Annotated in this window: 41 protein-coding genes and 3 pseudogenes (2 of these 44 running past the window's edge); 29 read left to right on the top strand and 15 right to left on the bottom strand. The window is 47.3% G+C overall.

What is annotated here, in order from left to right:
• The 3 genes from ON05_RS33745 to ON05_RS33755 all read right to left on the bottom strand — a co-directional run.
• Positions 1-297, bottom strand: partial view of a hypothetical protein gene (locus ON05_RS33745; protein WP_262562645.1) — the 5' portion only. Its footprint begins 3,726 nt before the window's first position; only the first 297 of its 4,023 coding nucleotides appear in the window; its start codon is at positions 295-297; the stop codon falls past the left edge of the window.
• 126 nt (positions 298-423) lie between these two features.
• Positions 424-1,386 carry a DUF6262 family protein gene (locus ON05_RS33750; RefSeq protein ID WP_010476888.1) on the bottom strand — a complete coding sequence of 321 codons (963 nt, stop codon included), beginning with the start codon at positions 1,384-1,386 and terminating at the stop codon, positions 424-426.
• The gene (locus ON05_RS33755; protein WP_010476889.1) at positions 1,370-1,642 is read right to left on the bottom strand and encodes a hypothetical protein; all 273 of its coding nucleotides are present in this window, start codon (positions 1,640-1,642) and stop codon (positions 1,370-1,372) included. Before ON05_RS33755 ends, ON05_RS33750 begins: the two co-directional genes overlap by 17 nt.
• Positions 1,643-1,886: 244 nt before the next feature.
• On the opposite strand from ON05_RS33755, the pseudogene istA reads away from it, so the two are divergent.
• Positions 1,887-2,756, top strand: a pseudogene (gene istA / locus ON05_RS33760) (IS21 family transposase); the annotation flags it as partial.
• A gap of 616 nt (positions 2,757-3,372) precedes the next feature.
• A complete protein-coding gene (gene istB / locus ON05_RS33765) occupies positions 3,373-4,122 on the top strand; it encodes an IS21-like element helper ATPase IstB (protein ID WP_071826382.1) in 750 nt (249 codons plus the stop codon).
• Between the two features lie 252 nt (positions 4,123-4,374).
• Here istB and ON05_RS33770 read toward each other — a convergent pair whose 3' ends face one another.
• The 4 genes from ON05_RS33770 to ON05_RS33785 all read right to left on the bottom strand — a co-directional run bounded on the left by ON05_RS33770 (position 4,375) and on the right by ON05_RS33785 (position 8,859).
• Entirely contained in the window at positions 4,375-5,520 is a 1,146-nt protein-coding gene (locus ON05_RS33770; RefSeq protein ID WP_175307255.1) for a site-specific integrase, read from the bottom strand.
• A 272-nt stretch (positions 5,521-5,792) separates the two neighbouring features.
• Positions 5,793-6,026 (bottom strand): hypothetical protein, encoded by a 234-nt coding sequence (locus ON05_RS33775; protein WP_010476895.1) that lies wholly within the window; start codon positions 6,024-6,026, stop codon positions 5,793-5,795.
• A gap of 185 nt (positions 6,027-6,211) precedes the next feature.
• On the bottom strand, positions 6,212-7,696 hold the full coding sequence (locus tag ON05_RS33780) for a site-specific integrase (RefSeq protein WP_010476898.1): 1,485 nt from the start codon (positions 7,694-7,696) through the stop codon (positions 6,212-6,214).
• Positions 7,693-8,859 carry a tyrosine-type recombinase/integrase gene (locus ON05_RS33785; RefSeq protein ID WP_010476900.1) on the bottom strand — a complete coding sequence of 389 codons (1,167 nt, stop codon included), beginning with the start codon at positions 8,857-8,859 and terminating at the stop codon, positions 7,693-7,695. The genes ON05_RS33780 and ON05_RS33785 overlap by 4 nt, the downstream gene beginning before the upstream one ends.
• A 92-nt stretch (positions 8,860-8,951) precedes the next feature.
• Here ON05_RS33785 and ON05_RS33790 point away from each other — a divergent pair, with 92 nt between their 5' ends.
• Positions 8,952-9,191 (top strand): hypothetical protein, encoded by a 240-nt coding sequence (locus tag ON05_RS33790; RefSeq protein ID WP_029315441.1) that lies wholly within the window; start codon positions 8,952-8,954, stop codon positions 9,189-9,191.
• 63 nt (positions 9,192-9,254) lie between these two features.
• Here ON05_RS33790 and ON05_RS33795 read toward each other — a convergent pair.
• Positions 9,255-9,741: pseudogene (locus ON05_RS33795) on the bottom strand (hypothetical protein); the annotation flags it as partial.
• A gap of 155 nt (positions 9,742-9,896) precedes the next feature.
• Positions 9,897-11,237, bottom strand: a complete 1,341-nt coding sequence (locus ON05_RS33800; protein ID WP_010476902.1) for a cytochrome P450 — start codon at positions 11,235-11,237, stop codon at positions 9,897-9,899.
• Between ON05_RS33800 and ON05_RS33805 the strand changes: the two genes are divergently transcribed.
• Positions 11,232-13,748, top strand: coding sequence for a filamentous hemagglutinin N-terminal domain-containing protein (locus ON05_RS33805; protein ID WP_085945224.1), 2,517 nt, complete (start codon positions 11,232-11,234; stop codon positions 13,746-13,748). The two genes, ON05_RS33800 and ON05_RS33805, sit on opposite strands and share 6 nt — an antisense overlap.
• 35 nt (positions 13,749-13,783) lie before the next feature.
• The gene (locus ON05_RS33810; protein ID WP_010476906.1) at positions 13,784-16,243 is read left to right on the top strand and encodes a CHAT domain-containing protein; all 2,460 of its coding nucleotides are present in this window, start codon (positions 13,784-13,786) and stop codon (positions 16,241-16,243) included.
• Here the strand turns inward: ON05_RS33810 and ON05_RS33815 are convergent.
• The 3 genes from ON05_RS33815 to ON05_RS33825 all read right to left on the bottom strand — a co-directional run bounded on the left by ON05_RS33815 (position 16,207) and on the right by ON05_RS33825 (position 20,300).
• The gene (locus tag ON05_RS33815; RefSeq protein ID WP_010476908.1) at positions 16,207-17,064 is read right to left on the bottom strand and encodes a hypothetical protein; all 858 of its coding nucleotides are present in this window, start codon (positions 17,062-17,064) and stop codon (positions 16,207-16,209) included. The two genes, ON05_RS33810 and ON05_RS33815, sit on opposite strands and share 37 nt — an antisense overlap.
• Positions 17,065-17,149: 85 nt before the next feature.
• Positions 17,150-18,880: a protein kinase domain-containing protein gene (locus tag ON05_RS33820; protein WP_010476910.1), complete on the bottom strand. Its 1,731-nt coding sequence runs from the start codon at positions 18,878-18,880 to the stop codon at positions 17,150-17,152.
• 16 nt (positions 18,881-18,896) lie between these two features.
• Positions 18,897-20,300, bottom strand: a complete 1,404-nt coding sequence (locus ON05_RS33825; protein WP_010476912.1) for an AAA family ATPase — start codon at positions 20,298-20,300, stop codon at positions 18,897-18,899.
• A gap of 176 nt (positions 20,301-20,476) precedes the next feature.
• Here ON05_RS33825 and ON05_RS33830 point away from each other — a divergent pair, with 176 nt between their 5' ends.
• The 17 genes from ON05_RS33830 (at position 20,477) to ON05_RS33910 (ending at position 43,585) form a co-directional block, all read left to right on the top strand.
• A complete protein-coding gene (locus ON05_RS33830) occupies positions 20,477-21,292 on the top strand; it encodes a ParB N-terminal domain-containing protein (protein ID WP_139025973.1) in 816 nt (271 codons plus the stop codon).
• A gap of 364 nt (positions 21,293-21,656) precedes the next feature.
• Complete coding sequence (locus ON05_RS33835; RefSeq protein WP_010476916.1) at positions 21,657-22,718, top strand: ParB N-terminal domain-containing protein; 1,062 nt, start codon at positions 21,657-21,659, stop codon at positions 22,716-22,718.
• A gap of 802 nt (positions 22,719-23,520) precedes the next feature.
• Positions 23,521-26,928 (top strand): hypothetical protein, encoded by a 3,408-nt coding sequence (locus tag ON05_RS33840; protein WP_010476919.1) that lies wholly within the window; start codon positions 23,521-23,523, stop codon positions 26,926-26,928.
• Between the two features lie 585 nt (positions 26,929-27,513).
• Entirely contained in the window at positions 27,514-27,951 is a 438-nt protein-coding gene (locus ON05_RS33845; RefSeq protein ID WP_010476921.1) for a hypothetical protein, read from the top strand.
• Positions 27,952-28,040: 89 nt separating this feature from the next.
• Positions 28,041-28,532, top strand: coding sequence for a hypothetical protein (locus ON05_RS33850; RefSeq protein WP_262562646.1), 492 nt, complete (start codon positions 28,041-28,043; stop codon positions 28,530-28,532).
• Positions 28,533-28,588: 56 nt separating this feature from the next.
• The gene (locus ON05_RS33855) at positions 28,589-29,068 is read left to right on the top strand and encodes a hypothetical protein (protein ID WP_262562647.1); all 480 of its coding nucleotides are present in this window, start codon (positions 28,589-28,591) and stop codon (positions 29,066-29,068) included.
• Complete coding sequence (locus ON05_RS33860) at positions 29,062-29,277, top strand: hypothetical protein (protein ID WP_262562648.1); 216 nt, start codon at positions 29,062-29,064, stop codon at positions 29,275-29,277. Before ON05_RS33855 ends, ON05_RS33860 begins: the two co-directional genes overlap by 7 nt.
• 59 nt (positions 29,278-29,336) lie before the next feature.
• Positions 29,337-31,430 (top strand): sigma-70 family RNA polymerase sigma factor, encoded by a 2,094-nt coding sequence (locus ON05_RS33865; RefSeq protein ID WP_010476925.1) that lies wholly within the window; start codon positions 29,337-29,339, stop codon positions 31,428-31,430.
• A gap of 36 nt (positions 31,431-31,466) precedes the next feature.
• Complete coding sequence (locus ON05_RS33870) at positions 31,467-32,018, top strand: hypothetical protein (protein WP_010476928.1); 552 nt, start codon at positions 31,467-31,469, stop codon at positions 32,016-32,018.
• Positions 32,019-32,029: 11 nt separating this feature from the next.
• Positions 32,030-35,209 carry a hypothetical protein gene (locus tag ON05_RS33875; RefSeq protein WP_010476929.1) on the top strand — a complete coding sequence of 1,060 codons (3,180 nt, stop codon included), beginning with the start codon at positions 32,030-32,032 and terminating at the stop codon, positions 35,207-35,209.
• Complete coding sequence (locus ON05_RS33880) at positions 35,142-36,251, top strand: hypothetical protein (protein ID WP_139025975.1); 1,110 nt, start codon at positions 35,142-35,144, stop codon at positions 36,249-36,251. The genes ON05_RS33875 and ON05_RS33880 overlap by 68 nt, the downstream gene beginning before the upstream one ends.
• Positions 36,232-37,629, top strand: coding sequence for a hypothetical protein (locus tag ON05_RS33885; RefSeq protein WP_010476934.1), 1,398 nt, complete (start codon positions 36,232-36,234; stop codon positions 37,627-37,629). Before ON05_RS33880 ends, ON05_RS33885 begins: the two co-directional genes overlap by 20 nt.
• A gap of 11 nt (positions 37,630-37,640) precedes the next feature.
• Positions 37,641-38,357 (top strand): hypothetical protein, encoded by a 717-nt coding sequence (locus tag ON05_RS33890; RefSeq protein WP_010476936.1) that lies wholly within the window; start codon positions 37,641-37,643, stop codon positions 38,355-38,357.
• Positions 38,354-39,784 carry a hypothetical protein gene (locus ON05_RS33895; protein ID WP_010476937.1) on the top strand — a complete coding sequence of 477 codons (1,431 nt, stop codon included), beginning with the start codon at positions 38,354-38,356 and terminating at the stop codon, positions 39,782-39,784. Before ON05_RS33890 ends, ON05_RS33895 begins: the two co-directional genes overlap by 4 nt.
• The gene (locus tag ON05_RS33900; RefSeq protein WP_010476939.1) at positions 39,785-39,913 is read left to right on the top strand and encodes a hypothetical protein; all 129 of its coding nucleotides are present in this window, start codon (positions 39,785-39,787) and stop codon (positions 39,911-39,913) included. It abuts the gene before it with no gap.
• Between the two features lie 115 nt (positions 39,914-40,028).
• Complete coding sequence (locus ON05_RS33905) at positions 40,029-43,205, top strand: D-alanyl-D-alanine carboxypeptidase family protein (protein ID WP_010476941.1); 3,177 nt, start codon at positions 40,029-40,031, stop codon at positions 43,203-43,205.
• A 5-nt stretch (positions 43,206-43,210) separates the two neighbouring features.
• Positions 43,211-43,585 (top strand): hypothetical protein, encoded by a 375-nt coding sequence (locus tag ON05_RS33910; RefSeq protein WP_010476943.1) that lies wholly within the window; start codon positions 43,211-43,213, stop codon positions 43,583-43,585.
• Positions 43,586-43,649: 64 nt separating this feature from the next.
• Here ON05_RS33910 and ON05_RS38895 read toward each other — a convergent pair whose 3' ends face one another.
• Both ON05_RS38895 and ON05_RS33920 read right to left on the bottom strand, forming a co-directional pair.
• Entirely contained in the window at positions 43,650-43,802 is a 153-nt protein-coding gene (locus tag ON05_RS38895) for a Uma2 family endonuclease (RefSeq protein WP_010476945.1), read from the bottom strand.
• A 191-nt stretch (positions 43,803-43,993) separates the two neighbouring features.
• Positions 43,994-45,522 (bottom strand): annotated as a pseudogene (locus tag ON05_RS33920) (IS5 family transposase).
• A 143-nt stretch (positions 45,523-45,665) separates the two neighbouring features.
• Between ON05_RS33920 and ON05_RS33925 the strand changes: the two are divergent.
• The 6 genes from ON05_RS33925 to ON05_RS33950 all read left to right on the top strand — a co-directional run bounded on the left by ON05_RS33925 (position 45,666) and on the right by ON05_RS33950 (position 51,156).
• Positions 45,666-47,384: a type IV secretory system conjugative DNA transfer family protein gene (locus ON05_RS33925; protein WP_050857414.1), complete on the top strand. Its 1,719-nt coding sequence runs from the start codon at positions 45,666-45,668 to the stop codon at positions 47,382-47,384.
• Between the two features lie 20 nt (positions 47,385-47,404).
• On the top strand, positions 47,405-47,761 hold the full coding sequence (locus ON05_RS33930) for a hypothetical protein (protein WP_010468359.1): 357 nt from the start codon (positions 47,405-47,407) through the stop codon (positions 47,759-47,761).
• 54 nt (positions 47,762-47,815) lie between these two features.
• Positions 47,816-49,342 carry a hypothetical protein gene (locus ON05_RS33935; protein WP_010468358.1) on the top strand — a complete coding sequence of 509 codons (1,527 nt, stop codon included), beginning with the start codon at positions 47,816-47,818 and terminating at the stop codon, positions 49,340-49,342.
• Between the two features lie 12 nt (positions 49,343-49,354).
• Positions 49,355-49,543 (top strand): hypothetical protein, encoded by a 189-nt coding sequence (locus ON05_RS33940; RefSeq protein ID WP_010468356.1) that lies wholly within the window; start codon positions 49,355-49,357, stop codon positions 49,541-49,543.
• A gap of 84 nt (positions 49,544-49,627) precedes the next feature.
• The gene (locus ON05_RS33945) at positions 49,628-50,170 is read left to right on the top strand and encodes a hypothetical protein (protein WP_010468354.1); all 543 of its coding nucleotides are present in this window, start codon (positions 49,628-49,630) and stop codon (positions 50,168-50,170) included.
• On the top strand, positions 50,143-51,156 hold the full coding sequence (locus tag ON05_RS33950; protein ID WP_010468351.1) for a nucleotidyl transferase AbiEii/AbiGii toxin family protein: 1,014 nt from the start codon (positions 50,143-50,145) through the stop codon (positions 51,154-51,156). Before ON05_RS33945 ends, ON05_RS33950 begins: the two co-directional genes overlap by 28 nt.
• Before the next feature lie 12 nt (positions 51,157-51,168).
• On the opposite strand, the gene mobF is transcribed toward ON05_RS33950, so the two are convergent.
• The gene (mobF, locus tag ON05_RS33955) at positions 51,169-56,745 is read right to left on the bottom strand and encodes a MobF family relaxase (protein ID WP_262562605.1); all 5,577 of its coding nucleotides are present in this window, start codon (positions 56,743-56,745) and stop codon (positions 51,169-51,171) included.
• A 460-nt stretch (positions 56,746-57,205) separates the two neighbouring features.
• Between mobF and ON05_RS33960 the strand changes: the two genes are divergently transcribed.
• A protein-coding gene (locus ON05_RS33960) for a hypothetical protein (protein ID WP_010468346.1) crosses the window boundary here: on the top strand, positions 57,206-57,671 show its beginning. It continues 653 nt past the right edge of the window; the window shows 466 of its 1,119 coding nt (coding positions 1-466); its start codon is at positions 57,206-57,208; the stop codon falls past the right edge of the window.

Consider the following 57,671-nt stretch of genomic DNA (forward strand, 5'->3'; position numbering starts at 1 on the left):
ATTTTTAGATGTTTTTATTTGTATATACTCATTATTTAAGTTGAGTTTTAGACAATCTAAATCTTCAATGCCTTCTAATCTAATTGAACTAAATGAGCATTGTGCATTATAGAGTTCTAATCCTCTAAATATAGAATATAGAATTTGGTATCTAATACCATTAATATTATATGCTCCCCCACATCTACTTTTTAGAATTGCTTCAAGACGAATCTCTAAATCTGTTTGCTTCGCGTCTAGAGGGTTATTGTCTTTCTCTTTTGCAATCTTTTTTCTTTTTTTATTACTATTTCCCATTTATAATTAAATTTTGTTCTATGGCACTATCAAGAAGATTTATAAGAGCATTTTTCCAAGTTGCTCATACAAAAAGTTAACTCATTCCTCAGAAGAGATACTAAATCCTCATAATATATATGTATTCTAATTATGAAAGTTTAGCATCTCTATTTTAGCCTCTCTCCAGGACAGATCTCTATATGGCGCACCAAAAATTCCTGGTTGATTTATCTTCACCTTTGGCTCATTTCGTTCATCAAGGTTTAGATGTTCTATAGGAATATCTAGAACAAAGTTAGCCTTTACTGCTTGTTCATACCACTCTTTAAATCCTTCAGGATACGGATCCTTTTCTTGTCTCTGGCGTCTTTCATTTTGACTCCAACCACCTTCAATAGCTCTTTTAAGCCAACCACCAGGACTCCTGATATCGTTTTTTTCTAGAGCTGCCTTCAAAGCTTCAATGGCCCGAACAACAGTCTCTTCATGCGCCGCTTCCATTGTCTTGCGTAGTGTACTGGTTAATTGAATCCCAAGTGCTTCTAGCTCTGTTTGAATCAGCACAGAAAAGTTATCCTTTCTAACACCGTTTTTGTGTGCAGGCTGATTTCCAGTTGGTAAGTTGACCACCTTCTCTTGATTTACTTTCCAAACTGCTAGCAACTCTCGATTCTGAGAACGTAGTAATTCAACCTCATCCTCAAGATCTACAATTTTTGAAACTTGAGCAAGCAGCTCTTTATTGATCTGGCGATGTTTATCCAGTTCTAGTTGTAAGCGGCGGTTAGAAGCTTTCAGGCGCTCGTTATCCTTTTCTAAAGAGGTTACAGAGACTGCTGTACGATGCTTCTGACTCATTTGCCGTTGTCGCTGCCTTGCCTGCTCAACTTCTCCCCGCAGATGCTTATTTACGAAACCAACACTGATTCCAGTTTTTCTTGCCACTTCATTTTGACTGACAGTAATACCTTGCCCAATCAACTCATCAATGGCAACTTTTGCATAACTTAGTTTCTCTGCTCGGTCACGGGCGAACCTATCTCGCACCTGCTGTCCATGCTTTTTGCGTTCTGCTTCATCCCAGACACGATTAATCTGTCGCTTCATCGGGCTCACCACCTGTCTCTAGTGTCTCAACAATGCCTTCCAGCGCTGCGGTTGTCTTCTGATAACTTTCTAGCAACTCTCCAGACCAGTACTTGAAAGCTAAGGTCTCATTGGCCTTAATTCTCTCCAGTTGTGCTTTATATTCAGGTAGCTTGTCAGCAGAAGCAACATGACTGGGACAGGTATAGCAGTAGCCAAAACGAGGGCAGAATTCTCGATATAAACAGTAGCCATAGAGAGGCTCTCCATTTGTCATGATCAAGCCATCAAGTATGGGGCGACAATTGCATAGACCGAATACATGACCGCCTGACAATTACATAGCCAACTCTTGAAATCAGGATCTAGTTCAAGCAAGAGATCTGAATTTTTAGAGAAGGCACCAGTCACTTTAACTTTTTCATACCCCCATACAGGAAAGACACTAGGGTTTGTACTCCTAAGCGAATTAGGGATCTCTAGTGCCAGCTCCTATTAAACCTCAACAGGTTCATCTTTATATGAAGACAAAACAATCCGGCTCTTCCCAAGAGACCGCAGCAGCCAAAGCAGGGATCTCCACCCGCACTGCCCGTCGCATTGAAAGTGGTACCCATCGTCCCCAACGAGGCCGCCCTCATGACTGGAAAACCCGTGAAGATCCGTTGGATGGATTATGGGAATTAGAACTTGAACCGATGTTAGAGCGTGAGCCTCGATTAGAAGCGACTACTCTATTCGAGACTTTACAAGAGCGTTACCCTGGGCAATATGATGACAAGATCAGAACCGTGCAACGCCGAACCGCTAAATGGAAAGGGGTTCATGGTAAGCCCAAGGAAGTGATGTTCAAAATTCAACATCATCCTGGTGAGATGGGACAGTCAGACTTTACCCAGCTCAAAGGTTTCAGTGTGACCGTTAAGGGTGAAGCTTTTCACCACATCTTGTATCATTATCGACTCACTTACAGCGGCTGGCAGTATGTCCAGGTGATTCAAGGGGGAGAGAGTTTTATTGGTTTATCCCAAGGGCTACAAAATGCTCTAGCCGCCTGTGGTGGGGTACCTAAGCTTCATCGTACTGATAGTTTGAGTGCGGCCTATCGGAATACTGGCGGTCGCAATCCCCAGCTGACCCAGTTGTATTCCACTCTGTGTGACCATTACCGGATGGAGCCGACGCGCAACAACCTGGGCGTCTCTCATGAGAATGGGGCCATTGAGTCGTCCCATGGCTATTTCAAACGACGATTATGCCAAGCCCTGTATCGTCGAGGCAGCTTTGACTTTGCATCAGTGGCCGAGTATCAACAGTTTATTGAACACGTCATTGCCAAGCTCAATTCCAAGTGCCAAAAGAAGTTTGCCATAGAGCAAGCTGTCTTACAGCCCTTACCTCGATACCGCACCCCTGATTATGAAGTACGCAGTGCCAAAGTCAGCTGCAACAGTGCAATTACAGTACGCTGCGTCCTTTACACCGTCCCCTCTCGCTTGATTGGCCATCGGTTGAAACTGCACCTTTATCATGACCGCATTGTGGGTTTCTTAGGAACAACACCGGTAGTGGAATTGGCAAGGATCCATGTCCATGGCTCTGGGAAGAAGAGACGGGCTCGTAGTATCGATTACAAGCATGTGGCCGAAAGTCTCAGGAGAAAGCCCCATGCGTTTCTCTACTGCCAATGGCAAGCAGACTTACTGCCCAATCTTCAATGGCATCAGCTATGGGAATCCCTCAAAGCTGACTTTGAGCGAGACCAAGCTGCACGATTAATCACTGAAGCCCTCTACATTGCAGCTACTCAAGATCAAGAATCCCAGGTGGCTGACTATCTACAAACTCAACTGGAGCAGTCCACCCTCACCTTGAGTGGGTTAAAACAGGCCTTTGAATTCAAGCTTCCATCTGAGCAATATCCTGACGTCACTTCAGAACAACACGATTTATCTAGCTATGATCAATTCCTCCACATCGGATCCGGACAATCCATTCCAGCTGTTGATGACAACGCTCAAACAGCTGCGGTTGAAACATTTCCTCGACGAGTGGCAGAGCATCGAACATCAAGCGACTCAGGAGAATTGGTCCTACGCCCAGTTTCTGTTGGCTTTATCCCAAGGGGAAGCCAGCCGTCGAGAACAGAATCGGATTTCACGCGCTCTAGCCGAAGCGCAGCTGCCCTACGGCAAGTCCTGGACCAATTTTGAGTTTGCTCATATTCCCAGTCTCAATCCAGCAGCCATGATGGAGTTTGCCCAAACGACCCACTGGCTAGAGTCGGGCAGTAATATTTTGATTTTTGGGCCAAGTGGAACAGGGAAAACACACGTCAGTTCTGCATTAGGGACTTCTATCGTTGAGTTGGGGAAACGAGTGAAATTTGTCACTGCCACAGCACTGGTGCAGCAGTTGCAACTTGCCAAACTTCAACTGGAATTGCAGACCCTACTGTCCAAACTTGACCGCTATGATCTGCTCATCATTGATGATCTCGGCTATATTCAAAAGTCCGATGTTGAAACCTCGGTCCTATTCGAACTGATTGCTCATCGCTATGAGCGAAAGAGCCTCCTCATCACGGCTAATCAGCCCTTCAGTCAATGGGATAAGATCTTCCCTAACTCAATGATGACAGTGGCTGCCATTGATCGTTTAATTCATCACGCCACCATTTTCGAGATGAAGGCTGAGAGCTTTCGTAAACAAGAAGCAGCTAAACACACGGCCAAGTCTCAAAAGACTGACAGCTGATCCCTAGCCAGAATAAAACCCCTTTACCCCATCATTAATAGAGCTGCTTACTTGTAAGCAGCTCTATTAATGATGGCTTTATTGATAATTGTCATTTGCTCACCGGCGCGATCACCTCAGGCAAAAATCATGATTTGTCGATGATCTCCGACTGCCTTTTGTAGATCGCAAGATGGTATTGCATAGATCCAAATCGACTCACGAAGCAAGATTAAAAAGTGGAACGCAGAACCCAAAAAAAAGTTGGCCTATCTAATTGACATTACACACATCAAGCTCATGCATCTCAGGATATTGGCGTAAGTCTTCCAAATTCTGGCGCAGCACTTCAGGATTTGTATCGTAGGGATAAAGCTTTGCATTGATGTTTGCCATGACGGTTGCTACATCCAGCATTTCTCCAGGCGGATAGCGGGTATAGCTGCGCCTTGTTGTTGCTTGGTGGCGATGTTTTAGCCAGATTCGGACAAACTCCAGACTATACCCATTAGCAATCAGTTCAGATGCTCGGGTCGGGCGCAAAATAGCACCCGTAAAGTGAGCTAAGTTGTTGTTACTATCTCGAATATCGTGGTTTTTGATGAGATGACGAACAGCTTTAACCATTGGGTTAATCCTTGCTGCAACCATTGGCGGTCGCTTAATTGGCTTTAGCCTTGGATAGTGGGGAAAACCTGCCAGTCCAATATTCTGATAGTGACAAAACAAATAGGGATAGTCTTCACCAAACAAATCAGTAATGTATTCCTGCTGATGCATGATGATGCGAATGAAGTCTTGAGGCAGGGGTAGCTGATGCTCATCATTGTTTTTATCCCGCTCGAACTCTAGCCACCAACTGTCTGGTTTCTGAACAATACAGTTTTTCTTCAAACGACATAGCTCGCCCGGACGAGCGCCAAGCCAAGCTCCCAGCATGAATTGAAGCTGAAGTGGCTCAGGAAGATTATGAAGGTTGTCACGGATGGCTTCCAGCACTGAGTCTTCTAGTGGGTCAGGTTCGTTATAGAAAACTTTAGGGGTGTCAAATAGAGAGGAAATCAGATTAGAGCAGGTGCTAAAGTGATTTGCCTGATTTCCCCATTCCAGAAATAGTCTCAAGCTAGTCTGATTAGTTGTGAGACTGAGATTGCTCAGATGGCTACGTTCCTTACCCCAGTACATATTCATGAATTCTCGGGTAATATCACTCATCTGAAAGACGCCCTTTTTCTGGAGATAACACCCAAAGTTACGCAGATGAGAAAAATTGGTTTTCAAGGTACTTGATGCACTACCTTGCTTGATAAATGCTAGGACATAGTGCTTGAGTAGATCCTTAAACCATGTGTCTCCGCAGGAGCTGAAATACAGAAAAATTTGATCTACTTTGTTACTGTCGAAATTAGGATAGAGCATTCTCAAGTCCCATTTATCATTCCCAAACTTCCACGTCTGTCTGGGAACTTCTTTTCCTAACAATCGTTGTGTTTTTGCATCCCAATTCTTTTTCTCGGCTGTAAACCTTTGTCCGCAACCCAAGCAGATTTTCTCGCAAACCTGCTTCTGTTTAGCTTTACTAAGGTATTGCCTTCCTAATAAAACTTTTTCTTGACCACAATTTGGACAAGGCCATCCGGGGAGGTACTTCAAGCCAGGAGGCTGCATGAAGGAATAAATTAACTTCCCAGCTATGTAAAGTCTGATGGGCTTTTTTTTGTCTTTGGTAAATTGTCTACCACAGTCCCTACACAAACAGATGTGGGCTTGTCCATATTGACGTAATCTTGGTTTCCCCCATTTAACAGTGCGGTTACTTCCGCAGTGGGAACAGCATGCTCCTGCTGGCGGTGCTGGTTTTCTTCTGCCATTTTTAGTGAATTTTCTGCCACAGCTTTTACACAAACAGATTTGAACTTGTCCATACTGACGCGATTGTGGCTTACCTGTTTTGACCGTTTCGTTGCTATTGCAGTGGGTACAGTTGGCTTCTGCTGCTGGTGCAACTTGTACGTAAGATTCTAGTTGAAAGCTTCTTTGGCAAGAGTGGCAAAGATATCTCGTTACCTTTTGGCCGTTGGCAAGTATGTTGTATCCATACTTTCGTATTTTACTGTTTCTGCATCGAGGGCACTGGAGATGGGTCACTTATTTTTCCCTCCTCTACTTGCTCTATATGAGTGATAATTCTGCCTAAAATATTGACTTGCTGGCGAGCACTATGGGCTCGTCGGCTATTAGAATGCCCAGCCTTCAGAGCTTTAGTTAAAAGCTGCTGATTGCTCTCTTTTAGTTTTCGTAACTTTGGGAGATGTTCAGACGTATAGTGAGCGTAGCTGCATCCAAGACAAATATGCTCAAACTCACAGTCTTGAATGATGTTGGGACGCAAGCACAACCCCAACTCAGTCTGTCTGAGCTGCCATTCTCGCCTCAATAGTTCCTGATTTTTATCCGTCTGATAAACGATTTGTTTCCCGTTCTGGTTTACGAAAACCTTGATTTTCTTCTCTTGCTCCTGAGGAGTCAGGATAACGTAGGCATCCTGCATATCTTCGTTGAGGTGACGTAGCCCATGTTTAATTTGGTCAGTACGCTTTCCCATGCGATATGCAACGGTTCCGTAGGTTCGGCGAAATTGGTGTGTCGTAACGTGTACGAGCTGACCATCTTGGGTTCGAATATTATTGTGTTTGATGAGCTGTGCTAGTAATTTGTTGAGCTTTATGCTCGGTAATTTAAGTTGCTCTTCTTTATAAATGAGTGAGGGAGGCCAGGTAGGAGAGGAACCCTGTAATTTGTGATGCCAGTTTGAAAAAAGCCAGGGGAAGCTGTCTCCAAATTGTTCTCGTATGAACATTTGTTGTTGCTCTACCAGAGACACTAATTCTTTAGGCAGATCCTGTTCTTGCAAGCTATTATCCTGTTTTCCTGTGGGAACTCGAATTCGCATTGTCCTACCACGCTGCCTCAGGCAATTCAATGGGATTCTACTGAGTTCTACACTACGAGTGGCTAAAGCCTCATGTAGTTTGAAGATAAGATAAATAGGGGCGTCAAATTTCTCAAATGCTTCATCAAGCTGTTGTTTAACTCCCTCAGAGATAGTCTGTCCATGTGTGTGGCTACTCTTTTTCTTCCATATGATTTGAAATGGTATACAGCCAAGCTTGTATAAAACACTCATCAGCATTTGGAGTCGGTTTTTCTGAGAACTTTGCGCCTGTTGTGCCCACTCCTGCAATGTTGCCAGCTTTAAAGCAGAAGGCATTATGTAGCCACGCTCGACTAACCATAAGCAAAACTTCTTAGCAGTTCCCAGAATACCGGGGATTATTCCTAATCCCCAGCTTCTTGTACTTGCCTTGACCAGCACCGCTAACTTTGTAAGCTGTTTGAGCCAGGGTAAAGATAGTCCTTGAAAATATAGATTGGTACATCCCCTGCTATACATTTCCGCAGCTAAAGTAGGCAGATCTTGCTTAATATTCCAGACATCTTTCTGCAATCTGGGATCTTGGAGATAGTCGTTTGCTTCGTTCCCTGGTTGGGTCAGTCGCTCGTAGAAAATAGACTGTTCCAGCGATACGCTCATTCTTTGGTTAGTCTCCGTATTGCGTTTCCTAACTCCGCCTCATTGAAGGAATGGTCGTAGATATCTAAAGTCGTAGCAATGGATTGGTGACCTAGCTGGCGTTGTACAGCTTTTGCAACGTCTTCTTTGCTCTCCCCACTCTTTCTAGCTTCCCGAATCTGATACGTGGCAAAGGAGTGACGAAATAAGTGAGGGTAAATTCGTTCCACATCAATGCCTGTTTTTTTGTGGAGACGGTCAAAGAGCTTATTGACATTCTGAGGACGGAGCGGCTGACCATAACTGGGGGAACCCATATGGAGCACGACAAACATCATGTCGTGTCCAAATTTCTGGGCAATTTTGTGAGGATATTCTTTGTCTGCATACTCGCTAAACAAAGCATGGAATTCATAATCCTGAAGCAGTCGAGCAATTGAAAGCTCTCGTTCTTGACCTTTGGCATAAGCCTGATTAGGATTTTCTCGGCGCACAATTTTGAGTGTCCGTTTGCCCCATTCCAGATCTGACCAATGTAGTCCAAGTAGTTCTCCAATTCTCATACCCGTATCGGCTAGCAGCCACAGAATTAGCTTGTCCCGAGCGGAGCGGCAGGCATTAATAAGACGACCAATCTGGTCAGGATTTAATGTGCCTGGATACTTTTTTGGCTCTCGGTAATGTACGGTTTTCATGCCCACTGGTGACTCTTTGAAGTGACCAGCCAGCATTCCACCTCTCTTTTTACCCCTGGTCCTGCGGTAAGTTCGCAGGTGTTTCTCCTCAATAGTTCCCACTGCTGTGTGAAACTCATAGAACTGAGTAATGACGGTTAAAGCTAAGTTGACTGTGCGCTCACTCCGCTTTGTCTGCAAAGTATCGATGCCTATTGATTCCTTGGCATTTAAGAGTTTTCCAGTCATATACCAGTAGCCAAATTCTGATAGATGATTGCGCCCGTTGAAGTCTCGCCAATCCAGCTCTTTCAGTTTTAGGTAAGCCCAGAACTGTTTTAGTTTTTCGCTATAGGTTTTGAGTGTTCCAAGAGCCGTATCTCCTCTCTGCTTGAATCGCAGAAATCTTTCTATGGGTTTGACAAGTTGATAATTGTCGTCGAGCAGATGCCAGCGCATCAGCTCTGTTCCATCAGATAACCGTTCACAAGAATCTAAAACGATTGCCACTATGAATACTTGAATAGTATGAAATGTGTACACAAGATCATTTGTGTTTGCACAATATCATTGTTGTTGTTGTTGTTTTGAATAGATAATGAATGTCTATAAAACCAGAATGTTTTCAAGAACTAGAACTGCCAGTAAGAGTAGAGGCTCCTAATGGTGGTACGAAAAAGTACGAATGCCAGCTTTTGAAAATTCGCTTCCGCTTAGCGAATGGCACTCATGTTTATAGAGTGCAACTAAATTTCCCAACTGCGACTAAGGCAACTATTCCAGTGGGAAGTAAAATCTTTTCGAGTTCAGAAGTGTTGCTGAACCTTCAAGTTGCTTCCTAACAAGACATTTATTCTCAATTTCGGATCACCAAAAGAGGACAAGAGCCAAATAGCACTTTAAAGTACAACGCACTCCCAGCAGAATCCCGGTGTAGCAAACGATTCCCTCACAAAGGGTTTCCCCGTTCCCGCCACGGTGATCCAATATTGTCCAGACCCATTCTTGGCAACAGCCAGATACTCCAGCTCCCCTCGCGTCCTGACTTGCTCCATCAAATTCTTCTGACGCAGCTCCAGGTTCCTGAATCGCCGCTCCAGCTCCACCAACTCTCTAGGGGTTCTCGGTTGACTAATCTGGGCAGCTTCTGAGGATCGTGTCTTAGGAGTGTACTCAGGTTCGGCTGATCGGAGAGTTCGCCTAACACTCCGACGTATTTCTCCCAGCTTCACATGCTCTGGTTCTCGCTTTGGTGGTCGGGTGCCTTCCGGTGTTTTCTTAGGGAAATGCTGTCCTACTAACCAGTTTGGGGGAGGGAGGGGCGGTTTTGGGTTGGTCTGGGGTGGTCTGAGGGAGGGGCTTGGGGTTGAGGGAGATGATGGAGGGTTTCATGGGGTTTTTCTGTGTGGCCGATGAGCTTCACAGGATGGGTAGGCAAGGAGGGCTGTGAGGTGCAAATGAGAAATTAGCTTACAAACAGAGGAAGGCAAAAAGATACTGTCAGGCTAGAGACTTACTGGGGGGTAGACATTAGATGGAGAGGATGATCAAGAAATACGTTTTAGATGTATTTTGAGGATTGTATCTAACTTGCTTGGCTGTAGTACAGGTTCATTGATAGATGTTGCTGGTGAGAAACTCCATTCAAAATTACGTAATATTGTTGAAAGAATAATCTTCATTTCTACTTGAGCCAATCCATAGCCGAGGCATCTATGCGGTCCACCACCAAAGCCGATTAGTGCAAAAGGATGTTTCTTATCTTCCTCTAGCGGAGGAAGAAAACGAGCAGGATTAAATGTATTTGGCTGATGGTATATTTCATGAAGGCGATGCGTTAACAGAGGAGACAGCATCACAAACCATCCAGCAGGAACTATATATCCATTGATTTCAATATCTTCAATTACACCACGCGGAATGAAGTATGTAGGAGGGTAAAGCCTTTCTACTTCTTTGATAACACACTTCATCTTCAATAACTGGTTAAGTTCTGATATGGTCAAGTCATTGCCACTAGTATTCTCAAGTTGCTCGCGTCGTAGCTTATTTTTCCAGTCTGGATGATTAGCTAATTCGATTAAAACCCAGCACAACAACCTTGCGGTTGTCTCATGTCCACCAAATAAGAGCTGTATTGTTTGTGTTGCAATTTCTACGTCAGCTAAATAATTACCTTCTTCATCAATACTTGCCATTAATAAGCCTAAGACATCTTTACTCTCCTTAAGATTTTTACTTGTACGTCGCGCCTCAATTTGTGAATAGATATAATCCTCAAGTCTTTTTCGAGCTAGACAAGCCCTGCCAAACCGAGTAATAGGAGTATTTAGTCTAATAACAGTTCTTAGGCCATTGGTGTAGTCTGAGAACCATTGTGAAAGTTCATTGATTTCTTGAACATCATTACTTCCTAAAAACAATTTACAAGATATATTTAGTACTAGCTTTCTCAATCTTTCAAGTAGTATATTTGGTGTATCATTTACCCATTCCTCTAAGTACTGAGCTGTTGCCTGCTGTATAGTATAGACATAATTTGAAAGTGCCTCACCATGCAGAGCTGGATAAATCAATCTCCTTGTTGACTGATGCTGATAACCATCTTGCAATAAGATTCCATTACCAAGTATTGGCTCTAAGAATTTCCATCCCAGTTTAGATGACACTTTGTACGATTGATCTTTTAAGACAATCTGATTAACTTTAGGGTCTGCTATTACAACAAACTTCATATCCATTATTTTTGTTTTAAATATATTTCCATACTTTTGATATTGATTATGGTAGTAAAGCTGTTGCAATCCGAATAATTGAGCTGCTTCACCAATAAAAGGTAATCCAAAATCTCCTGGAATTTTATTTGCTCTTTTTAATAAGCTATGCATAGATTTTTCCATAAATTCATCAAGTCAGGATCATGTAAGAATACAGTTTTAATTGGAACTGCTCTAACAATATTTAATTCACTTTCTTTACTTGTTGGTACAAATGCTCAAGTGATTCCAGACGCAAGTTTTAAGAATGAAACCTCTATAGTGATTCCCAATCAAGTGGTTGACGGCATCCCAAGTGAGAAGATTTCTGGCGGAGCAACTAGAGGGTCTAACCTTTTTCATAGCTTTCAAGAATTCAACATCAATACAGGCCGTGGTATTTACTTTGACAACCCTCAAGGTATTCAAAGTATCTTGACGAGAGTTACAGGTAATAATTCATCTAATATATACGGTGTGTTGGGAGTTTTAGGTGAGGCAGACTTGTTTTTGCTCAATCCCAATGGTGTTATCTTTGGTCCAAATGCTCGATTAGATCTAAACAGTTCCTTTTTGGCAACCAGTGCTGACTATATTAAGTTTGAAGATGGACAAAGCTTCAGTGCCCGCTCAAGAGAAGCAGTTCCTATGCTAACCATCAGTACACCTGTTGGCCTTGGATTTACTGGTAGTGCTGGGCCAATTGAAGTTCAAGGTCCAGGTCATGTCAATCAAATTCCTCAGCAATTACTACCATCAACTCCCTTGGATTCAAATTCAGCGGGTTTAAAAGTTAGACCTGATAATACTATTGCGCTCATTGGTGGCGAAGTTATTTTTAGGGGTGGTATAGTAACCTCTCCTTCAGGAAGTATCGAAATCGGGAGCGTAATCTCTGGAGAGGTTGGCATCAGCAAAAACTCAGATTCTGGTATTTCACTGAAACCTCAAGGTATTAAGTCACGAGGTAATATCTTATTCTCACAACTTGCGCTTCTAGACGCTAGTGGTTTTAGAAATGGAAATATTAGAATTTTCGGGGAAAATGTTACTTTCACTGATTCCTCTATGGCATTAATACAAAATCTTGGATCGAGCCCTTTAGGAGAAATAAATATAGATTCTCAAAACTCATTAACGATTCTAGGGGATACAAAATTTACTTCAAAATCTACTCAGTTAATCCTACCCGAAAGAGGGATTATTACTCATACTTTTGCCGATGGAAGAGGAGCCAATATAAGCATTTCAACTAAAGTACTAAATGTTGATTTTGCTGGTCGCATCATAGCTAGATCAGTTGGCTCTGGGTCGAGTGGTGATCTGACTATTTTTGCTTCTGAATCAACCACAATTTCAGGTAATTCCCCCTTTAACCCGTCATTTCCTCTTGGTAGCACTGTTGCTACTGCTGCTGCTGGTACTGGTTCTTCAGGGCACATAGCACTTTTTTCTCCACAACTATCTATCAAGGATGGAGGTCAACTTACTTCATCAGTTTTTAGAAATTCTGACGGAGGTGATATAGTTATCAATTCAGAGATGATAGATCTATCAGGATTCAATCTAATAAGTCTTTCTCCAAGTATTATTTCATCTTTAACAAGTGGGAATGGTAAAGGAGGAGATCTACTAATTAATTCAGTAAAATTAAACCTGAAAAATGGTGGCCGTGTTGATGCATCAACACTTGCTAGTGGCCCAGCAGGAAATATTACTATCAATTCAAAAGACTCGATAAGTGTTAGTGGTATTATTCCAGGTTCAGTCAACCCTAGTTTAATTATTTCTTCAGCAAATATCGTCGATCCAAGCATTCAAGCGGGCCTTGAATTACCTCCAATTCCTACAGGTGAATCAGGTAGTATCACAATCAGGACAGGTCGATTAGAAGTTTTTGATGGAGCAGAAGTCACTGTCAAGAATGACGGGCCAAATAATGCAGGCCAACTGACAATTTTCGCTAAGAATATTAGAGTTTCCGATGGTGGTACTCTTTCAGGCAGCACAAAGGGTGGCGATGGTGGCAATGTCTTGCTCTTTGTCGATATCTTGCTCCTTGAAGATGGATCGATCTCTACATCAGCTCTAAACCAGGGTAAAGGGGGCAACATTTCAGCAGTCGCTAATTTCGTGATTGCCCTTAAGAACAGCAATATCACTGCTGAGGCGGAGCAAGGTCAAGGAGGCAATATTACAATCGCAGCTAAGGCAGTTTTCTTAGGTCCTGATGTTGATGTCAGTGTCTCTTCAGATGCAGGCTTGCAGGCCAGTGGGACTTTCAGGGTTGTAGTTGAGCAACAAGATTTTAACGAAACTAGCGCACCCGCTCCTGATGTTATCACTACACCTAAAGTTTCTTCAGTTTGCAATCCTTCAGGCAAAGTGAGCGAATTTGTTGTATTAGGTACTGGTGGTCTTAAAGAAGATCCTCAGTCTGGACAATCTAAGGGTTTGAAGTGGAATATGGAAACGTCCGATCTCGCAACAGTACCTTCCGAAACAGAATTACCCAAAGCCCCTTTAGTCGAAGCTAAGGGTTGGCAAAAGCTGGATGATCGTAGAGTTATGTTAACTGCTAATCCCCAAAACTCAAGCAACAAAGTTGCAGCACATCCAACCCCCTGCAATCAATCCTCCTGAAAAATTTTCCTCTAAGCCTAGCGCTTAACTTAAAGATGTTAAAACTGTTTTTTCGTAGAAGATTTGGATTTCTCGTACTTCTGATTTTCACTCAAACCCTTCTAACCCCAGCAGTGGCATCAGAGGATTCTGTTAAACAAGCCAACGCCTTAAACCAACAGGGATTACAACTCTTGGATGCAGGGAATCCTAACGAAGCCTTGCAGATTCTTACACAATCCCAGACCATTTATAAGAAGTTAAACAACACCGCTGGCATTTATGGCACTCTCATCAATCAAAGCCTCGCTTATAAACAGATGGGTCAGTACCATTCTGCCTGTACCAGGCTAACTCAGGTACTCAATCTCGATACAAACATTTGCCGAAGGTGGAAACAAACTAGTCAAGAAGAGCTAAAAACATCTCTGGAGAAGTCGAATAATATTATTCAGAGTCAACAAATCATAGCTCTCCACAATCTAGGTAATATTTTACGGTTGTTGGGTCAGCTAGAAGCCTCTGAACTAGTTCTCAAGCAAGGATTACCTCACTCATCCTTGCTGAGTGGTGAAGATCGCCATTCCATCGAATTAGCGCTTGCTAATACTTACCAGTCTTTATATAAGCAAGCCTACAATCAGCTATCTATTTCCATTGATTCCGACAGCCAAGCTAATTCCTTAAATACAGCACAAGAGTATGCTCAAGCTGCTCTAGCCAATTATCAATCTGTTACTGAAAGTCAATCAGCGGATCGAATTCGCGCTCAACTCAATACTCTGCAAATCCTTCTTCATCTCAAAAAAAGCGACTCATCACCACTTAAAGGCATTTACCAGCAATCGCAGAATCTCATCGGTTCTTACTTCAATAATCTGATTGCCGCTGACTTCAGTCAATTCCCTGCAAATGAATCAATTAATCTCCAACTCAAATTAAGCTATCTTTTAGCGGAAGCTAGCCTACTTGAAATACCGAGCAGTGAAAATAACCTAAGTCTTGCCTATGAGATGACTAGAGATGCCTTGCGTCAAGCCGAAGCGTTTGGAGATAAAAGATTAGTATCACAAGCCTATGGGATCTTTGGAACACTTTACCTGCAATCGGACCAACTAGAGGATGCGACACAGGTCTTCACTAAGGCACTCAAACTTGCCCAGACCATCCAAGACGATTACCTAGCTTACCAATGGTCATGGGAGATTGCTCAAATTCATCAGCAACGGGGGGAAAGAACCCAAGCAATTGCAGCTTACTCTTCTACCCTGCAGCACTTAGATAAGGTGCGAACCTTACTGATTTCAGCTAACGCTGATCTTCAATTCAATTTCAAAGAAAGTGTAGAACCTGTCTATCACAACTATTTACAGCTTTTACTTTCCTCCCCAAACCCTGATTTGCAACTTGTCCTAACAACCCATAAGCAGCTACAAGTAGCTGAATTGGAGAATTATCTTAAGTGTGGGAAGCTGACCACTGCCCAAACTAATAACCAACAAACTCCTTACACTTCCACAATCCATATCTTTGAACTCAATGGGCAAGTTGAGATCATCGCCAAAACCCAGGATGGGATATTCAGACACCAGCCCGATTCATCAGTTGTCCAGGAGGAATTATCCAGGCTCTTCAATTTCTTGCATAGCGACTCATTTGAGGAAATATCAGAAGCCCATTTTAGAAGGAATTCACAAGTACTTTATGAGCAAATCATTGCCCCCCTCGAAGACCATCTCCCTCCCACTGGCGATCTGTTATTCGTCTTAGATAGCAATTTTCAGAATCTTCCTCTAAGTATGCTGCATGATGGTCAGAAGTATTTGGTTGAGCGATACAGTGTAACCAATGCTCTCAATACCCAACTCCAGCAAGTTCAACCTCAAAGTCTTGAGGAGTTAAACGTCCTTTTTGCCGGGTTATCAGAAGATTCCCCTAGCTTTACTAAGCCTGATGTCCCTTGGAATCTAGAAGCCTTACCTGAAGTAGAAGATGAGCTAGCTAGTGTTAAGGAAGCATCAAACAAAACCATTTCTCTTCTCAATAATGACTTCACAACCAACCGCCTTCAATCAAAGCTGCAAGGCGATACTCCAATTGTTCATTTAGCGAGTCATGGGCAATTTAGTTCTGACCCTGAACAAACAATGATTTTGGCCTTTGATGCACCGATCAAGGCTAATGAATTTCATGATCTAATTAGCCAAAAAATTGAGTTAGGGCAGTCTTCAATTGAGCTGTTAATCCTAAGTGCCTGCCAAACGGCAAAAGGAGATAGAAAGTCGGCCCTTGGTATCGCTGGCTTATCTGTTCAAGCTGGGTCACGGAATACTCTAGCTTCGCTGTGGTTAGCGGAATCTGAAGCAACCTCTGAACTGATTACCACTTTCTACGAAGGTCTGGACAACAATATGCCTAAAGCTAGAGCGCTACAACAAGCCCAAATCAAATTAATAGGATCTGAAGAATATTGGCATCCTTACTTCTGGGGAAATTTTGTTCTTGTCGGGAGCTGAGCCTCTACACCAATGGACGCTGCCAATTCTGATTGACCTACTTGATAATAGCGATCTGCTAACAACTGATTGAGTTGATGGTTGCTTTGTCCTGCTTGCCGTACTTTTTCCAAAGCATTAATCGATTCATGAAATAATTTGGCAGACATATAAGCAGTATCTAGTTCTTTAGCTGCTTCGACTGGGGAGAGTGGAAGTTGGTTTATAGCTGTGACGGCATCTTGGATCAAGTTAGCTTCTTCTTCAATCAACAGTTCAAGGGTGTCATGATCTGAACTGATAATTCTTTGTTTCTGGTAGGCAAAAATCGTGACTCGATAATTCCTCCCATACTGAAGTTTCGGCCAAGCCTGCGGATAACGTAGACTATTGCCCGTATGAACAACTTGCTCCAACTTTTCGGTACTGTCGGAAGCCTGGAGCGTTACAAGGTAGTGTGTTGCCCCTACTACAGGGTTCCACTCCAGTTCGGGCCGAAGCTGCATGACCATCGTGCCAAACGGCTTAATTAAACTTGGTTTACCGCTCTCTCTCCCAGAACTACGAGACTTAGAAGAATTACTGCCACTCTTGCTTGGATAAATTCTCCTCTGCTTTCGTGAGCAAAGATCACCAATCTCTCCCACCTCACCACGCAAGAGTTTTTGGGTATGGTGGCAAGAAATCATGGGTTTTTGATTTTGAAGGGGGCGCACCCGATCTTGAGGGCAAAGTACACTCCCCTTTGAATGGAATTGATCACCCACAGACAACATTCGAGCGGCCACAGTTTTGCATCGGGTGGGTGGATCATTGCTCTGAGCTTTAACTGCCACTGGCATAGCGCTCAGCAGGAATGCTGTGGAAATTATCAGTGAAAAATTATTGGGGATATTCATCTTAAAAAGAAATATAAATAGGATAATGTCAGGGCATATTCTCTAATCGATCTATAAATTCTTGTTTCCATGTCCAAACTTCCGGTAGATCAGAGTTCAGGAATAAACAGAGTTTCCAGTGAGATTGAGCGTCTAAATTTTTCTTGTTCCTAGTTTTGGCTAGAAGGCACTGGCTACTCGCTTCGTTTGGATCTAATTCAATACTTCGTTCTAGATTGACCATTGCCTTGTCATATTGTTCCATTTTGAACTGCGCCCATCCTAAATTCTTGTATAAGGATGCTTTAGTCCAAGGATGGAGGCCATCTAGTCTCAGGACTTGTTGGATGCTTGCAAGAGCTTTTTGATGGTTACCTTCCAAAATATCCAACCTTGCTAAATTATTACGCGAGGGTAAATGCTTTCCCTTGCTTATCTTGATTGCCTTTTCATAGAATAATCTTGCTGTCTTATAGTCTTGGACATCCTCATAGACACCACCCACATTGTAAAAAGCAATTTCGTTATCAGGCTCTAGCTCTGATGCCTTACCAAAGTTTTCGATGGCGCAATTGTATTTTTTTTGGAATTGGCAGGACAGACCTAGATTGTTGTAAGACGAATAATCATGGGGATCAAAGAAGATTGCCCATTCATAATGCTTCTGTGCTTCCTCAAAATTGTCTTCGCTTTCGCTTTCGGTCGCCAGTCTGAAAAAATATCTTGAGATACCAATCCTCCCACCTTGAAATAGTCCAAAAAGTACTAAGGCTGTGAGTATCACTGCAAGTAGCTGATAAGGCTTGGAATGGAAACGACGATATCTTTTGATATTTTTTGGAAGGCGATTCTGTAAATACTGCAAAATCTCCTGAGTGTTGTGTGGCCGCTTACCTGGCAAAACATCATTCAGCTCATCAATATAATCTTTGAGAGGCTTATCAATTTGTGGAGCTAAGTCACGCCATACGAGCAGTCCTGTATCTGGGTCTTCAGGTAGCGTTCGGGGATGTTCACCTGTCATTAAATGGATCATGGTTCTCCCCAATGCATAAAAATCTGATTGGGGAAGTGCCCTACCTCGGATTTGCTCTGGAGGGGAATAGCCAATTGTGCGTACTAAAGTAGTATCCCGATCTAGCAAGCAACCTGTTTTATTCTCCCCATGTATTTTGGCAAGGTACGTCTCCGTTACATCCCGCACTGCTCCGAAGTCAATCAAAACAATCTTTCCATCGGGTTTGAGCATGATATTCGAGGGTTTTATATCTCGATGGAAATAGCCCTTTTCATGAACTACACTCAAGATTTCAACGATCTGAATTAGCCAATCAATCGCAGTAGATTGAGAAACCTTTCCATGCTCATCTAGCCATTCTCTAAGGTCTACACCGTCTATCTTCTCAATCGCTAGACAATGCAGTGTAATCTTGAATTCCTTGGGTTTAACCGTAAAATAATCATCAATATAAGCAAAAGGAATGCCTGGATGTCTGAGTGCTCTTAGAATGTGAGCTTCCCGATCCATCAGCTCTACATACTTTTCTTTCTGAGATCTCAAGACCTTTAGGATTTTGTGTGTCCCAGGTGGATGTAACCGATTCCCCTGAACATCGATAACCTCAAACACCTCAGAGGGACTGTTATCATCCAAAGGGCGAATAGGTCGAATTAAACGGAATCGCCCATCGATCAGTAACGGAGAGCCACATGCTTGACACTCCTCAAAATCACCCTGATTTTGTCGTTCCGTACAAAAAGGATGAATACAGTAGCTCACAAGCTTATCCACTGGTCTATGTAGGTGGGGAGTGGGAGAAATGATTCACTTCGCCTGTAATTCTGTGAGAGTTTTTTATAACGTATTTCCTAAACATAGGCTGTAATGTAAAGCTAGCTTCACTACCTGGACGTGAAGGAATAATCTCAATAGGGCATAACCGTTCTAGGGACTCTATTGCAGCAATCAAATCTGACTCTGATACGATAATTTCTTGAGTATTGAGCTGGCTTATTAAAAGAGAAAATGCTATCGGATCTGAAGACTTTTCAGCTTCCTGTGCTAAGACTAATAAAACTTTTTTCTCCATCTTACTTAAGGAGTCAAAATCTACAAAACTCTCATTAAAACTCTCTTCGAGAATATTACTTCCTAGAGAAGTTTTATTAGATATGATATTGTCTAGATTGCCACTATAAAAACGTTTAACTTTATCTGCTGCACATTTCAACACATAAGGATTGCCTAAAAATGTATCTATAATTGAATAGTGATTTTTTTTGACCGATATTCCTTCAGACTCAAGCAGCTTGACACTCAATTCTAGATCAAGACCATCTATTTTTTTATGGGAGACAGGCAATCCTGAGCTTTGCAGTAACTCAATTCCATTTAAGGGTTGACGGCTAATAAGAACAAAACATCCTCTATGATTTTCTTCTATTATTCTTCTAATAAATACATCGAAATCAGGTTGGGAGTCTCCAAGCCTCTTTAGTAGCGTTTCTAGATTATCGATTACTATTAAACTTGATTCTTGCCTTAAGTGAATTAGTAGAGAAGAAAGTAAAGTTTGTAATGATTTTCTTGGATCTATATCTTTTTGAGGAAGATCAAGAGTGATCATCAAGCCTTTGATAAAATCCTCTAATGGATAATATGCTGATTGCCAAATAATGGAATCAAATCTAGAGTTTCCCTCGCTGCTTACCTTACGAACTAACTTTGAAGCTAGAGTACTCTTGCCAATTCCTTGAATGCCAGTTAGTATGACACATCGATTTCCTTGAATCGCCTGATGTAATTCCTCTACCTCAGTATCTCGGCCAATACTTTTGTGTACTTCTGGAGGCTGACTTCCAAGAATTGATTGTTGTCCCAGTTCTGGATCGAAGAGGCTGGGTGCTAGCTTTTCTCCAAGAACTACCTGTTCTATCGCCGACCGAAATAAATTTTTATCCAGTTTCTCCTCAACCCCAAGCTCTTCAGCTAGCTCCTCATCCAGGAATTTCCATAGCTTAGGAGCAACTGTTCGTTGCAAGTAATTCTGGGTATAGCGAGAGTTCTCAGCAGCTTGTTTGTAGTCATATTTTCCCCAAGCAGCTTCTAGGACTTTAATTTCAGCTTCACCCAGGCGTTTACCTCGTTTGGAAAACGCCAAGTCATTCACAAACGTAAGTGCATGATGCCAGCTAACCAAAAGCTCCTCCTATTTTATCCAGACTAAAATAATTAATGCTAGTTAATCATACTATAGGCTACTGGCGCCGAGCTTATACTTTCTTGAAGTATTATTATGTCTTGACAAGAGGAACAGCGATACTCAATAATACCAACAAATTACTCAATAGAGCTAAAAGCTCGCGGGGGTATCTAATGAACCAACTTATTCAAAAACTCGAAGCCCTTAGTCTAGATAGGATTACCCTTGATCATGAGATTCAACCCCGACAGCAACTCAATCAGGAGGTGGTTGCTGAATATGCTGAAGCTATGAAGCGGGGGGCTACGTTCCCACCAGTAGTTGTTTTCTTCGACGGCTCTAAGTACTGGTTAGCTGACGGGTTTCATAGGATTGCTGCAAAACAGGCAAACGGTGATCTTGAAATCCTTGCTGAGGAAAAAATCGGCTCTCGTCGAGATGCTATTTTATTCGCCGCTGGAGCAAACGTTATGCATGGATTGAGAAGAACCAACGCTGATAAACACCGGGTTGTCGAGCGACTAATACAGGATTCTGAATGGTGTTTATGGAGTGACAACGCGATTGCTCAACAATGTGGTGTAAGTCGTACTCTAGTTAGAAAAACAAGACAACTAACCTTGCCGACTTGTATAAAAAACAAGTCAGTTTCTCGTAAAGGAGCTGATGGACGCATTATAAATATCAGTAATATTGGCAAGAAAGAAAAGGCTGTAAACAAAGATGCTGAGTGTATTCAAGCAACTGAGCCTAATACATTAATCTCTATAAAAAGATCTCAATTCCCTACAAAAGCAAGCGTTTCTCAAGATCAACTAACCAACTATCTCAAACAAATTCAGTTCCCATTGAATTTTAACGGCGAACAGCATAAGCTCGGAGGAAACAGAACCCATCTCCAGATTGACTGGCAGTATGGCAACCAATCTGGACATCTTCAAATTCCAATCCATCAGATCATGCTTCTAGATGAACAATCAGCAGGCTGAAGTTTTCTGGTCAACAGAAATCTACGAATCCTAATAACTTTCAACTTTAATGGTCTGTACCAAGTAGTTGAACTCTCGGTGATGGCGAAGCTATAAAATGACCAAACACCACCCATGCTCAAGAGTTTATATAGAAATCAGCGAAAATCCATTATTCTAGCTAATCCTACCTATATAGATAGAGTTTCAACTAGTTCTCAGCAAATCGTCAAAGGAGACAAAGGCGACTCAGCCCTGCGACTAAGTACCAAGATTCTTTACTTAACTCAACTTAATACAAGTTCTTCCAATTCCTCGAAAAGCTTGTTGCTTAGGGGCTTACATGGTTTTATAGCGATATCCTGCTGTCTACCTTTAGTCCTTGATGCCGCCCAAAAATCTCCAAAGCGAATCTTCAGAATCTTCTATCCAACTAGTTGAGATAGCAAAAATTCGCAGGGACGGAGGAACGCAGCCCCGCGCTCAACTCTATTCAGAAGTGGTTGCTGAATATGTTGAGGATATGGAAAAAGGTGCAGAATTCCCACCTGTTACAGTCTTTTTTGACGGTAAAGAATATTGGTTGGCTGATGGTTTTCACAGGGTACAAGCCAAAGAAGCTACAGGAGCAAAGGAGATTAAAGCAGATGTGCATCTTGGAGAAAATCGAGATGCTGTACTGTACGCTGTTGGAGCTAATGCATCACATGGCCTAAGAAGAACTAATGCAGATAAACGTCGAGCCGTGGAGAGGTTACTACGTGATCACGAATGGAAATTATGGAGCGATAATGCTATTGCCAAACAATGTGGTGTTGGTCATCCTCTAGTTGGGAGGATTCGGAAAGAGATTCAATCAACGACTAAAGATGATCCACCAACTCTCCGCAGAGGAATGGACAACCGATTAATAGATACTTCTAAGATTGGCAAATCTGCTCAAGTGTCTAAGGGTACAAATAAACGACAACGGAAAAAGAAACAGACTGGTAAAACCACCTCCACACCTCTTGTTCAATCTAAAGAGGTTGTAAGAGGCGATACCTGGAGGTTAGGTAAATCTCACTATTTATTCTGTGGTGACTCATCATCCAAGAAGTTTCAAAAGCTCTTGCCCCCTGAAATTGGACTTTTCATGATCTTTATAGACACAGAAGAACATTGGCCGACATCTCTCCTAGACAACACAAAGAATGCTTTTTCTTTTTATTCTTCCTACGGAGAAGATATAGATCTAAGGAATTTACGCCAAATCGTTGAAAACTGTATTGTTACTACAACAGAAGCTGATGATGCCGTTATCATGATCAACCTCCCAGATCCTTCTCTTTTTATCTTAATGGAGAGTCTATACTGCCTTTGCTATTGTGCCGAGCCAGACCCTCAGCGTTGTACGGACGCTCTGACTGCTTGGGCAACAACTAAAAAATCAGTAAAAAAGCTGTAAATCCATAGAGAACAATGAACTTAAAAACTTCACAGGTAGTATATTCACGCTTAGAAAAGTTGACGATCACCCATCATTTTTTGTTGTAAGATCGCGTTAAGCATTTTCCTAGTACAAGGATACCTTTATCCAACTATTCTCTAATATCAGCTTCTTACAACAGATCTGATATCATCCGAAACAATCCAAAGCTTGCATTATTCTTCTTATAACCAGCGCTAGGTATCTCTGATCTATCTCGCTATAATCTGTAAGCTTTCTTTGAGAACAAATCTCAAAAACATATCTTGACACTCCCCCACTCGTTTTGGGCTGTGTCTCTCAGTGTTCAAATCCGCTAAAAGCTTGATCGATCAACGCTTTCAGTGTATTTAAACTCTAATACTTAAAGATTAAGGAGGTGATTGATGACATAGACCTTTAAACGTTAAAAACCCTAACTGGTGGAAGAGTCAGGGCTTTTGAGCGTTTAAGCACTCCCAATATTTTAGGAGACTTGAACTTGATGCTTTTTGCTTAGGCATGGGTTCGGACCTCCAAAGGAGCCGTGTGTTTATTTTAGCCTATGACGCATACTGGTCAAGTTTTCTATGGAAATTTTTTGACCAAACGGCTCCCTATCCACCACAAAATAGGGACCAAATCATGACCCCAATACCCACATCCCATGACTGGGAGCTAGGCCATGTCTAGCTTTCGCAGTTCAGCGAGTAAACTTCTCGCAACCAACCGCTCCAACCCCTGCGACCTCTGCGGGGATATCACAGGCAAATGCAGAAAGGCTGACAACCTTAATCTCTGCATGACCCTCTCAGGCCAGATTGAGGGATATCGCTACCTAGGACAGTCCAAAGATGGCCTCTGGGGCAAGTACGTCCTCGATGACGGGCAAGACCTCAGCCAGGAAGACCGAGAACGCAGATGGCAAGAACAACGGATTCTCAGAGAGCAACGTGCCCAAGCTGAGGTTCAACGCCATGCCCAATCCCTCCCCGCTCCAGAGCGCGATAAGCTCTACCGTCAGCTCCTTGATCAGCTCACACTACACCCTGCAGATCGGGCTGACTTGCATCGTCGGGGATTGACCAATGAGCAGATCCAAAACTGGGGGGTGAAGTCTATCGAGCAGTGGCAATCGCTCTCTGGTGAACTGCCTCATACCTTGCCAGGGATTAGTCTGGATGGAAATTCGCTCAACACTCCAAGACCGGGTTATCTCTGTCCCATCGTTGATATAGATGGCCTTATCGTCGGCTTTCAAGTCAGAGCAAGAACCTCCGAAGGGGGTCGCTATTACTGGCTCACGGGCAAAACTAGGAAACGACCCAACGGACCCACACCCCACCTTCCCACTGGCGAGTTACCCCTAGCCGTCCATCATCCAGAGCAAGTCACTAGAGATGCAATCGCACTCGTTGAAGGGACGGGGGCTAAGCCCCACCTTCTAGCTCAGCGCATGGGCCAAGTGACCATCGGCGCAGCAGGGGGATTGTTCGCGGCATCTCCTGAAACCCTAAAAGCAGCGCTAGCTCAGCTTGGCGCAACAACTATCGAGTTCTACCCCGATGCTGGAGCGATTCAGAACAAGTCAGTACTGCGGCAATACCGGGCAACCTGGGCACTACTGAAGGAGTGGGGCTACAGTGTAGAGGTCGCCTGGTGGAAGCAAACAGACAAACGCATCCATCTTGACATTGATGAACTGGACGACCTCGGTCAAATTCGGTTTTTGTCAGTGGCCGATTTTGAGCAGATTGCAGCTCAGTGCAACCAATTACTGCACAAGCTCCAAGACGTTCTGACCACGTTTACCCGTCCTTCATCACCCGCTCAAGGGTTTGCCACTCCCAATGATCAACAAACCCACCCCCCTAACCCTCGCGGAACGAAGCGAACTGCACCAGATGACAAGCGTCTTGCAACGCTGCCTGCAACAAGCCGTCGAGCTAAACGATCCCGTCGCCGCACTGCACGACTCCTTGCAGCTCATCGAAGACATGGATATATTTCAAAACTTCGACTGGAAAACTATCGAAGACGCATTAGAAGACATACTTCAAGAGCGACACACTCCAGATGTAGCAGCTTACAAAGCCGCCCTGGAGATAACGGGACTCTCGAAACAACAACACCTCTAGTCCACGAGTACGAACCAGGCCAACGGCTCCAAACTTGGGAAACCCTCATCACATCAGGATTCCCCTTCATCCTTGACCAGTCCCAACCCGGTACTGGTAAAAGCTACGATTCTGGGAACGTTACCCCGATTGGCTTTGGGATGGAGCAGGTTATTTATCTTTCAGACCAGCACCGCAATCCCACCGTATCAACATTAGAACAAGGAAATGGCTGGTGTGACCTAGAAGCACGACATGGAGGTCTAAACCGAGTCAAGAATCGACTCCAACGATCTGCCAAAGGGGATGCTTTTGCTGTTCCCGCTAACTGTAGTCGCGTTGGAGTGTTGAATGCATTGCGGGACAAGAACATCCCTGGTGCTGATACCGCCAACCTCATCTGCGGCACCTGCATTGCCAGAGAAGCCTGCATCAATGCCAATGGGCCAGGGTATGGTTTTTTGAACCAACGTCGTAATGTCCTAGGTGCGCCTCTACTGAGGGCACATCCTGACTCTCTGCCTGATCCAGAAGATTACCCCCTAGAAAACACTATGCTGATCTGGGATGAACCCGGTCAGAACTTCCAGGTTAAGCAGTCTGTGACCATTACCTTTAATGACTTGCAGCAAACCATTTCGGCATTGATTGCCTACCCTGAAATCTTTGCCCTGGTGCAGCCCTTGCTCTCTGCGTTGCTGCCCTTAATGGATGGCTCAATAAAGCTTGGGAAATATGGCCTCAATCACTTGGAGATGAAAGCCAAGCTCCCTGACATGGCTGGAGTGAAGCTAGGCGAACTGACCCAAATCCTGATGCCTAACCTAGGTTTTCTCAACACCACCTCAGACTATGGGGTGGATCTTGCTGATCTACCCAAGCAACTTCGCAAAAAGTTCTCTGAACGGGACTCAGAGATGGCAGAGCAGGCTAGGAATGGGGTGGTAAAGCAATGGCTCGTCCCTCTAATCCGCATCTTGCAGGGTGGAGCAGGATGTATCCAAGTTAGTCGCTATGGACTGCTGACCCTCAATACCCCTAACCCTCGACATCGAGACTTAGCTCAAGCGGCCCAAGCCAATGTGTTCCTCGATGCCACCCTATCCCGCGAAGACTTAGCTCTGAAGCTAAGCTGCTCTCCTGATGAAATCCTAGTAGTCCGTCAAGCCGTCCCTGACACCGGAAACCTAGAGGTGATTCAGGTGAAGGACATGGGGCGAGTGGGCATGAGTCGAGGCGGGGATCAACTGAAACGTATTGGAGCCTTGGCCCAGCACTACCAAGATTTGGATGCAGTGAATACAAGGACTATCGATTTTAAGAAGTTTGAAAAGGATGGGGCCTGGTGGCGAGATAGCCGAGGGGTCAATGACTTTCTCACCGTCCAGACCCTAGTGCTAGTGGGAACTCCCTGCCGCAATCTCAATGACTTGGCCGCAGAATTTGCAATTGTCTGTGGGTACTACCCAGAAGACGATGACCCAGTATTCACAGCATTTATTGACCGCTCCATCCTTGCCGAGATTCACCAAGCCATCGGGCGACTCAGGGCGCATCGGCGTCCGAATGAATCCCTACAAGTCATCCTGATTTCCAATATTGAGATGGACTGCTTCGTTCAGGAAGTCCAAGCCAAGGAACTGACGATTGAAGCAGCCCACAAAACAGAGCGGGTGAAGATTGCGATTGAGTCAGCCATCCTCCAGCTCCAAGCTAAGGGCGAGAAGGTCACTCAGCAGATCGTTGCAGGCATGACCAAAATCCCCAGAGGGACAATTGCCCGGTATTGGCGTTTGTTCACTTCGCTATTAGAAGGTTTAAATAGCAAAATGAACAATTTAAGCAACACGCCAAATCCAGACCAAGAAACCCATCAAGCGATTGCGGGTGTTTTGGATGAACTGGCGGATCTGCCCATCAATGACCTATTGCCGAGTTTGAATGAAGTGTTCTTTGACTGGCTCAAGCCCCAGGAATGGAGTTTGGTCTGGGGTGAAGTCAGCGCATCGGGCCAGATGGCGATTCTGGAGGGGTTAGCAATGACGCTGCCCGTGAAAATGCTGGAGACAGCGGTACCGGAGCTGGCGGCATGAGCCTGATGCTTTGTATCAAGTGATACTAAATATCGGTAGATCCTGAAGCTTCAATATTATTTTAAAAATTGGATATTCAGTGGAACGTTTTATGTCCTCTGAAGTGATAGCAATTCGCTTTCATTTCGTAGTTGATATTGTCACTATCAAGGCTAGAAGTAACGGTTGGTAAACAGCAGTTGGTGGAAGCTTGCAAACGCTAAAATGCATATTCAGTGATATTTCCAGCGGTTTGACCATGTTGATCTGCCTATTGTAATTCAGGTGTTTGTTGCTGATTGTAACGCTCAGCTTTACTTGAATCCTGGGTTAGGGTTAGAGTACAGCCAAGTAATTAAAGCGAGTGTTTTCGCGTCCAAATTTTCCCTTTTTGTATTTCTACTACTGCCCACACAAAACAGCGAAGGCTTGTCCTTTGCTCAGACTGTTTTTAAAAGCCAATTCTAACGGGAATCCCTGACAGGAGTCCTGACTGTTTCTGTATTACACAGGAATCATCCCTAGTTAAATTTGCAAACCACGGCCTGTCCATCCTACGAAAATGCCAAGCCGTGATCCTCGACTCCTAGGACAGGAGTTATCACTATGTTAGCCACTAATAAAAAATCGGGGAAATCCCGTGGAGGTAATGAAAGCCTCCAAACTTCTGATCAGCCTGATCCGCAGGTGATTCAAGAGTATCGAGACAGATATCTCCAGATTGCCTGGAAGGTTCAAAGTTTATTATCAATGCCCGTGCTTTATACCTATGACGAGCTGTATAAACTCGGTAGCGATCACCCGAAATTAAGTGAGCGAATTGATGCTCTCGTGAGCTACGAACTGCGGCTGTGTGGGTACTCCAAAGATGATCAGGTCAACATTCTTCTTTATGGCCCTTATATTCAGGCGCAAATGCTGGACCACTTTATGTCTGAGAGTGGTGCAAGGGGCTATATCCGTCAACGACTAGCCATTGCCCCCTCAGCTCCCTCTCCTTTAAAGCTGGCTCAAGTTCAAGAAGTTCCCAATACTGCTGCATAGTTTGACTCGGTAACTGGGTCCACCTGGCCCCTTGGAATTCCACATCAATTCAATATCAAAGCAGCATTCGCGCCACAAGGAGAAAGAGAATGCAAGTTGCGATCGCAAAAATTGGAGATTCCCATCTCCTCGTCACCCCAGATGGCAAGCCTGTGCCTCACAAGGATAGTGATACCCCTCTATTTCATATACTCCCCAGGCTCTACAATCCCTTTAAAAACATTGGCTTGGACAGAATCAGTTTAAGCTCGGCAAAGATTTTCCTACCCGGTTCCAAAGAACCCATCTCCGTATTACCGGAGGAAGTGGTGATCAGACGCCCCTATCCGAACGTAACCATGTGTGTGGCTGGAACCTCAGATAGGAAAATGGGTTGGTCTATTCCACTTGAGATGGATAACCTACCTGAGTGGTTGAGATTGGAATGGCTCATACAGCTTCCAGTTAAATGTGAACATAATCTGATGACCATTCACCATCAATTTAAGCTGGATTTCAACCTCACCCAGCAAGGTCATGTCTTTTCAATGGATCAAACGAGTACTTTTTATGATCCGAATGCACGGGCCGTCAGCTTTTAGATCTGGATGATATTGATGAGAGCTTTACGAAGGGCGACAAATCTTTTAAGCCCTATGTGCTGGATGAGTCCTGTGGTTTTGGTTTTGCTTACTTTCAGACCCTTAATCTGAACTCCTGTGCTTGGTCAGATCTGATTTGCGATCAGATCGAGGACGTGGCTTTAGAGCGGGATGTAGAACCCGCCACCGAGTTCACAACCTATATAGAAGCCCACCATAATAATGCCTGCTGCGAGATCCTGGCAGCAGATTTATACAACGCCATTAGATTAGCGCGTGAAGTCATTGTTCCTGAATCAGCGACCTACTTCAACGACTCTGAAAAGCACCCAGCCATCCGATATATTTGCCAATGGTGGAACGACCTTGCCCCAGACCCTGCGACTCGAATCGCTGCCCACATCCAAATCGACGTTCGGATTGCAGATGACAATCTGTATTGGAGCGGCATGAGTGAAAACCCCCTTGGCCCATCGATGGAGAGTGGCGGGCGAAGTCCAGAAATGCCTGTGCCCGTTGGGATGAATATGTGTTGATCGAGTTCGCCCAATCTAAAACCGCTAACTTCTATAACGCGCACTCGTTTCAAGTGTTCAATGTCGTAGGCCAAGACTTTTGGAGTGGGGATGGTGTTCCCTGTGAAGAAGCCATGACTTGGGACTTTGCTCGGGAAGGGTTAGAAGCTCTGAGGTCATTCCCGGAACGGTTTCCCGTTGCCTGGGAAAAGCTGAAAGCAGCACTTTAGGAATCCATCCCAAACCCTCTCACTAATTCCAGTCACCCTCTTGTAGGAGGTTTGACCCAATGACAACTGCTACGATTGCTAGCTCCTTCTCAGACGGAATCCGTCTACCCGAATATATCGTTCAGCTCTTGCACCGCTTCCCGATTCCTGATCCAGAGCAAGAGCTGGAGCTGATCCGCAAAGCCAAGCGAGGCCATGAGAACTCCTTGTCTTGGTTGATGATTGGGCATGTTCGTTTAGTCTCCAAACTCGCTAAGCAATACGCTTGGACTTTGGATGATGCCCAAGACCTGATCCAAGAGGGAATGTTGGGAATCCGTCATGCCGTGCGGAAATTCGACTCTACGAAAGGATGCAAGTTCTCCACCTATGCTAGAGGCTGGATTCGCGGATATATCCGTAGATTTTGCTATAAAAACAGACCCAAGCAACTGAGATTGCCCGAAAAGAAACAAATTCACCTAGATAAGGTATACAGACTCCAAAATGAGTTTCCTGATGCCAGCCTGGAAGAAATTGCTCAAAAAGCGAATCTAGAGCTGGAATATATCGAAGATTTACTCTATTGGGGCCGTTCGTTCCAGGAAATCCCAGACTGGCATGAATTTACGATTAATGACGAATCATTCTACACGGATGATGAAGAATACGATGAGTCCTTTGATTTCGAGATTGAACCTGAGACAAAGACAAATCTCGTCCTAATCAAAGCACCTCCACCTTTCATCCCACCGAAGTATCAAATCCCCGTTCATCTCCTCAAGCAGTGGTTCCGGGTTGGTTTGGCTCAGTTCGTCAATGCAGCCAAAGACCAAGCGGAATCCGTTCGACTGGGATTCACACAAAGTTTCAGCAGACATCCTCAACCAACCACACCAGAAGTAGGTCAGGAGCGAGTAAATCTCAGCACTTGGCCTGCTTCTCTTTCGTTCTCTTACGATAACAGTATTAATCCTTCTGCTTATTCCCAGCATCCTCCTCAAACTCCCTCCATCGCTACAGAGTCTCTTTCCACTAAAGCTATCAACTTAGTCAAAGGAGTGATTACCCATGCTCAGGAATCTCTTTTGGTTCTTTGTGGGGGTCGCAGTGACGGGCCTACTGATCGACCGGGGCATCAACCTTCCCCAGCGGATCAGCGATGCCGTGGACTGGGAGAGTCTGGAACGACTGGGCGAGGACATCTGGGATTCGGCCCAGCAGTAACCAAGTTTATCCACAGACCATTAGCAGCAATATCTGATTGCCTTAGAGGATTTCCATCACGGGCTGGCCCTGACACCAGCCAACAACCACAGCGAGGAGCTGTCTTTGATAGCAACCCTCCTCCTGAACAGACGCACTTGCCAAGGAAAAACGCCATGTACAGAACCATTGCCGCATTTATAGCGGCCTGGTTGGGGCTGCTTATCTCCCCAGCCACAGCGGAAACCATTAAGATAGCGCCCGGTCATGGTCACCTGATTGACCTTACCTCCAGCGGGTGCCGGGTCTCCAAAGCCTATATGGGCACGAGGGGCATCTTTGACTTGAGCTTGGATCAGCCCCAACCCCAGACCCAAAAGATTTACCTGACCTGGAAACCCAATACTCAGGTGAAATCGACCAACTTAATCCTAGATTTAGTGGGCTGCAACCGCTCCTCAATGGAGTTAACGATCAATCGGTCTGACAGTGCCCCCAGTACTGCCATCACTCGGATTGGAGCGCCCACCCCCATTGCTCATACCCCTGAGCAATCGCGAGTCTTCACAGGTCGCCTGGGTCAACCACCTGTGAAGACTCGCGTTCATCAAGCTTCGACAGCGGTCCAACCTTTGACCCTGCAGCCTAGAACTCAAGTTCTGCCCAAGCCTAAGACCCTTAAACGTCCTCCCGTGCGGCGACTTACCGTGTCCAAGCAGACATCACCCAATCTCACTGCTAAAAACAACGTGTCCGATAGCCGTATCACTCCGGCGACTCTTTTAAAGGGTCTAAACATCGCTAGAGCGTCAGGCAACCAGACATATCGCTATCGCTCGGAAATGCATTGGCGCGTCAACGGCATGATTCGCCAGATGCGTGGGGGGAAGTCTCCAGAGGACGCGGCAAAGCTAGCCAAAATCTCTCCTGACCAACTCCAGACCCTACTCAACTACGCCCAGCAATAACCCCTAGATCCATTGACCCATTAGAGGTAACCTCCCATGCGACTTCTCAGAACCTGTTATCACCGTCTCGACCGCTTTCCTTGGTGGTCAAGCCAACTTTTTCTCATCAGTATCGGCATAGGGGTTGGACTCCCCGGCATTCTTTGGGCAGGCATCATCCAATTCATGATGTTGGCCTCTGGATTAGTGTGGAAGCGCTTTGCAGGTAAATCTCCCATCTCCCTTTTGCTGGGAATTTGGGCCTTTACTCTCACCGTCCTCACCCACAACGCGGTCTTTGCTCAGACCATCTCCATTACAGAGGCTGCTTGTGTTGAGATCGGCCCCATCAAAGGAGCCTCATCCTCGATTAAAAGCTTACTCGGCCAAGTCACCGTGGGTTCCATCAACTTTGCAGGAATGACCTGTGTGATTATCGGGGCCATCGTCGCTTTTGTGTTCGTGACGGCTGTCGCCTTTGGGGGTAACGCCATTTTCCAGCATAACCATAACGGCACAGGCTACCACGAGATGTTGCGGCCTTGGATTGCCATCTTGATCTTTGCCGCCTTCCTGACGATGGCCGCATTTATGTTCTTTGGCGTATAGGAGGGAGCGTTATGAATCGAGACATGCTCAACGAGGGAGATGTCAACACCATCATGGGCACCAACGTGTTGTTTGGCGGTGTCCATCCCATCGTTCTCCTCGCGGGGGCGATGCTGTTCTTTTTGATGACCCCGCTCATCTTCAAGAACCTCTTTATCGGCATCCCTTTATTCATGCTGGCGTTTGTTCTGATGTTTCTGTTTTTAGGGAATAACCCCCAGCAAAAATTACAACGCCGCACCGTGCCGAAGCAATACCGTTCGGGTCATCCCACCCTGGAATATGACCGGGCGGGCCTCCCCAAAATGGAACTGCCTCAAGTGAAAACGAACTACAACTTTATCGAAGCGAACTACAAAGCCTTCAAAAGCTTTGGGCAGATGGCCTATGAAAGTCAAGACATCGGCTACTACCTCCTACAACGGGGGAAACGAGAGCTGATGTTTATCTTTGCGTTTCGCGTCAAGAAAGGCCAGGAGCCAACCCTCACGGATGACATGGCCTGGAGTGGCCTTAAAGGGGGTACTGCTGCGGTGACAGGGGCGAAGGGGATTGATTTTAAGTCCTATTGGCACATCCATCGGAGTGCGGATGAACCGATGGTGCAATTAGCAGACGAGTACGAGACCAGCACGGACCCTCTATCCCAAGCCTTGACTCAGAGCGCTGGGGAGAACCTAGACCACCTGGAAAGTGAGGGGCGACTCGTCCAGAGTGACCTGATTTACTTCGCCAAGTATCGGATGATCTTAGGCGCTGACTTTGAGATTAACCAGGGCTGGATGGATGCGATCGCCGAGAAAGTGACCCTCGTCCTGTCCACCCTCAAAGATGACAACTTCGACTCTTTACCGGGCTGGGGTAAAGCCATTCGTCAAGCCTATGTGCGGGGCTATCGTCGGGCCTTGATTGCCCTCACCGCTGCGGATGGCTTTGGCTTAGGCGTGGAAACCTTGGGGGTACAAGAAGTGATGGATATCCCCTATCAAGTTCTCCATCCAGGGGAAAGCGCTCCCCTCGGTCAATATATCCGCACCGACGACCATTCAGAGCAGCCTGAAGTGGTTATCCAAGAATACGGAGACCATGACTTGGGAGCCATCTTTGAACCCTATCAAGGACTCCCCACCACTCCAGAGTTTACCCGCTCCACCGTTCATATTCCCAGTACTGGAAAGCATTGGGCCTTTATCCGTTTAGGTAAAGTGCGCCACTATCCCGTGGATGGTCAATCCGTCCCACGCGGCTATCTGAAATATCTCTGGACCCGGCTGACCACTCCCACCCCGTTCTGGGATTGCCAAGTGATTACGGAGCTAACGGAAGACCCTTCCGACATCGAGATCAACAACATGGACTTGGTGATGAAGAACTCCATGAAGCGGATTGCCAAGGGACTCCAAGAGCAAAGCCCCGATGTCACCGCTGAGATGCGCTTGTCGGAGGCCAAGGAACTACAGGCATTAATCAAGAGCGGCTGTCGCCCCTTCTGGGTGAGCTGCGGTATCTGGGTCTACCGGGATAGCAAGCAAGAAGTGATTGAGGCATGTAACGAGCTGATTGACCGCCTCAAGACCGTGCCCACAGAGTTGATCAGTGAGCAGATTGACCAGTATTGGTTTCAATCCTTCCCCTTTGAATGGAATAGCCTGCTCACCAAGCCCTTTGTCCAACGCCCCAAATACCTCAACTACCAAGCCGTGCCCCTGCTGCCCCAAGTGCAGATGCCCACAATGGACGATCAAGGGCTGATGTTTTTGGGCCAAGAACTCCCCTGTCCCTTGTACCTGGATTTGCTGAACAAGTCACCGAACCATACGGCCATCTTCGCCACCACCGGGAATGGCAAATCGGGAATCTTGTCGGGGATATTGTTCAGCTACATCCTCAACAACCGGGTCACCATCGTCTTTGAATATCCTCGGCCTAACGGTGAAAGTACCTATACGGATTTAGTCAACACCTTTAACCGGATTGGCGTGAGCGCGGCCTACCATAACGTCAAAGAGCATGTCATCAACATCTTGGAACTGCCCGATATGCGGTGGGTGGATGCCTTGCCTAAGCCTGGAGAACCCGGCTATAAATCCACCCTGGCAACGAGAGCAGACCTGTTTGAATCGGCCTTCAACAACCATCTGGCTATTCTGCAAGCGCTGGTCATGGGCACGACGGATGATCCGACGACAGAACTTATGGTCAGCTCCTTCCTCTCCCGTTGCTATGAAGCTTTTCATCACGTTCCTGAGATTCAGCGCCGCTATCAGGTTGCCAGTGAAGCCGCCTTTGGCACCCCTGAATCCCAGCAGATGCCTATCTATGAAGAATTCGTAGACTTTGCTGAGACTTGGTTCACCCAAGAAGTGATGCGCGAAGACATCTCTGATCTGGAGAAGAATACCATCGGCCTGATTCGGACCCAGCTTAAAGGCGTCCTGTCCAAAGCCCTAGGCCGCTCCATCAACGGCATCTCCAGCTTTGATAGCAACGTCCAGTGCCTGGTTCTGGCCATGACCAACGTCAGCGATTCCATTGACTCCTTGATCTACTCAATGGTGGGCTTTAACCTCCTGCTTCGTAAGGCCATGAGTACATTAGGGTCGGCCCTGATCACCGATGAAGGGACCCGCATCTATAAGTTTGCCTCCTATGCCCGCCTGTCAGGTCGAGTCCCGTCAGAAGGACGCAAATGGGCCTGCAACTATATCGTTGCCGCCACGGAGGTGGAGACCATCTACCAGTCCGTGGCGGGGAATGAAATCTTCACCAACCTGCAAAACATCTTTTGTGGAGGCTTGCAGGATATCTCCATCGACCGTTTGTGCAACGATTTAGGCTTTCGTCGTGAGATTTTGCAGCAGTACGTGGGTAAAGGGATTTCCCATACCCGGCAAGAGAGCTACTGGTATTGGAAGCGGGATAACCAGCATGTAGAAGTGAGCTTTAACCCCTCCAGTATGCTGATGGGCCTCGTTGCCACGGAGAAAAAAGAAGTGGAATTACGGGACCGCATCCTAGCGCATTATCCCCATGACCCGATTACGGGCTATCGCATTCACGGTGACCTTCTCGCCCGTGCTCACCGAGCGGGCCTATGTCCATCCACCATCACAGAGGATCAATATGTACCCCTTCCCCCAGCGCCTGAAGAAGCCCCTGCTAATCGTGATTCTGTGGGTGTCCGTTATTAATCCACCCGTCCATGCCCAGAGCTTTACAGGCGAAGATACCCCCTATACAGACATCATCACCCAGACTGCTGCCGCCCCCGGTGACAGTCCTTACAACGTCAGTGACATCTACACAGGTTCGGATAAGGGCAGCGGTCAGCCCAAAGGACTGCTCGACCGCATCTTGAGCAAGAAGGCTCAGAAAAGCCTGTTCAAAGTGATTGAGCATGGGTCCAAAGCCCTTAAAGCCGCCAAGATTGGCCGCAATGTCTACCGAGCCGTGACGGGCAAACGGGTCCAACCCGCCCTCAAAGGGGTCACCGATATTTTGGTTCTGTATGGCATTATTGACCCCCCCAAGACCACAGCTCAAGGGGGCAGCTCCACGGATGGACGGCCCACCTATAAAGGACCGTCCTATGAAGACAACCCATCTCGGTTAAATATTGAACCGAACAGCCCCCGTGAAGTCTACGCCATCGCCCGGAACGTCCAGGCCATCAGTGAAGAGTTTCACGAGAAGCTAACCCAGATCGTTCTCAGTGACGAGGGCCAAGAACTGATCCAAGCAGAGGAAGAGACCGCTACCCTCGCCCAAGAAGAGACCATCGCCGCTCAAGACAGCATCACCGAGATCGTGGGGGTGAGTGAGGAGCAAGCGAGTGCCAATGTTGCCTCCGCTGAAGAAGTCCAAGTGCTAGGGGCAGAGGCCCAGGGGGATAAAAGCTCCCAGAGTGTTTTGAAACGCCTCTCCCTCCAGCAAGCCTTTAATGCCACGATTGGCTCCCAGACCTCCCAGCAGCTTGCAGGATTGACAGCTGCATCCGCTCATCAAAATCGCAGCTTGGGGGCCATCGCCAGTCAGAACCTCGTGCAGACCCGCAAGCTGAGCAAGCTGGAACTCCTCCAGGCTTCCGGGAATCAGCAACGGACCCAGACCAATTTCATGTTAGAGGCATTGAAGCATGGCGAAGACCTTAAGCAGGATATCCAGGTCGCGAATACCAAATATTCCTTCTTTACCCCGCAGATCCCTGGATTGGGTGAACCGAAACCCAAATAAGGTTCTGCTGTTTGCCTTTCTGCTGTCCCTTTGCTGGGTCTTGGTCAGTGCCATTCCCGCATGGGGCAAGGAATCCCTCAATTACAATGGCCTGGATTACCTCCAAAGAATCACAGACAACATCACCAAAACTGCCGCTTGGTGGGATGACCTGTGGGATACCACCTTTAATCCTGATAATGCGGGGAATACCATCAACAACCGGGCCATTATGGATGTCGTTCGGTATGTACTACTGGCGGGATTTATTACCTGGAGCTGGCGAATCGGTCGAAAGATCTTTGAGAAAGGGAGTGATATTGGCGACTGGGTGAAGTTCATCGTCCCCATCGTCTTAGTCTCCTTCTTCCTCACGAATTCAGGGCAAGCCATTTACTATACCGCTCATGGGATGCGGCAGATCGTCAATGCCGCCCCTGCCGTGGTCGCTAAGGCCCAAGTCGCGGGTTTTAATGTCCGTCTAGCCATTAATGATGCCCTGTTTTCCCAAGTGACGCGGACGGTCATTTCCCAAGAGGCGAAGAAATGTGCCCAGCTCCATCTTCCCGGTGTCAATCTGACGGAAGAAGAGAAAACCATGATTGGCCTCAAGAAATTGGGTCGCAGACTAGAAAGCCGTCGGCAAGCGGGGCGAGAACTGACTGGGGAAGAAATCGCGACGGTTTATAAACAAGCCTCTATGAATCAGCTTCAGTGCCTCCAGTCCTTAGATGTCTTTATTGAGGAGCAAAAACAGACGATTAAAGACGGCTGTCCTGACTGTAAGACCGCCCTGGAGTTAGCGGAGCGGAGTCAGGAGACGGCTCAAGAAGCCATTAAAAGGAATATGGAGGGCTTGGCCGTCAAAGGCTTTGATATCGCCAAGTCAGCCGCCTACAAAACAGCCCTATTTGCTATCAATCCAGGCTTAGCCCTCGCGGAGATGATTGCTCCAGACTGGCAGCAAATCTTGACGGAAATCGCCATGGTGATGGCCTGGATCTTTATCGCGAGTCAGGAGTTGTCCCTGCTACTGGCGGCCTTGCTCGGCCCCATTGCCTTTGCCTTGGGCACGATCCCCCACGGCCAGAACGCCATCATTGAGTGGCTACTGTTCTTCGCCCGTGTTCTGCTCGTTCGTCTTGCCTACGTCATCCTGATTGGGTTTGTGGCCGTGATGTTAGCAGGCGTTGCAGCGACCCCTCTCATCTTCCCCCTATTCTTCGGTATCTTTGCACCTTATATCGCCTACAAAGCCGTGAACGACGGGGTGGGGTTAGCCGCAGATGCCTTCCGCTCTAAGGCCATTGGTGTCGCTACAGCGGGTGTGGGCTTAGTGACGGGGGGACTGATCACCCTCAATAGCGTTATGCAGACCAGAGCGATGCGAAATCGTTAGGAGAAACCACCATGCTCACCAAAATAACCATTCCGAAAAACCCCCTGCAGGCCGTAGAGAAAGGCAAATGGATGCCCTATCTGATCATTGGCTTAACCATACTCAATACCGGCCTGCTGTTTCGCGTGGGCCTCAGTAGCAAACGAGCCGCCCAACGAGAACCCTCCAATGTGTTTGTGCAGCTTCCCAGCAACCAAACCGTGGAGGCGAAGCCCGTAGACAAGCACCATCGTGAAACGTCTCATATCCAAGACTTTGCTCATAAATGGGTCAGCGCCGCTTTCTCCTGGAGTAAAGGAGACGGAAAAACGGAAGGAAAGATTGAGTACCCGGCCCAGTTTTACGACGTGTCCTATGCCATTGACCTGTCCTACCGGGTGGGTTGGATGGAATCGATCCATAAAAAGTACGACAAAGACTTTCCCTTTCGTAACTACATTGCGGGGGAGTGGGAAGCCCAAGTCCAGATTTTAGATAAAACCAAAGACATTGTGGTCGAGCAACTAGAGCCAGGACTGTGGAAAGTGACGGTGATTGCCACACGGCTCCATGACCGAGGCCAAGAGCGGGACTTTATTGAGCGGCTCAACCAAGAGCTGATCCTCAAAGCCGTTGATTTTGTGAAAACCGAAGACCAAGACCAGACCCAACTTGCCAAGCTGATGCGCGTGGGCCAGGAATATGGCCTGCAAATTGTTGAAATCCGAGATGTGAAGGTGAATCTATGAACACGACCCAGAAAGCCAAACATGCCAGAGATGTGCTGCTTAAGCGCAGACCCGCCCCATCCGAGGGGACATCAAACGAGCATGACCCAAAAGAGACCCGTAACCCCGCCGTAACTCTCGCCAATCTAGCGATGCCCGAGACGAAAACCACCGTCCCTAAAAACAAGCTGCACAAACGGCTGTGGTTTCAACTCTTGCTCCTCACCGTCGTCGGGACTCCCTTCGCCCTCATTGCCACGGGTTTGATGTATGGGAGTGCCCCTCAGCAGGCTGAGTCAAATCCCCAAAGTGAAGAGACTGGTTCTACCGTGGGTCAGAGTCGAGAAGAGGTGCTGACCGAAGAGAACGCAGATCTGAAGGTCCAGGTGGCTGCATTGCGGCAATCCTTGGATGGTCAGCCCGTTCCTCCTACTCAGAAGGCGGGTCCAAACCCTGCAACCGTTCCACCGACCCCCCAGCCTCAAGGGAGACCTCCGAGTCCGAATCATCGCGTGACCCGACCGATTCGTTACCAAAGCTCCGTCCCTCGGACCCAGCCCAAACCCCGCATCGTCTATAGAGACAGACCCGCACCCAAGACTCAACCCGTGGTTGCGGCAACGCCTCCAGCTCCTCAGCCTCAACCCGTCGCTCAAGCTGCCCCGAAACCAGCAACCAACTTCAGTCTCAGCAGACAATCGGCCTTTGCCCCCAAGCCCGTGCAGCCTGTGCCCATTCGTCCCATCAAGGTCACCACCTCTCACCCCGTCCGTAAACCGATCACGACAAAACCCATTGCTCAAACCCCTCCAGCTCCACCCCAAGGGGTTTTAGTGGCTTCCCTCACGGGAGATTTATTGCAGGATAATCAGGTGCAGTCCGATTCCCCCACAGCCCTCTATCCCGCTAGCAATAACCCCTTAGGTAAAGGACTTATCGCCCCTGGAACTAAGGTCAAGGCGAAGCTGGACAATCCGATTACCTGGATACCCCAGAACAGTGACACGATCATCGGTCAGCGGTATCTATTAACCCTCAATGAAGACTTAGGGGCAATGGCGAAGAAAGGCTCCAAGGTTGTGGCAGAAGTGACGGCTGCTGAGGGTGACTTTTTGAGTATGCAGGTGGTGGAAGTCAACCAGCAGCCCATTGAGCATGTCAATCTGACGGATGAATCACCCGAAGGTAGAAAGACCCCTGTTGCAGTCATTCAATACAAGCAATCTCCCTACCTACAAGCCAAGCTCAAAGGTCAAGGAGAAGGCTTTGGCAACAAACTACTCAGGGCAGGGCTGAACGTGGGGATTGACCAGCTTCGCTCTAGCAGCGTGGGTGATAGGGCCTCGTCCGTCGTCAATAGCTTGGCTCCTAGAGGTTCTGGCCGTTCTCGAAATGGCCTCTATCACTTTGATAAAGAGGTGGAAATTTACTTTGTGGAGGGTGTCTAAATGAAAGGTTGTCTTGTCATCCTCCTGATCGTCCTCACACCGTTCCTGTTTCTCGCAGGTCCCATTGGTTGGATTTTGGGGATTATCGCCTGGATCTTGCTGCTCAAGGACTCTGGAAATGATCAGTGAATTTTCATGCGGTGAGCTTTGGTTTTCCCTCTAAATATGAGTTCAGATAGCGGCTCCAGATGGGGCCGTTTTCCTTGAGCGGTACATTCATTTATCGCACCACAGCATTCCCCTTATGAAACAGAAATTACTTGCCTTTTTCCTGGCTAGTCTGCCCACTGTGACGCAGATAGCCCCTGCTTTAGCTCAACAGCAGCAACAGACAGCAGCACTTAGCCCAGATACCCCCGTCAACTTACCGGGCCTCTACTATGATCCTGACCCTGGACCTTCACCGACGTTCCGACAGCTCACCACCGCAGAGCAGGCAGGGTATGTTGAAATCCCGCCCTTGCCCAATGGGGTGCAGCTTCCTTACCAAATTGATCGGGCATGGCCGCAGGGGGCGACTCCTGACCAAATCCTCAAGTTTGGAGACTTGCAGCAAAATCCCGTCACGGCATCCTTCACCAAACTGACCTTACGAGATATTTCAGCGAGGCAGGGCACGGATATTGCGGGTGTACCGATTGGCGATGTGCCCCTTGTCTATGGCCTCACGGTCGAGGAAGTTGATAACCTCTATACAAAGCTCAATAACGGTCAGAAAATCACGGTTGATGATGCCGCTCCCGCCATTCAAGCCGCACTAGGAGTACTCCATGACCCTTCTCAAGCAGGTAAACAGCTCCAGCAAGCCGCCCTGACCACGGGAGAGAAAGTGCTGATTACCAACCTCAGTAAGATACCCGCTCTTAAAGGTATTCCGCTTCAGGATTTAGCACGGGGTAACTGGCAGGGGGTCATCTCCAAGGCAGAGCAGATTGAGTTAGCAGGGATTGGCAAGAAGATTGGTCCCACCCTCAAGAAGCTGCCCGTTAACCAGATTGTCCCTCTTGTTGGTGATGCGATTAATGGCAACTGGCAACAGGTCAGGAAAAGGGCACAAGCCTACGTCCTAGCAAAAGGGACGGATGTGGCCGTCAAGGAAGTGATCAAGGCTGTGCCAGAGCTGAAGAATCTACCCTTGGGTGCCGTCCCCGATCTCGCGAATCAGCCTATTGAGCAGACCCTACCTAAGATTGCGGACCTAGCGATTGAGGAGATACCAGGGGCTGAGGATGAATTGGTCAACTCCGTCCCTGGATTGTCTGACATTCCGATTGACAAGCTGCCCTTTGACCTGGCCTTTAGCTTCCTCGCGGGTGACGTATTTGCGAGGTTTGATATTGCCTACAGTGGTGTTGAGGGACCAGAAGAACCCTCCATCCAACATGCCTTGTCCGGTGGTACAGAAGACCAAAAATTCAGACCGATTAAATGCACCCTTGGCAAGACCAAAAACCAGAGAGCGGACAACTGCCCCCACTTTGAGATGCGGAAGTTTATCAGCTCTCCCCTGGCCCAGGTGACGGGGGATGACGATATCGAAGGGAAGCAGTGGGTTGCAGGCCATTCAAAAGGCAAGAACGGTCAGGGCGTTAAAGGGGGCAAGGGACTCCTCAAGAAAGTGAATGGCGGGTGGGAGCCAGCGGGTATCAATCCCTTTGGCACGGGTTTTAATACCAAGTTTGTCCTCAAGAATATTAAGGAATACCCGAATAAGCCCAGCACGGCGAGGCTGCATCTTGCCATTCAAGTCTGTGTCCCCGCTCCGCTTATTGGAGAGCAATGCACTCCTCACTTCTTTGTGATTCCGACACCCTTCACCGTCAGAGAAGGGGGCTTGTTCCTGGTGGCGAGTCGTAGGAGTCTACCTGCTGAGATTGCCAAGTTTAGGAATCGGGCGTTGACGGCTGCGGGCCTGAGCCAGGTGTATTGCGACCCTAACCAGATCATTGCTTCATCAGGGCAAAGTGATGTTTCTCCATCCAATTCAAAATATGGTCATCTTGCCTATGATGAAAACACGGGTCAATTAGTCAACGTGACCTCTGTCGATGGGGTACAGGAAACGCTTGCCCCAGATGCAGCCCAAGCTTTTGAACAGATGCGACAAGATGCTGCGTCTCAAGGATTGGATATTAAGGTTGTATCAGGTTTTCGATCTGTGGCTGTTCAGAAGTCGATTTGGGATAACAAGGTGGCGAGTGCTTCTCCTGAAGTGGTTGCTAAAACTTCAGCGCCTCCCGGCCATAGTGAACACCATACGGGGTTAGCTGTCGATGTGGGCAACAACCAGAATGCTAGCTTAGATCGGTCTTGGGCACAGACATCTGAGTATGCCTGGATGCAAGCCAATGCGGGCAAGTATGGGTTTGAGTTGTCGTTCCCAGAGGGCAATAGCCAAGGGGTGAGCTTTGAGCCTTGGCACTGGCGGTTTGTGGGTACGGATCAGGCGGCTGCTACCTTCAGCCCTACCGCTAGCAATGGTCAAAGTCAGGGCACATCAACCCCTGCTGATCCTGACCATAATCTCAGACAGTATCTAGCCCGAATCAGAATTGGAGAAAGTACGGATGGGACGAACTGGAAGCCGAATTCTCAGACGGGTGCTTATGGAATTTATCAGTTCACGCCAGAGTCTAGGCAGTCTCTTCTGCAAAGAACAGGAATAGATGGTTGGACCAGAGACCGGGCGGTTGCGGCTCAAGCAGCGGTGGAATGGATCAAAATCATTGGGGCTGAAGAGAATGTTGATTTGATGGCAGCGATTCAGCGTGGGGACTTTGCCCTGGCGGATCGGGTGCTGAGTCCATTGCAGTGGACCTCTTTGCCAGGTGGCCCTGAGCAAAGTGAAGTGTGGAGTAATCCTGCGAATTTTGAGAAATATGGGCCAACGGGAGATGCTTCCACGAATGAGCCTGTTGGTGTGGCATCAAGTGGGTTACCTTGTCGGCCCGGTGCGATCGCGAGTAACCCTAATGGTCAATTGGGGCCATTTGTTCAGGGAGATGGGATAACCACTGGACAATTTGGCTTGCCTACTGAATACTCTGTAAGTTCACCCTATGGTTCACGACCATTAGGTTTCCATAGAGGAATTGATTATGCTACACCAATGGGATCTGAAGTTAGAGCATCAGATGGTGGTGTAGTGACAGATGTTGAAGTAGATTGTCCTCAACAGGGACACTTAGGGTCTACATGTGGGGATAAATACGGTAATTTAGTGTTTATTAAACACAGTAACGGCTATGTTACGGTTTATGGGCATTTATCAACTACAAACGTAAAAATAGGCGACCCTGTTAAGAAAGGTCAGGTAATTGCTCTCTCTGGCAATAGTGGCAGGACGACAGGCCCACACCTGCATTTTGAGATTCGAGACCCTTCTAATCAAAGACTAAACCCTGCTAATTACTTAAATTAAAAACTATGCGGACTCTTTTAATATCACTATCAGTCAGTTTGTTAATCTGCCCAGTTGCTGTAGCTGTTGAAGCAAACCAATCAAATCAGAGTGTTGAAGAATGTGCCCAGACTATAGAGTTTAGGCCACATGATCGTAAGTTTATAAAGCAGTTGAAAGTTGTTTATTCTCAGAACAGCTATCATCTCATCGGTGTAGAAGATGCCAATCACAACTGGTGGGTGATTTTAAAAACTAATCCCTGCAAAGTTCTGATGATGGATCCATTTGGTGATCATCTAGAGACTTTTAGAGGTGTAGTGCCTGACGATGTTGTAGAGGGAATGGAATTAGCAGCAAAGGAGTACAACCGTGAGTTTTATAAAAAAAATGGGTACTAAGCAGAATCGACATCAACTTTAAGCTGGTGTTCTGAGCAAAAATAAATCAACCTCATCCCCAAATCTACTCCAGATTGAGCATAAACTCTGGTAGCATGTCCGCTCCAGAAACCGAGCTGGGAGTTTGTAGCATCTTGACAGCTTGGTTTGGCTGATAGATTTCCACCTGATTGTCTTCTGGGTTGGTGAGCCATCCTTCCTCGACACCCCACCCCAAAAATCACCTGGCGGTACATTATCTTGTCGATAATCTCAGACCGCCATGACCAACATCAGACTTCTTGCAGCAGTCCCCCTTGTGCTGCTGGATCAATCCACCCCCCACCCAAAAATCACCTGGCGGTACATTACTACGTAGGGTTTGCTGAAAAAGTAAATTGAGCTAATTCCTGGCATCAAATCGTACAATCAACCCAGTTGTGACGGCCAGGGCCATATTCCTTCACTGGCCCTAGAAAAGCCCCAAGGCAGCCCTGGCAGCTCCATAACGCTTTCCAACACCAGCAATCCCACCCAAAAATGAATGATAAAAGGTGGCGGAGCCACCGCTCTAGATTCATCACCAAGAACGTGATAGCAATCGCACTAGCAGCCGTATCCGCTAACTTCGCCATCACTCGATTCAAGCCAAATCTTCGCTTGGCCTGCCCAAACTTGCCCTCAATTTGGACTCTCACCTTTTCGTCCTCCCGTGCTTGTTGCTTGAGTTGGCCCTGCACCTGGGGGTCTTGTTGAGGTCTTCCTAACGGTGGTCCACTCAATCGGATACCTCGAGCTTTACACCATCGTCGATTAGCTCGGGTTCGATAGATTTGGTCGGCATGGACTGAGAGAGGATAATGGCCAAAGCGACGATGAAAAGCTTCCACTTGATATTGAAGATGCTGGGATTCATTGAACGCATCCCAGCTTAAACGTTCCAGAAACACACATCCGTTGACACAACTGAGGGATAGCTTGGCCCCAAACTCAACAGGTACTCCAGCTTTGCCTCGGACCATCGGTCGGACATGAGGCTGAGTGAGGCTGATAATACGGTCATCTACTCGACGCACGTGCTGTTGATACATCCACTCTTGCTGTCGAAAGACTTCATGAATCACCAGCAACAGACGGTACTGTCGCCGGGACAGTCGGGACAGAGACGCTCCTAAAGCTATCAATCCATCAATGTGGGCTAGATTCCGACGCACATAGCCCAACTGCTGACGAATCCCTTTACGAATCAGCTTGCGACTCGGTTGACGTTTCTTGGCAATGGCCAGATAAGCTTTGCGGGCCTTTTGGCGGTAGGTGCGAGGTTTGCCCTTGAGAGACAGCATGACTTGAGCATATAAAGCATCAAGGATGGCTTCACTCGCTTTGCGGGCATCATTGAGCAGATCTAAGTCTGTCGGATAGCGAATATCGGCTGGCGCACAGGTCGCGTCTATCAACAATTGGCCCTGGTTGGGAGGGGCAGGAGGCTCATCTTCGTCATCTTCAGGAGAAGGAGATGACTCAGGGGACATCACAACAGGAGAACCCTCAGATGCGAGCACTGATTCCACGACTGCGTCGTTGACTTGAGTCAGTAGCTCTAGATTCAACCGTTGGCGAAAGTGAACCAGCATGGAGGCATCAAACGGAGCACTCTCTCGATATTCACTAAAACCCAGAAAGTACTGCAAGTAGGGGTTCTCTCGAATCTGTTCTACGGTCTCTGCATCGGATACACCCAGTTTCTCTTTGATGATTAAGGTCCCTAAGGCCACACGAAAGGGTTTGGCAGGTGCCCCCATGGTCTGACTGAATTGGTCTGCATATTCTGATTCAAAGCTTTCCCAGGGAATCAGCTCGGCGAGTTTGACCCAGCGATTCTCTTCTGATAGTTTGCCTCCGAAGGGCAAGTAGAAGTTCTTAAAGGACAGTTGACCGGGGGATGGGCGACGATACATTGGGGTGCATGTGCAAAGGTTTTGAGTATTTTGAACGATTTTCCTTGCACTTCTCAAGGGCGCTCAACACTTGGATACACTGCAAATATTCAACCTTAGACTTTCGAAGCAAGCCCTACGTACCATAATTTGCGGTAAGCACCATGCAAACCCAAACAAATCAACCTCAGCCCACACAGCCCCCTGTGGACCTGGATCCGTTGTTGAGTTCCCCCCTGCCCTGGTTAGTGGGCATGATCGGGTTCCTACTCATCCTGGCAACTGTCCTAGATAACAAAAATGGATATGGACGGAGTAAACGCGATGCCCGATTTGCCACCCCTGGAGAGATTCGCAAGGCCAGAAGACGAGGACTGCGGCAGATTCGAGATGCCAAAGTAGATGGATGCTCCTTAAGTCTGGGGAGTGATCGCAAGCTCATCCTCACGGACTGCCAGCCTGGGATTAGTGTGATTGGCGCGAGTGGCTATGGCAAGACCAAAAGTGTCGTCGAAAATTGTATTGACGATATCCTTCGACAAGGCTTTACAGGCATCATCTACGACATCAAAGGAAGTTTGCAAAAGCGACATGCCGCCCTTGCCCATCGATTGGGTTATCAGCAGTATTTTTTCTGCCCCGGCAAAGCTTACACGGATAGCCTCAATCTATTAGACTTCATCCCAGAACGAGGTGGTTCAAAGGAAGCCCTGGAACTTGCCAAGACCATCAACGCTAACTTTGAAGTACCGGGAAGTCGTAAGGACGGGTTTTTTGGTCCCCAAGGAGATAGCTTACTTAAGACCGTCTTCCTACTCGCCAAGAGCCATGTCTATCAAGATCTCGTCTCAGCCTGGGGATTCCTGAGCTTAGAAGACCTTCCCCAACGGCTACTCGCGGCTCATCAATATGGTCAATTTGACTTAGGGGGTGACCTGGACTTTTGGGCTAACCAAGCTGCACTGGGTTTAAGGTCCGTCTCCAAAGCCGAGAAAACCGCTGGAGGGATTGTGGGCACAGCGGTCACGAACTTCCAAGCGCTGATGGATGCCAGTGTCATTCCCGCGATCACCAGCTCCACGATTCCATTGGATCTCCCTGGTAAACAGATCGTATGGGTGCAGATCGATGAAAACGCTGAGAGTACGACCTCGCCCTTATGTGCTGCCGTCATTCATATGTTGATGCGGCGCAACCTGAATGCAGAAGTGAATCGGGATCGACCCCTGTTCTTGTGCTTGGATGAATTCACCTCGATCCGCCTACCAGATATTGAGCGGTGGATTAACTTGTACCGAGAGTATGGGATGTGCTGTTTACTGTCCTATCAGAGTGATGCTCAGATTAACTTGCGGTACACACGGGACCATGCCATGTCGATACTCAGTTCCCTTGGCACGAGAATCCACTTTCGCACGGGTCACCACTCCACCGATAAGAGTTTGAGTGATTCCCTAGGGACATTCACGGAAGTCTATAAGACCCGCTCTACGGGGCATAACAGCCGTTCAGGCAGCAGCCGCAACCGCTCCGAGCAGCATCGCAAAGTCCCACTTATCACAGCGGACGAGATTGATACCTTTGAACCTGGAGAATGCCTGATCCAGTCTCCAGGCTGGAAGCAACGGGCACATCGGCTAAAAGTCCCGCTTAACAAAACGGATGAAGCTCTTAGAGAAGAGAATAAAACGCTTTGGCATTCTCACATCCATCCATTTCTGCTGTACTGTCGCCAATCGAGAGATCTAGGCATCACACCAGAATATGTCGTGAGTGAACGTGCGGACATTGCAGAGTCGATGTTACCCACGGGGGCTGAGTTAGAGAAGCTTCATAAATCAGAAACTCTAATGGAACGGAAAGCGGCGGTAGATTCTGTATAACTTTATCGAGGAAGAACGTTATGTCATCATCAGACGACCAAGATTTCAGAGACATGCTGGGAGCAAGTAAAGAACTCACGCAAGCCGCACTCAGCACGGTAATCCAATCTAGGTTTTTGAGACCTCCCAAGGTGACCGCCACCTTCAAACAAGCGGTACAAGTAGCAAAAGAAGGACAAAAGCGAGGCTTTAGCCCCAAAGAGCTATTAGGCGCAATCAAGCAGACGGGGTTTCTCGATGCCGTTAAAGCTCAAGGGGGTGATGTTAAGAAAGCAGAGTCCCTGGTGGCGCGTAAGGCCAAGATTTTCAATGCTGTAGAACAATTCCCCAGCTCACCCCAACGGAATCCGAGTATCGACAGACAGCAGGAAAGATAGCTGGCGGTACATTACTGCGGGTATCAAGAATGCTCCATATGGAGGAAATAAACAATGGAACATGAAGATAACAATATCGTTGACCCAAAAAAGGCGACTGAGAAATCTAGTCCACCGATAAAGTATCAATATCACAACTTCATTGGCGACAAATACAGAGAACTTCAGGAGAAAGAACAACTCTATTTTGAGGGTGCCCCATTAGCGTGGGTCGCCAAGAAGGGAATCCAGATTGCAGCGCTTCCAGGAGTGGCCTTTGCTGCGACCCATGCCCCGATTGCAGGTCCTGTGGTTGCGAGTGCAATATCCCAAACCACTCATCTGTTGCATTCGGGGATTCATGGGATACGTGCTGATCAGATAGCCAAAAACTTTACAGATCTAGCTAGTCAAGTTCCACATGGTTGGGGTCGGCAAAGTGCATTTGACGCCTGGGCGAAAGTCAGAACTGCTGACATGTTGGCGAAGACGGATGCGTGGGCACGACCGTTGAGCGGGATTGTCGCTCCTTCCATGATCGGCAAGGGGTTGATCGACTCAGGCAAGTTGGCGGTGGGCTATTTAGCCAAAGGCATTCCAGTCGTAGTGGCCCGCCCTGTGGTTCACATGTGGAAGATGACAAACCACTATATCGACCGCACCAAGACTTGGCTGGCCGAGATGCAGCAAAGTGTTCAGCAAACCATTCAAAAACTACAAGGGAGACAGACAACAATGGCAGACACAATGAATCAAGTCCCCACAGCAATTGAGCCAGATATGGAGCGACGAGCAGAGTATGCAAGACTGCTGTCTGAATACCATAAAGATCCAGACCTCAGTAGCTATGAACAGATTGAGCAGAATATCCAAGGCAAGCCAGACTTAGCTTTGATCTATGACGAACATGTTGCTCACCAAGCCCTGAGAGAAGGTAAAGATATTGATGAAGCAACCGCCATCGTTGCTCAGGGTCCGAACGTGACCGAGATGTCAGACAAGAACCTCCAGGATGTCTCTCCGCATTTAGCCGATGCGACAAATACCGCCTTAGAGGAGTACAACTATGAGAACTCGTCTAAAGATGCTGAGGATGACCTACTAGAGGCATTGTCCGGGTTAGACCAGCGGGGTGTGGATATTTCCAGGATGGCGGTTTTTTATAACAAAGAGCAAATCTTTGGGATGCGTGGAGGAGGTATTGATCGCTCTGTCACCCAGATTAGTGACCAGCAAATGGAAGATATCAAAGAAGCCTTAACGAATTTTAAGGATTTTGAAGGTGAATTCAAGATCAAAGTGGGAAGTAGGGTAGTATTACACCTAAAAGAAGGTCAAAAGCTCGTTGATACCTATAATCTTGCTCCTCAAGAAAAGCAACGTGCTGAGGGTCAATTCAAGACCAAGGACCAGCTTAAACAGGAGCAAGGAAAGCCCATCGATCCACGCTTAGAGAAAGTAAAGCAGCAAGGGGGAAATGTGGAGCGCGCCGAGAAATATTTAAAGAGGGCTGAGCAAATTGCTAAGGCCGTCAGTAATGGCGTATCCCCCAAGCAGCCAGAGAAAGAGCCTGCCTTGGCCCACAGTGAACCCGAACTGTAGGAGTTTTTAGCTATGCGCAAATTTATCCGAAATTTTGGAATTCTAATGGTCTGTGTCGTCCTGGTTCAGTTAGGAATTTATGCATTTCATGCATTTATCGGCTATCTCTTACGGACATGGGATGTAGAGGCTGCGGCTTTGGCTGTGTTTTTCAGCTTTTGGTTGTTTGCTATGTTATTGGAACGGTCTTGGCATTTTTGAGATCTGACAGAGGGGAAGGGATGTCTTATCCCCTCTGCTAACTCGAATAACTACACTTGAACGAAATAGCAATCCTTTTCAAGCATGAGCAACCTTTCCCTGCCCCAGAATTCATCAGAAGTTCTGTTGCGCCCTGTTGCCATCCCTGAAACAGAACTAGAACGGTATATCTCGTTCAAGCATGCTCTTAATCTTCGTTTTCCAGATGAGGATACGGGGGATTGGCATTTTCAGCCCTACTTTTTTGAACAAACGGATTCACTCAAAACTCAAAAAAGCATCCCTCTTGCAGGCAAGGAGCAGCCAGTAGATACAACGCCTTCTCTCGGTCACCAGGGGGTACGCGATATGTCCTCAATTTTGTCTCAGGAAAGACTCCCCATTCCCTCGGATCAGCCCGTATATGTCGCCAATCATTATCGGGCGATTGCAGACTTAGCGATGCTGGACCTCCAGAAATCCAGAGTACCGAGTATTGCGGACAATGCAGCAATTAATGGTTGGCTGGATAGCCAAGAGCAAGTTGCCCACCTCAAGCGGGACTATCTAGAACGCTTGGCAATCCAACTATCGGGTGAACCCCTCAGAATTTTTAAGCAATGGATTCAGACCGTGAAATTCATATAAACCCTTCCCAGTCCATCCACTTGGACTTGATGAGGTCGATAGCTCAACAAGTTGGAGATACGCCTTATGTTCTCAAGGGTGGAGCGGCACTGATCTTCACTCGTGCCCTGAATCGCTATTCTACTGATTTGGATTTTGACTCTACAAAAAAGCTAAATCTCAAGGGGCGCATTGCGGCTGCTATCAGTGAAGTGAATGGCATTGAATTGAAGTCATTAAAGCTAGTCAAAGATACGGATACTGTCCAGCGATACAAGATCCATTATCTAGATCAGGAAACGGGTAACGATAGATTGCTCAAGGTAGAGACGAGCTTTCGTGAAAGCCCCCAACTTGAAGCCGTTGAGACAATTTCAGGTATCAAGACCTATCGACTAGAGCAGCAAGTTGATCAGAAGTTATCAGCGGCCCAACATCGGACAGCGGCACGGGATCTGTACGATCTTGATTTTCTGGTGAATCATTATGGGTCACAACTACGGGATGACCAGATAGAGGCCATTCATCAGTTTGCCTCGGAGCCAGATCATCTGGTAGATCGATATAGTTCATCCTTTGAAACGGATGAAGTTCTGAGTCTTTTTAACAAAGGTGAAGATGTTGTTCTCTCCCTACATCTTGGCGCAGAACGACTTTTAAAAGAGCGTCAAGAAGAGATAGCCAACACGACCCAGAACAAAGTCCAAGACAGCCAATCCCTCTACAACGAGTTTTCATCTAAAGTTGATCAGCCAGGTTTAATTGGGGCGGGCCTCGTTGCCCAGAATGCACTGAAGGCAGGGTATGCCAAGTCTGATGTTGAATCCATGTTGCTAAAGCATGATCCATCTATTCGAGGAATTGTGGCTGAGCAAGGACAGGAAAAAGGTGTGCGGGCAGCGGCGATTGTCGTTAGAGGTGCCCGGATGAAAAGCCTGACCACTGAAAGTCTAGATCTGGAGCAGGGAACGCAAGCCCCAAGCCCGGATCAAGGTCAAAGCCTGTAGCTATCCTGCCGATCACATCTCCAGTTCATTGTCCAGATTCGCAGCTTGAGTGGGTTGAGAATTATGCTGGAGCAGGAACAATCTGCGCTCAAGGACTTTGGTGGGCCTCCCTTTTTGTAGGGCATCTTGGTATGAGTGGGTAAAGCCAATTACCCCTTGTATATAGCGTTCTTTCTCTTCAGGTGATTTCATCTGTCTGACTGCATCTGACTGCATGATGACTCTTACTCCATCCATTGCATCCCCATCACCTTGAGCGATGAGGTAGATGGCAATATCGTTTGTGTGTTGTGGGTTCTCTCGGCTCAGGTGATTCTTAATCTGGGTGTACTGCCCTCGATAGTGCATATTGATTTCCCGGTCCATCGGATAGGCATTTTTGTCTGCCCGCTCAAAGGCAATGGGGCCATGATTAGCGATCAGGTCATCGACGCCTTTCCCTTTCTCAGAATCCCAAGGAATTCTCCATGTCTTGCAGTCTCTTTCTTCAATGAGTTCAGCCTCTCTGACCATTTCACGACGCACATTCCAGACCGTGGATTGCTCTGAATCCCAGTCATGGGCATACCTGAATTGCCGACCTGGAACAGCAAATACCTCTAGATGAGGATGCAGCACCCGTCTTTCGAGTCTTTCATCGTGCTGATTCTTGGCCCGATAGCCGATGTTGACCCCCTGCCCGCCGATGACGACCCGACCTTGAGAAACCAGAGCAGCATCTTTCTTGTCTCCTTCAGTCCGGTAGATGGGAATCTCAGGATGCTTGTAGACCGTGTACCAGAATCCTTTAGTTTTCTCTTCATCAGTTTGGGTGACTCCATACTTGGCTAAGATCCGCTCAGCGATGTGATCGGGAACGGGTTGGAAAGCCATATCTCGCTCAAACAGTTCGCGTTTTGGCCCCATTGGGTTTTCATACTTGCGATATTTGAGTGGGGCATTGGGGTCTTTCGCTCTAGCTCTGCGAGTTTTCTTCATGTCGATACGGGGAGTATCAGGCTTGAAGGTGCCATAGAGACTCAGTGTGGGTTCCTCATTGGGTCCAAGTCCTTCAAAGGACAGCGGATCCACTCCAGCATCAGCCCACCAGCCCCCACCCTCAGCTAGCTCCTGATAGCTCAACACTTCAGGTTGCGACCGATCATTAATCAAGGCTCGGATCGGCTCAATGTGATATTGGCTGCGAACCGTCTTGAAAGACCCATCCCGTCTACGAGTGGCGATGTCCTCAATCTTGGCTCCCAGCAACCGATCAATCACCTGATCATCGGCAATGGATTGGAGTCGAGCGGCAATCACATCAGGATGGGCGCAGCTCGCTACCCATTCGTTCCAATGCTTCTCATCAATGTGGTCAGGTCGCTCTACCCCGGTATAGTCGGGTTTCCAGAACACCTGATCCTCAATGGTTTTGGGCTTAGGCGTGACGCTTATTCCCTTGTCCGTTAACTGTTGAGCAACTTCCTTGAGCTGGTCTGCGACTGGCCCATTCATGAGTGCATCCACAGAGCGCATTGCCTTTACGGATTTAGCCAATTGCAGCATAGCTGGGAAGGTCTTCAGACTTCGCTGAGCGCGAACGGTCAGATCGTTGAGAGCGCCAATGTGCTGAGTAATGGACTCATGTGCCCTCCACTCACTGACGGTATCGGCCAGCTCCTTAATCTTGGCAAAAGAATAAGTGGGTTGCTTGGCGTTAAAGGCTTCAATCTGTTGGGTGATGGCCTGGAGCTGAGGTTGCACCTGAGCGAGGGATTGACCTTGCTGGAGTTCGCTCACCACCTCAGCTAGCTGTGCCATACCTTCAAACTGAATTTGCTGGGGTTCAACCAGCTCGTTAATCTGAGTGGTCAGCTCAGCCAACTGCTCAATCAAGCCACTCTCAGCTAAAGCTTGTTCTTCGTTGAGGTCATGGACATCCTGAGCCAGGTCATCCATATCAGGGAATTGGGGAATGGTCAGACCCTCAACCAGCTCCTGCACTTCACCGATGGCAGCAGAGACTTCCACCTCAGTTTGCCAGTCCTGAACAGTATCAACCAATTCAGCCATTGCGGGGAATTGGACATCCAGAGATTGGGTCGCCTCAATCCCTGCTTGGAGTCTGATGATTGCTTGGTCTAACCCTTCAGTACCCTGAGCTAGGACATCCACCATTTCAGTAACAGCATTTGCCAGCTCCTGACCCGTTCGCCATTCCGTGACAGCATCGGCAATGGCCCTAATCCTCTGCTGTCTGACCGTCTGTTCGATGGTTTGGTCAATGGTCTGGTCTATCTGCTCTATGGATTGGGAAATATAAGTGAGGTTCTGGGCGAGGGCTTGTTGTTTTTGAAGCTCCTGAACGACATTAGCTAATTCGTCCAGGCCGTTAAAAGTATCAGGCTCTAGGCTCTGACATAAGGCATCGACCCGTTGAGCGAGATTCAGCAATTGAGACCCTAGTCCACTCTCAGCTAACGCTTGCTCTTGGGTCCATGCCTTTACCAGTTTTGCTAGGTCTGAGGAGGTTGACCCCCATTCTGGTGAGTGACCGTCTTGGGTGGGGCGTGTCGGGGGAGCTGGTCCTTGATCTGCATGATCTCCTCTGCGGCCTCCAATACCTTGTCGCTCATGGTCATCTGCAAGACGCTGGTATCCTCGATTTTCATCCTTAAGTTGTCCATTGCCTTGGCGAGTTCCTTGATCGACTCGCTCATATCCGAGGGTTTCTTGGATGCCATCGCTTCTTTGAATTCCTGGATGAACAGGTTGAGAACGGCTTTGACTTCCATTGGTATGGTGTTGATCCGCTCCCTGACCTGGGACTTGAGTTCTCTGTTCTCGTCTAGGATGTGTTGGTTCTGGGCTTGGACCTCTTCGACTTGATTGGTCAGGATGGTGATCGCGTCCGTGAGGGGACCGAGTTGGCTTCTGATTTCGTTGATGTTCTGTTGTTGATTGTTGACGTTCTGTTGTTGATTGTTGACGTTCTGCTGTTGTTGTTCGTTGCTTTCCATAGGTTCCCTCGATTAGATCTAAAGCACTTTTTTGAGCATTGGATTTGGCGACCCGATTCCTGAGTTTATTCAGGCTCTCGGTATAGACAGTCAATTCATGTTCTTGCCGAGAAATATCGACGAGGAACGGCTCCCGGCTGGAGGTGCGGTCATTGGTGGTGATGACAATCGTCCGTTTCTTGTTGCCACTCTGGGAGCGGTAGGATGTCCACACCCGGTCATATTCCAAGGCAAGCGGTTGCGTCAGTGGTACATCATGGGAACGTCCCTCGTGGTCCCTGACCGTCATATTCAAGCTATCAAGGGCGGTGACCGTGAGCTGCTGACCGTTGATCCAGTTGTTCTCTTTGATAGTTGTCGTCCACCGCAACTTATCCCCAACAGCCACATCAAATTTGTGGGCACTGTAGACCTCCTTTAGTTTGTATTTCGCGGGTTTGAATCGATAGAGCCGACCGCCAAAGGAAGATACCACCAGCTCATCTCCCTCTCGTCGTTCCACCTTGTAGAGTTCTCCTCGCTTGATGGATGCGGTTTTAGACGTTTGCAATAGCCGAACGTAATCCCCTTTTCGATACCAATCCGCCCGTCGCTTTTGTTCGATACTCAAGTTGCGGGACTTAAGCTGAACAATCTTGCTGGATTCTCCCAGCCGTCCCGCTTGTTTCTCCCCTCTACGAATGGCTTGCTCTGTATCGAGTCGTTCCTCATTGGTGCCTGCGATAATCAGGGTTTCCTCTTGTTCTTTGAGGGGGAGAGCGAGGAACTGATCCGCTGCGGCTTGGGCCATATCAGATTTATCGCCCGACTCAATCACATATCCATTAGCATCGAGGAGTTCTAGTGCTGCAATTCCTCTGCCTCTGGCAATCAGTTCAACGGCCTGCTTTTGGACGTCAACTTTTTGCCTGACAATCTCCTCAATCCGATGAGTGGTGGCTCCATTGGCCTGCATGAACTTGAAGGGATTGCCCGCTTCAATTGAAGAGTTTTGACCTGCATCTCCCACGAAGATGACTTGTGCCCCAATGGGTTCAGCTTTCTCCAGAATCACCTTCATCTGCCGTCGGCTCATCATGCCCGCTTCATCAATCAGCCAGACTTGGTTAGGGCTGTCCTCAGCTTTATGTAGGACCAGATGTTCAACGGTGTTGGTCGTGATGCCTAGCTCATCTTGGAGCTTCTTTGCCGCTGGAATCGTGGGGCTGAACCCCCGAATATTTAATCCAGACCCATTCAGTAAAGTCTTCAGTACCCCCAAGGTTCGGGACTTGCCCACCCCTGGAAAGCCCTGCCAGATTTGATAACGGTCAGTGCTAGTGAGGGTGTTGAGTATGGCCTTGGCCTGGTCTTTGTTCAGTTCAACCGAAATCCCAACCAGCGAAGGATGAGCGACCATTGGCTGAGCTTGGCCTTGGCCCTCCATCCAGCGCTGGTGGATCTGGGTTTCTTCTTCTACAGCAGTGACGGTGGTGAATCCACGCTCAACGGGGATCAGTTCTTTGCTTTGCTTGATGGCCTCATCCACCTGTTCCATCGCCATGCCTTGACGCTTGAGGGTTTGGAAGACATAGGCATATATGTCATCCTTCTCAAAGATTGAGGACCATTCCGCATAATGGCGAATAGCACTTTCAACTTCCATCCTGGCTCTATCTGGGTCAGGCATTACGGCCAGAGGTTCAGCCAATACCGGATGGCCCACCCCTTGAGAGAGGGCTTCCTCACGCCAATGATCTTGGATAACTTCGAGCTTTTTACCCACACCTCGCTTAGCCTTGCGAGTAGGGAGTACCTTCTGCTTCTTGTTCTCAGGTGTGACCTCTAACCCCTCTTTCTGAACTGCTTTGACGATGGCCCGGTGACGCTTAGAAAAGACTTCGACATCAGAACGGTCGTAGCCCACTATCTCAAACGCATCTTTAGTTTCGTAGATCCGATAGCCCAGCCGTTGGACTTTCTCAGCTAGCTTTTGGCGGTAGAAGCTACCGACCCACTTAGCTTGAGCCAGCTTTTCATGGGAGAGGGACCGCCACTGCCCATCTGGCCCCTGTGTCCCATTCATGATCAGCATGTGGGTATGCAACTGCATGTCCCCATCGCGAGACGTGTGATGGGGCATCAACGCCGCAATCATATTGCCCGTATCGACGACGGAGCGGACCCCATTCACTTGAATTCGGGTCTGGGCATACTCGCGCTCAAGTAACTCAAAGGTTTCGAGGACTGCCTCCATGTGGGCATCAAAGATCCGGTTATCCCCCTCCAAGTGCAGGGCCATCGATACACTTTTGGGAGCAGACAGCACCAGGTCATGAGCAAGGCGTTCATCGTCTTCTTCGTTAGGTCTTTTGCCCCGAATTCGTTGAGCGGTTCCAGGAATGACTCCTCTGCTGAGAGATTTCAAGTCTTCGCGTTTGGCGTAGTGACCTAGTTTCTGGACTACATCATTCGAGCCGACCCACACTGTTGTCGTCATGCGGTCGATGTCAGCGATGGACTCGGATTCACCGTAGTAACGTTCCACTTCGTCTACGAGAGATTCATCTTCCTCGTAGTACTCAATCAAGTCCCGCGTTATGGTCCGCATCGTCTTCATGACATCGACCTTTGATTCAGCGGCCTAAACGTTTCAGGAAAGTTTTAAGCATGGGAATACCTGCTGTGAAATTTTTAAAAAGCGATTCCATCGACCACGAATGTGATCATCAGCGTGAAAACTACAAAGATGTGACGGTGTACTACAGAGTGAAGTTACAAAACAACTACGGAAGTACTACGTGATAGTACAAAAATGTTTCTGAATGTACTACGAAAATTTAGGGTCAGTCCGATTGGGTAAATTTCCGTTCCGGTGCCTCGGAGTGGTGATGGGTGTGGGAGCCTCAGCGACCCCTCCAGAACCTCTTGAATCTGCCCTCAAAGTAGCACCATCTCTAGGATCCTTGCAAATACTGCGTTTTCGGTGGTAACCCGGTGGTAATCAAGTGGTAAAAACCGCAATTTTGGCGGGGGTACATTACCTTGTCCAAACCGATAGGTTTTTCAACATGACTACAAAAATATTTTTGACGGTCGATGTCGGTGCAAGTTTGACCAAAGCCTTCTTGCAAATTGCACCGGATGGCAAGCTTCCGATTGAGGAATGTATTACACAACCGTCTGCTGTCCTCAGAACAACCGAGAGTCTGTACGAGGAGTCGGACCACGACAACTCCGCTCACAGTTCTCTCCTTGGCTATGGAGGGATGTACTGGCAGACGGGCCAGATTGCTGAAACCAATCTCAGGCAGACCAACACAGACCAGCACAAGCACCCTGAAGCGATTGCCAAGGTGCTGTCGATTGCGGGGTATGCCATCTCCAAGGCTGGGAATGGTTGCGAGATGTATTTGGACTTGCTCTTGCCTCAGAGTGAGGAGCCAAGCTTTGCCCAGATGAAGCGAGATTTGGCGAAGTACGTCAGCAAGTTTTTGTACGGGCCGAAGCAACTGACCTGTGCGCCGAGGTTTGTGA

The sequence above is a fragment of the Acaryochloris sp. CCMEE 5410 genome, from assembly GCF_000238775.2.
Lineage (GTDB): Bacteria > Cyanobacteriota > Cyanobacteriia > Thermosynechococcales > Thermosynechococcaceae > Acaryochloris.

What these genes read in the sequence shown, in the direction of transcription:
- ON05_RS33750 (WP_010476888.1), bottom strand. Translation starts at nt 1,386, where the DNA reads ATGAAGCGACAGATTAATCGTGTCTGGGATGAAGCAGAACGCAAAAAG.
- ON05_RS33755 (WP_010476889.1), bottom strand. Translation starts at nt 1,642, where the DNA reads ATGACAAATGGAGAGCCTCTCTATGGCTACTGTTTATATCGAGAATTC.
- istB (WP_071826382.1), top strand. Translation starts at nt 3,373, where the DNA reads ATGACAACGCTCAAACAGCTGCGGTTGAAACATTTCCTCGACGAGTGG.
- ON05_RS33770 (WP_175307255.1), bottom strand. Translation starts at nt 5,520, where the DNA reads ATGCTCTATCCTAATTTCGACAGTAACAAAGTAGATCAAATTTTTCTG.
- ON05_RS33775 (WP_010476895.1), bottom strand. Translation starts at nt 6,026, where the DNA reads ATGGACAAGTTCAAATCTGTTTGTGTAAAAGCTGTGGCAGAAAATTCA.
- ON05_RS33780 (WP_010476898.1), bottom strand. Translation starts at nt 7,696, where the DNA reads ATGAGCGTATCGCTGGAACAGTCTATTTTCTACGAGCGACTGACCCAA.
- ON05_RS33790 (WP_029315441.1), top strand. Translation starts at nt 8,952, where the DNA reads ATGTCTATAAAACCAGAATGTTTTCAAGAACTAGAACTGCCAGTAAGA.
- ON05_RS33805 (WP_085945224.1), top strand. Translation starts at nt 11,232, where the DNA reads ATGCATAGATTTTTCCATAAATTCATCAAGTCAGGATCATGTAAGAAT.
- ON05_RS33800 (WP_010476902.1), bottom strand. Translation starts at nt 11,237, where the DNA reads ATGCATAGCTTATTAAAAAGAGCAAATAAAATTCCAGGAGATTTTGGA.
- ON05_RS33810 (WP_010476906.1), top strand. Translation starts at nt 13,784, where the DNA reads ATGTTAAAACTGTTTTTTCGTAGAAGATTTGGATTTCTCGTACTTCTG.
- ON05_RS33815 (WP_010476908.1), bottom strand. Translation starts at nt 17,064, where the DNA reads ATGCCAGTGGCAGTTAAAGCTCAGAGCAATGATCCACCCACCCGATGC.
- ON05_RS33830 (WP_139025973.1), top strand. Translation starts at nt 20,477, where the DNA reads ATGAACCAACTTATTCAAAAACTCGAAGCCCTTAGTCTAGATAGGATT.
- ON05_RS33835 (WP_010476916.1), top strand. Translation starts at nt 21,657, where the DNA reads ATGCCGCCCAAAAATCTCCAAAGCGAATCTTCAGAATCTTCTATCCAA.
- ON05_RS33840 (WP_010476919.1), top strand. Translation starts at nt 23,521, where the DNA reads ATGACCCTCTCAGGCCAGATTGAGGGATATCGCTACCTAGGACAGTCC.
- ON05_RS33845 (WP_010476921.1), top strand. Translation starts at nt 27,514, where the DNA reads ATGTTAGCCACTAATAAAAAATCGGGGAAATCCCGTGGAGGTAATGAA.
- ON05_RS33850 (WP_262562646.1), top strand. Translation starts at nt 28,041, where the DNA reads ATGCAAGTTGCGATCGCAAAAATTGGAGATTCCCATCTCCTCGTCACC.
- ON05_RS33865 (WP_010476925.1), top strand. Translation starts at nt 29,337, where the DNA reads ATGACAACTGCTACGATTGCTAGCTCCTTCTCAGACGGAATCCGTCTA.
- ON05_RS33870 (WP_010476928.1), top strand. Translation starts at nt 31,467, where the DNA reads ATGCGACTTCTCAGAACCTGTTATCACCGTCTCGACCGCTTTCCTTGG.
- ON05_RS33875 (WP_010476929.1), top strand. Translation starts at nt 32,030, where the DNA reads ATGAATCGAGACATGCTCAACGAGGGAGATGTCAACACCATCATGGGC.
- ON05_RS33880 (WP_139025975.1), top strand. Translation starts at nt 35,142, where the DNA reads ATGTACCCCTTCCCCCAGCGCCTGAAGAAGCCCCTGCTAATCGTGATT.
- ON05_RS33890 (WP_010476936.1), top strand. Translation starts at nt 37,641, where the DNA reads ATGCTCACCAAAATAACCATTCCGAAAAACCCCCTGCAGGCCGTAGAG.
- ON05_RS33895 (WP_010476937.1), top strand. Translation starts at nt 38,354, where the DNA reads ATGAACACGACCCAGAAAGCCAAACATGCCAGAGATGTGCTGCTTAAG.
- ON05_RS33900 (WP_010476939.1), top strand. Translation starts at nt 39,785, where the DNA reads ATGAAAGGTTGTCTTGTCATCCTCCTGATCGTCCTCACACCGTTCCTG.
- ON05_RS33905 (WP_010476941.1), top strand. Translation starts at nt 40,029, where the DNA reads ATGAAACAGAAATTACTTGCCTTTTTCCTGGCTAGTCTGCCCACTGTG.
- ON05_RS33910 (WP_010476943.1), top strand. Translation starts at nt 43,211, where the DNA reads ATGCGGACTCTTTTAATATCACTATCAGTCAGTTTGTTAATCTGCCCA.
- ON05_RS33925 (WP_050857414.1), top strand. Translation starts at nt 45,666, where the DNA reads ATGCAAACCCAAACAAATCAACCTCAGCCCACACAGCCCCCTGTGGAC.
- ON05_RS33930 (WP_010468359.1), top strand. Translation starts at nt 47,405, where the DNA reads ATGTCATCATCAGACGACCAAGATTTCAGAGACATGCTGGGAGCAAGT.
- ON05_RS33935 (WP_010468358.1), top strand. Translation starts at nt 47,816, where the DNA reads ATGGAACATGAAGATAACAATATCGTTGACCCAAAAAAGGCGACTGAG.
- ON05_RS33940 (WP_010468356.1), top strand. Translation starts at nt 49,355, where the DNA reads ATGCGCAAATTTATCCGAAATTTTGGAATTCTAATGGTCTGTGTCGTC.
- ON05_RS33945 (WP_010468354.1), top strand. Translation starts at nt 49,628, where the DNA reads ATGAGCAACCTTTCCCTGCCCCAGAATTCATCAGAAGTTCTGTTGCGC.
- ON05_RS33950 (WP_010468351.1), top strand. Translation starts at nt 50,143, where the DNA reads ATGGATTCAGACCGTGAAATTCATATAAACCCTTCCCAGTCCATCCAC.
- mobF (WP_262562605.1), bottom strand. Translation starts at nt 56,745, where the DNA reads ATGCGGACCATAACGCGGGACTTGATTGAGTACTACGAGGAAGATGAA.